Genomic DNA, 57,671 nt, shown 5'->3' on the forward strand with positions numbered 1-57,671 from the left:
CAAATACGCCTCGCTTATGTTTGGCAAACGGGCCAAACTTTGCCCAAATCTCTAGTTTGCTATCTGTCAACCACACAGCAAGTAAACTAAATACGATAGAGCCTAATAATAATGCCCACCCCCATGGTCCAAGACTTGCGAATAGTATAGTGTGTATACCAAGCCCTATACTGAAACCTGCTGCTGCAAACATAGCAATACCGGCATCAGTGTCACTTTTACTGATTAGTTGGTATGCATCTACGCCTTGAATTACGCCCATGAGTATACCCATAGCACCAGCAAAACCTCTCAATATTGTTAATTGAGCGTTGTTTGTTGCAAGTATTGAAAATTTACTTACTACATTTTTTAATCTAGATTTTGTTAAGAATTTATTCTCTAAATCTGATGAATACGCTTCCCAGACACTTCCAACAGCAGCTAAGCTAACCCCTAATAAGGCTATATTTTTAGAAATTTCATAGGGAGTGCCTTTTTTAAACTCTTTTTCATAATCATTATAAGCAACATAACTGCTATAGCCGGTCAAAAATAGTAAAGGGATAGACACAAAACGCCCTGCTGCGAGTGTTATGCGTTTAAGCATAATTTTATCTAAGCCTCGATAATGAAACTCTTCGCCAAGACTTCTCGCGGGGCTGTCGAATAATACTTTGGCGGGAATATCATTTTCAGGCAATGTGAGTACATAAGATTGACTGCCAGACATGAGAGCAGCTAGCGTTTTTTGCTCTAATACCATTTTTGCCATTTGCGTCACTAAAGCAATTGTTTGTTTAAATAACCGTTGGTTACTGGCATTAATACCATTTGCAAAAAGAGGCTGCTTTAAAGCTTTTGCGACTGTAATAACTTGGTTTGTATTGGTAGAGGTAATTTTCCCTTTTTCTTCAATGGCTTTGATAATATTTCTAAATGCGCTACGTTGCTTTTTAGTTTTTAAGTCATTTAATAGCGGATGACTTACAATATCCATATTCAATGCAAAACGCCCTTCGGGTACTGCATTTGCTGGGTGTATTTGTAGGTTTTTAAACTGTGCAATATTGCGTGACTTACTAAAGCCACCAATTAAATGGTGATACTTTATTCCCTTTTCTGTCAGCTCTTTGCCAAAAGTAGAAAACACGCGTTCTTGTAAGCCCAACCACTCATTTAGGCCTTTTGAGACAACATCAAGTACGTTTTTATTCAATAAATAAGCGGGTATAAACGGTAATGAAAGCTCTTCTTTAATTTTGTCATGATCAAACTTTTTAGGATTGAACCCTTCAACCGTATTGGATATTAAGTCTTCATCATAATCTGTGTTAACTAAGTTATCGCCATAGGCGTCAGGATGCACACAAAACTGCTTACTAAACCAGTTATCTCTAGTTTGTGTTACCTCAAGCACCAGCGCTTTATTGTCTTCAAACTGCTGATCTATTCGGTCGATCAGTTTTTTCTTTTTAGCTTTATCGCATAGCGCAGGCAAATAAGCTGATAACGTGGATTTGGGTAAGATAAGTGTGATTAATTGCTCACAAATCAATTCAGCAGCAAGGCCATAACTTAATACGCCAGCGGTGGTGAAATCTTTCACTAAATCTTCCCACTCTGCTGGTGGGTCAATATTAATTTGTTGGCTTATCTCATGTAATGTTAACTTTTGTGCTTGGCAATTTAAATAATATAAATCGTAGAGCTTTTCTCGCGCATCTAAGTAACATTCAACAGCATCGGTCACTGAGGTCGGGTTGGTTCCTAACAGGTATTTTTCTAATTCCTGCTCAGACACTTCTCTAGCAGCTTTTCGTGTATTTCTGCTTTGTGGGTCTTCTTTTTCAAACGGCTTATGCATCGTTTTAGGTGTGCTGAGCGCCTGCTTTTGCCATAATTCATCATTAAAATACAGCTGATGAGCGAGCATTGCTGATTTATAATACCCATTTGATTCAAGTTCTGCTTGGTGGTTTTTTAAAGCATTCACATAATAATCTGCAGTTACTTTTTGCGCTTGCGCAATACCTAAAACATCATGTATGAAGACGTTTACTTTACCACCTAAAACATTCATATTTTTAATAGCGCCCCAATTAGGAGCGCTACTTAAATCCAATGATTGCATTCTTTTAGTGCGGTAGCGGCTCGCTGTTTGAGAATCATCACACTTGCTCAGCAAGGGCTTTTTGCTAAGACGAGAATCACTTTCATACATGCCACCTAATGTGGTGATATATTCCCAAGACCATTGCACTCGAGAAAAAGCAATTTGAACATCTGGTGTCTGCGCCGCTGCGGCTGAGCCAAATAATCCTATTATTTTGCGAGGTAATAAAATATCTTGATTAAATACACTCGTATGTGGCCTGAAATCCTGACTGTGGTGCAGGGATAAATCAACATCACTCAATTGCTTATCGGCTAGCGCTGCAATCTCTCGCCACAAAAAACCATTGATATAGATATAGTAATAACCGTATGCAGCATTTTCCTCAGGTAAAGGTCTGAACTTATCCATCGGGATAAATTCAGGCGCACCCGCTTTACTTTTATCTAGTGTGTAGTCTTTAAATACGAGTGGCGTTATTGTTACAAATGTTGGCTTTTGGTCCGCTGCTAAGTCTTGTGACTTTAGCTTTTTAGCGGCTTTACCAAAAGGAATGCAAAGCTCTGGGCCAGAAAAACTCTGCAAAAACAGGTTTAAGCTACAATCTTTAGCTTCATCAACAATCCTAGGGGCGTATACATATTGTGTTGTCATTTAAACTCCCTCATCAAAAACTTGATTATTATTAAATGCACCTTGAGTAACGGTGAATTTTCCTTGGCCAATTAAATTATTATTTGCGTTTGTTTCAACGATAAAAGCAGCCTCTGCTGGATCTTCGCTTTGTGTATCTAAATCCCTTACTTGCACGCTCAACCCTCTTGGGGCGGGGCCACCCGGTTGCATCAGTGGCATAGGTGGGGTGTTTTTAGAGTTAGAGATCATTAAATCGCCTTGGCGTACGGCGGGTTTGCCTTCTATGAGCACGTTAAATGAGCCGAGTATAAATTCGGCTTCGCCATCATTGGTGCCACTGATAATGCCTTTTTTATTACCTGGAGAGTCGCCTGAGCTTTGTGAAAAGGTGCTTTTTATATTAGCGGCACCATTGCCATTTACTTTTACTGAGCTGGCAACGTCAGTTACATCGCTGGCTTGTGCTTTGTTAGGGTAAGGTATTGGCACAACACTTGGCCCTACGGTAGTTAAACATACGTCAATGGTCATTAATTTTCCGCCACTATCAGTATGAACAGCGGTGCGGCCATTTATAAGCACATTTTGCCCTGATACGGTGGCGGTTTGAGCCGCCTGTGATTGAGTGTCTTTGGTGAGCTGCTCTTGGTTACCAGCTTGCCAACCTAAATGCGTTGATACTAAATCTAAGAATGCTTGCGCGTTACTAATGGGTTTATTTACATCCATATTGGTTTGCGCCTCGTTCCATGGCAGCCTAGGTTCGTTTTTTTGGTTATCCCATTGTGGTGGTGGAATAATGTAATCAGGTATAAAAATATTCACCATTTCACCAAGGGTTTTCTCGCGGTATTTGGGTCGGCCAATTTCGGCTAGAAAGGCGGCGTCACCACTGGCTTTATCTTCAAAGATAGCAATGCCGTTGGCTTTGCCTAGTGCGCCATTACTGCGGGCGCTATTGTTAAGCCCTAACAGTGTTGGGTTGTTATGTCGCCATGTGACTGAGCCACCGGTGCGCACATCGGCGATCAGTGCGTCAATATCATATTGTACGCTGCCTGTTTGTTTGCCTGCTGCGGCGTTAATATAAGGCATTAGTTTTCACTCCTTGAAATTTTGACTAGCTGCTCATTAGGTGCATTAAAAATAGCAAAAACCTGCTCAAGTGTACGTGTAAGGGGGTTGCATAAATAGCTCTGCGCTAAGGTCAGTGCAGCTAAAGTGTTTGCAGTTCCTTGAAACCCTAAGGTGGTTACAAGCTCTGCACTGTCGATAAGCGGCTGTCCTTGTTGGTACAATTTTTGTGTATTAGCGTACCATTTTTTTTGCCATGCAAGTGATTGATCACCTGCAAATATGTAGCTATCTTGACTAGTGCAATTGGCCTGTGTGAGCTGTGTGCACAATGCTCCTTCATAGATATGTGCATTAAGGCTACCTTGAGGATGTACTAATAAGGCGTATCCGCCTTCACCGTTGATCACCCCTGGCGGACCATTTAGCACTTGCACTGTGGTGTGTTTGGCTTGCTCACTAACAAACTGATAACTAACACATGAATCAACAGCAATGACTAACGTGTCGTTGCTAAGTTGAGTTAAGTCACAATAAGCCATTTGCGTATAAGCCGGGATTTGTTCAGGGATATACTCGTTGAGCAGCTCATTGAGTATTTCGTCTGCGATAACAGGTTGTGCCAGTTCATCAACTGGCAGTAAAAATAGCATTTGGCTGATACGCTCGGTTTGCCTAAGGGTGGCAATATCTATTTGCTCAAGTAGATGCGAGAGCATTAATATGCAGCGCGTTGCTCTATCAAGTTGCGCAAGCTCTTCTATTTCAACAAAAATATACGGCGCATCTAAACTAATATCACACCTAATTAATGCTTTACTAGGCTTTGAAAACAGCATTTTATTAGCCACTGCTGTATATAAGCTGCTTGGCGTACAGCCGGCAGCATTAATATGATAAAGACTGTCAAAAGTAAGTTGTGCCATATTATTTTTCTTCACCGCTATTATGCACTGAGGCAACCAGTATCTGGCTATTTGCGCCGATTTTTTTAATACTGATATGGCCGCGCCAAAGCAATGAAAAACATTGGGCGTCAGCGTCAATCACTAAGGTATCGCAACGCATACTTAGCCGCTCGCGCGCGAGTGTATTTACAACTTCCACTATAGGTGGCAAGTGTGGCAACTCTATACGTTGCTGTTGTCCATATTGCTGCAAAGGGTAAAGCCCAGTTAACTGACATGCCCAGCCTTTGCTAAACTCAGCATCAATTTGCTGATCAACGGGCGCTGTGTTGTATAAATCTTTTGGTTGTGCGGTTTTAAACGGGTACTCCCCCGCCATTAGGGCTGTTTCGTCTATTTCTGGTAAGCGTTCAACTCGTGGCGACCAGTGACTTGGTATTGCTGCAAAGCTTGCGACCGGTGTGATGTGGCTTGGTTTTCTGAGTAATGAGTTAGCGTATTCAACACTGGGTAACTGCTGGCCAACCGCGTGCTTATTTTTAAGTTTAAAACCACGGCCGATTGGGTTTTCTAAGAACGTGTTGCTCTCGTTATTTAGCTCTTTGCCACCAAAAGCCTGCATATAATTGAGTGCCACTGGGGTAATAATATCTGGATCTGTAGCTACTGGCCCAAGCAACGAACGTCGCCAATAACGTGCTCCGGTTACGCGTAAACGTTTTTTAAATAACGGCTGAGAGGGAGAGTCAAGCCCTAGCTCAACTTCAATGACGCGCGCGTCTTTACCTTTTGGTGGATAAGCAGTGCAATTACCGTACACTTCAAAACCCTGTTTAAAAGCAACCTGTTCGTTTACTTCACAAAGAGGCGAATTACTGGGTTCATCTTGGTAATCATCAGCAATTATAATTTCAGGGCCAGGCTCAATTGCGGTTACTTTACCTTGCTCATTAAATTCATAACTTTGTTTAACAAGTACAATTTGACCTTCAGTACTATCCTCTAGCCAGCCGCTGAAAGTACTTGCTTGCCAAGATGAAAAGTTATGCAGCATGGTCGCCCTCCGCTTTTTCACTTAACAAACTTTGCCATTGCGATGCACTTTGTTGAACGTGAAATAACGCGCATGCACTTGTTAAGTCAAAATGTGGCGCAATAACGCGTTGTACGATAGATCCTGCTAATTTTTCGAGTTTTTGGACGCTATTGGCCTTACTAAAACTTATTCCCATCAGTAATTGCTCACCTTTTTGCATTGCAAAGGCTTGCCTTGCGTGCTCAGCATCATCAAGGTTAATTCCGCTTTGCGGTTTTACTTCACTGTTATCACTGACGACTGACATTTTTTCAGCTTTGGCAAGCGGTCTATCGGTTAATATAAGCCAAGCGGCATAAGCACTTTGCTGGGTGACGGCGACTGCCATTAAATCCATCACTAATGGCAGCGCTTGTTTATAAACAAAATGACTTAATACAAATAAACAGTGATCAGGGTTTGCTTTGCAAAATAATGCACAAGGCTCGTACCAACGGCTGTCATTAAGTAAACCCGCTAACGCGAGTAATTGTGCTTTTTGGAGTTCATCAGCGGTTTTTGCAAACACTTTAAATAGTTTATCGCTTACATCTTCATGCCCTGCACAATAGCTATTTACCAGGGTAGCAAAGGCTATATTAAAGTCCTCATGTAATATTGCAGCATGTGATTCACTAATGGTAAGTGGTTGTGAAAAAACTATTTTTTTTACTACTTCAGGGGGTTGTTCTTTGCCTTCAAGTATACTGGTTCGTAGCGCTTTTAAGCCATTTAGCTGCCAATGATCTCGATGGTGTTGCAACAACTCAAAGTGAGCTAACTGCTGGGTGTTTCTAAGGTTATTAAAGTGTGCAGTAATGTCACTCACCGGCGAATAAAATAAATCACAGGCAACTACGCGATAGATATCACTATGCTCGTCATTGTTAAGCGCCAGCTCGCACAATGCTTGCCATGTCAGTTCGCTGACTTGAGTTAAGCTTTTTCCAGCAAAATAGTCCGTTGGCGCATCACTTTTCAAGTCGCTCAACGTATATAAATGATTGAGTAACTGATTGTCGATCACACTAAAACGAGCGAGCGAAAATCCCCCTTGTTGCAACAACTTTTGCCGATGCTTTAACAAAGTAGTTAGGCGCTGTTTATGCAGTTTTACTTTATACACAGGTGCAAACATAGTGCTAGTTAAGCCTAATTGGCCAACCAGCCAAGGTTAAATCTTGTTCACTATTCGCTGTTATATCTCGCCCTTCAAGCACGATAGTGCCATCAGCAAATACCTCAATGCTGCCTTTGGCTGTTTGCAAGCTAACACTTTGCTGTGCTGCAATCACAATGTGGCCTTGAGCATTATTGATCTGCGCTGCCGGTGCTTGATCAGGTTGTGCTAATAGTGCAGTTACAATAAAACCCTGACCGGTATGCGCTAATAGTACATTTGCGCCAATCTCTGCTGTGCTGACATGGGCACCTTGAGCCACTATTGAGTATTCAATATCGTTAATCACCACCGCTTTAATACGACCAAAGCTGTCTATGCCACTCACTGTAGCAAGGTGTTGATCGTGCTTAAAAATACTTTGAATGTGTGCACTCATCACTATTCCTTAGTTATTACTAATTGCACTGCCTTTCACAGCAATGTTGCTCGCTGATAAGGTGATTGTAGTGGCGTCTATAGTTAAGTTGCCTCCTGCATCAATCTCAATGCTGGCGCCTCCTTGGCTTAATTGAATTGAACCTCGGCCATCGGCTTTAATCGTGATATTAGCACCACTACTAATATCAATATCGCCATTAGGTGCTTGCAGCGCTAAGTTACCGTCAACCGAATAAACGCTAACATCTTGATCCCCTTGTAGTTTAAGTTCCTGATCGGCTTTAAGTTCTAAGCTGCCGTCGGTTGCTTCAATGCGAGTGTTTGCAGTGGCCTTTAGGGTAAGATCCGCCGCGGAATTAACGGTAATATCGCCTTCTCGGGTTTGTATTTGTAGATTATTTTCAACTCGCGTAGTGAAGTCATTAGCAACCGTAAACGTAGCGTCATTTTCAGCAACAAATTGTAAGTTCTCTTTGGCTGAAATTTTCACATCGCCATCTACAGACTTAAGCGTTGCCTGATGAGCACCATTAGTGGCATCAAGCAGTAATTGGTTTTTATTATTTTTATTAGCTAGACTGATTTTTTCTTCGCCGCTTTTATCATCCATTATCAAGCTATGACCCGCTTTAGTAACGAGTTTATTTTCAGTTGGATTTTGGCTTGTTACCGGATTTGGAGCATTTTGGTTGTATAACGCACCTAGAATAATGGGTCTGTCTAAATCGCCATTTTCACCGCAAACTAATACTTCAGTGCCTTGTGTGAGCGGAAAGTGCATGCCATGACCGCTGCCGCCATAGGGCTGCATTAAGCGTGTGGGGCGACTTTGTTGACCTTGACCGTCTTGATTAAAGGGCAGTTTTACAACGTAATTCCCATCATCATCAATTTCTTGCTCAATCAGTGCGTTAAAAGTTGCAAACACACGTCTTTCTGGCAGTAAAGGTGCTTTGAACTGTTGATCCGACGGGATCAAGTATGCTTGATTTTTATAGGTTAACCCTTTGACATTAGCACCATATTCCACACCGGCTTGTTGGCTGCCTTTATGATCAACCCGCACAACCAAATATTGGCCATTATGATCTGTATGATCATAAATAGTTAAAATCATTCCAGGTCTAAGTGCTCTGCAATCACTGTCGATAATCAATTGCTCGCGTTGACAGTCAAATGCTTGCTGGCGAGTTGTAGCAAGCGTACTACCCTCGCCTGATGTAGCATAGTTATTACCATAATGACTGTCTTCACCAAACCCTGGTTGCGACGCGCTATTTTGCGCCGACACTTGTAAATTGCCTGGGGCACGATAGTTATAATCGTTTAATGTTGTGCTTTGCGGCTGGAGCTGGCCTTGACGGCTGATCGCGAAGATTGTTTCGCTGGTGCGTACTTGTCCAGATGGCGGCACATAACTTAAATTTACCTCATCAAAGCTATTCGCTATATCTTTACTACTATTACACACTTTAAAAGTACACTCTGCGCCAGTTTGCTCTACAAAACTATAAACAAAGCCATGTTTGCGCATTAAACGTGTCACAAACTCATAATCGGTTTCATTATATTGTACAGTCATGTCGAGGCTGGGGCCGCTGGCCTGCATACTAAACTTTTGCATTGGAAAGCCGGCTTTAGTAAACACACTTTTAATGATGGCCGCGGGATCCATAGCCGTAAACACACGATTAGAATGTTGATGTTTAAGCAAGGTTAAATAAGAGCTCAACACTAACGTGTAATGGTAGCCTTGATGACTTTTACCATGAGCGATAAAACGGCTCAGCAAACCTGAAATAGTGCGATCAGTCATTGACCACACTAAACTTAAACTCGCATCTTTGCCGAGTAATGATTGCGCTGTTAGATGCTCCTGACTCAATACTTGAATACTAAATTCATAGTCTTCACATAGGCTATCATTAGCCGATGTGAAATCAGTTACCTGCACCATGCCATCGGGTAACCCTTGTATACTTACACTAAAATGACTGGTATTTGCTTTGTGTTCACCAAAGATGTCCATGAGTCCCATTTTCTATCCTTTCGTACCTATTAAATTAGGCGTTATCGGCAAATATTGCGGTGATCTCATCTTGCTCATCAACCGTTAACGTTAAAATATCAGGCATATCTTCTTGCGCCATAAATTCCAAAATAGATTTAGCAATGCCTGGTAGAATTTGTCGTTCGATCACGGCATTCACCATCCGTGCACCACTATCTGATAACTGACACTGCTGAGTTAATTTGTTTAATACACTTTCATCAACACGCAGCTGCATTTTATGATTAGTTGCAAGGCGGCTAGCAATAGCTTCTAGCTTGAGGCTAACAATTGCTTGCAGCGCCTCTTTATCCAGCGCTAAATAGGGCACTACTTGCATGCGTGCCAGTAAAGCTGGCGCAAAAAATTGTAGTAACTGCGGCTTAATTAATTCACTTAATGCAGCAATTGACGGCACTTGCCATGGGCTACCATCTTCATTAATCGGTGCATCCGTTGGGTTTAGTGCGTCATTAATGGCTTGTTGATTTTCGGTTTGTTGATCGTGGGACGTTTCCTCATCACCTTGTGGGCTTAAATCAATAACTGTAGGTGGTGTGCACGCATCTATCAGCTCGGCTGAGCCTAAGTTAGACGTCATAATGATCACCGTGTTTTTAAAGTCAATTTCGCGGCCTTCACCATCACGCATAGTGCCGCGCTCAAACACTTGGTAAAACATGTTAAGTACATCTTTGTGCGCTTTTTCTACTTCATCTAATAGAATGACTGAGTACGGGCGCTGTCTTACCGCTTCAGTTAAAACGCCGCCTTCGCCATAGCCAACATACCCCGGTGGTGAGCCTTTGAGTTGCGATACGGTATGCGACTCTTGATATTCACTCATGTTTATAGTGGTTAAAAACTTTTCGCCGCCAAATAACTGTTTAGCTAAACAACGTGCGGTTTCAGTTTTACCAACCCCAGAAGGCCCAGCAAGCAAAAACACCCCTAACGGCCCTTGCTCATTACTGATCCCCGCTTTGCTGACCCGTAATGTTTGAGCAATTTTAGCCATACCCGCTTGCTGACCAATCACTTCTTGACCAATTGCCGTTTCTAAATTAATTAAATTACTGATCTGATCTTTAACCATCGCCCCCACTGGCACGCCGGTCCACTGAGAAATGATCTGCGCGACCGCATCGGCATCCACTTCACTAAATAAACCGTTATCTTGGCTATTTTGCTCTTTTAAGGCTTGGCGTAAGCTAAGCAGAGCAGCGCTGTCTTGCTCGCTTGCATTAGTTGCGTGTTTAAATTCGTTGATCTGGCTTAAAGTGGCAATTTGTGACTCACGGGCACTGGTTAATGCTGCAAGTTTTTCTTGTGAAGTCGTAAGCTCCTGTTGTAAATACAATAGCTTATCCATATCAACAGCAAGCCCTTGCTCGCTTTCACTGGCGATACTGGCAATCCGAGTTTGCAAGTAATTAATATGCTCTCGCTCTGATTCAATCGCTGCGGGATCGGTTGCAAACGACATTCTTACCCGAGCAGCAGCGGTATCCAATACATCAATTGCTTTATCTGGTAACTGCCGGCCAGTTATATAGCGAGCTGATAACACGACGGCGGCTTCAATAGCATCATCGGTAATTTGGGTATTATGATGTTGTTGGTATTTTTCCTTTAAGCCCGCCAGCATCAGTTGCGCTGCTTGCTCTGTAGGTTCATCAACTTTGATTAATTGAAAACGGCGTTCCAATGCAGCATCACGTTCAAAGTATTTTTTATATTCACTCCAGGTGGTTGCTGCTACGGTGCGCAGTTCACCACGGGCAAGTGCAGGCTTGAGCAAGTTAGCCGCATCACTCATACCCGCATCGCCACCAGCACCAATTAAGGTGTGTGCTTCATCAATAAACATAATGATCGGTGTGGTTGAGTTTTTAACTTCATCTATAACTGTTTTTAAACGGCGTTCGAATTCACCTTTTACGCCCGCACCCGCTTGCAATAAACCCATGTCGAGCACTAATAAACGTACGCCTTTTAATTCATCGGGAACTTGGCCATCAATAATACGTTGTGCAAACCCTTCAACTACGGCTGTCTTACCAACACCCGGATCACCCACTAAAATCGGGTTGTTTTTACGGCGACGACATAATACATCCACCATCATGCGGATTTCGTCGTTTCGCCCAAGCACCGGATCGATTTTTCCTTGCTTGGCTTTGTCGGTTAAATCTTCACAATACTCATCAAGTGCTCCCCCTTCACTTTGCCCGCTGCTGTGCGCTTGCGGCGCTGTTTTTGCCTGCGGGTTTAAACGTTCACTTGAGTTTTGGCAAATTTTATCAAGGTTTTCAGCTAAAAAGCGTGAATCAATTTTGTCTAGCAGTGCCGGTAGCTGTAACACAGGGCTATAAGGTAATAACTCTGTTAGCGCGTCAATTAGCGCTGCGCCGTTGATCCAATCGCTTTTATGCTGCACATTCGCACTTAACCATGCGCGCTCTAACCATTCATATAAGCGACGCGAAAACACCGGCTTGCTTTGATTACCCGCAGGTTGGCGATTTAAAAAATCCAGTAATTCATGCCATACCGCATCTTGGTTGATATTAAAGAAATGAAAGATTTGCTCTAAATCACCGCTACTGCCTTCTTCCATCAACTTAATTAATAAATGCTCAGGTAGCACTTCAAAGTGGCTGCGACTACTGGCAAACCCTGCGGCAGACTCAAGTGCGGTCGCGGTGTGGCCATTTAGCTTGTCGATAAGTTGTTTAATGCCTTTTGCATCCATTGTTTTGTCCTTAAATCTGATTACTTACTAATGTTGATATTGAAGATGGGTATAGCTGTGCACGGTAATATTTGCCGCAGCACTTCCTAAATAACTGTTGTGCCCTAATATTAACGGTGATACGCCGATTGCCTGTTGCTCAACAGCCTCATTAGCCACTTTTATTTGGCAAAGCCATTGCACATTATTAGGCAAGTGAGTAGTTAATAGCGCCGCCATTTTTTTACCTTGCTCATGCAAAGGGTTTAAACTAATCGCAGTTTTACTGTCTACAGGGCCGATCGCTATCGTTAAAATACTGCCACTAACCAACACTTTATTACCTAACACTGCAGAGCTACCGAGCACCATTTGCGAGTCATCACCAAAGGTACTTGGGGTGTCAATGGTTTGCCAATTGGCTCGGGTATCATCAACATGCAGCTCATTTACCGCTAACGTGTGTTTAAGTAACTGGGTTAATCCAGCAGCGCTGGTTTGTTTTAAGCTGGCAATGCCGCATTGCACTTTTTGATCTGTTTTTGTTGATAAAATAGCTTCAATTAAATGATCAAATTGCTCTGCACCACGCCCTGCAATATTGATTTGTGACTTTTTCCACGCCTGAAACAGCTGACAATAAAGAATATGATTAAACATATCTAAAAATTGTCGAACTCGGTCACCACTTTCATCATCACTGGCAGCTTGCTCTAATAGGTAATGCGGCATGGGCGCATCAACTCCATACAAACCCAAAAATGACGTTGATAAACTGAGGCGCCCGCGCCCGTGATTATCTAAGCTGCACGCACGTACATCAGTCGCAGGAAAGCCAAGCTCTTTATAGGGTTTAAACATCACCCGCTCGCTGATCCCTTTTTCAAGTTCTTGCGGCGTTGCCCAATGCTTTTCAATTAAGCTCATGGCTTTAAATAGATTAAACTGCCAAGGCTCAGCAATTAATTGCTCAATCGGTTTTGGCAATTTGGCCCACACTGGGTGCTTTATGACGGGTTCATGCATACTCATAGTTGATAACTCTTGCCCGGCTCAATATCCCAACACCAAGTTTTATAGCTAGGGATTGCATTTACACGGGTTTGTACACTTTCATTAATGGGGGCGTACATTAAAAAGAACTGATGCAACATATTACAAAAATGATAAAGGTCGGCATCACAAACAAATTTACTTTCATCAATATCAATGAGTACATCCACGCCTTTGATGAAAATTCCACGTTTTATTTGACTGATCGGAGTCGCTGTTATTTTTTGAATGCTTTCAATACGTAAACGGTTTTCAGCTTTCTGCGACCAATCAAACAACACGAGTAAACGTTTCAGCTCCGTCACTTGGGTAATTTGCGAAAACTTCACATTGAGTAAACTAATGAGTTGCCAATGCTTTGGTTGATCAGGACAAGAAAGGTAATTAGTTGGCCTAATTACATTTTCAACATCCACAATACTCGGCATATCGCGGCCACCAATATTTAGGTCACCTTCTTGTAATAATTGCCTCGGCCAACCTGCATTAAATGCTGTTAAATCAACAGAAAGTGTTTCTTTTTCATCATTTAGATTAAAAGGCAGTTGTAAATAATGCGTTGGCGCAGCGGCGCCTACATCTTTGGTTAATACGGTAAAAAGTTTTTTTTCATCTTCAAATACACTTTGATAACGCGGCGTATAATCATAAGTTTTACCACTGAGTGAGTTACGCCCCATTACTGAATCAACCGTGTAGCTAAAAATATGATCAGTGCGGTTTTGATCTGCAGTGATCATATAATCAGTTCGATTAGGCTCTATTCTGATAGGCTCTGCCGCTTGCGAGAATAAATTAACTGCTGGTACACAGTTGATAAGTAAATTTTCGCGGGATAATTGGTGTCCGGGTGGCAATTTACTCGAACCACGAAATACAATTTCAAAACGGTCTATGTGATCAGCAAACTCAACCCCTTGCAAACCAGTAAAAGTTAAAAAGTGAAAACGATCTTTACCATTAAAATAGTCAAGTAATAATGCATAACCTGGGTGACTTTGCTCGGCACTAGGTAAAAAAGCCCCATCAATATTTAAGTAAGTAGCGCTACAGCCTTTTACTTTAAGCTTTTTATTATGCTCAAAATGCGCAGGACCAAAATCAAGTTCGGCTTGTTTTTCTGCGGTTTGTAGTAACTTAAATAAAGAGCTGCACAGCGGAGTATCACCACGTAAGTAAAACTGCAAGTTTGATAAGTCATAATTTTTACGCTCGCCTTGACACACAAATCGTAAACCAATGCGCAGCTCAGCGCCCAAATGTGATTCTTGGTATCGCACATGCTCAACATCAAATGGCGCGACCGTTAAATTATGAGTCGTGGTAAAAGTAATGTTTTTATGATCAACAACAGCCTTACCTGCTTTTAATGTAAGACCTTTTTCAATCAAGTGGGTCTTTTGCATTGCCAATTTAGGACTAAATTTTACCACCGTACTTGACGGATAATAACTGAGTAAAATAGGACATAATTGACGCAACACCTGCTCAGACACTTCAGGCACTGATTCGTCCAAACGTTTTTGTGTGTGCGCGGTTAAATACGCCATACCTTCGAGTAAACGTTCGATATGCGGATCGCGATCTTTTAAGGCATCAATATTCAACATGCCCGCATGTTCAGGATAGTGTTGAGCAAACTGTTTACCGGCCTGCGTTAATAAACGCATTTGTGCATCAAAATACTGTTGCATAAAGAATATCCTTATAGTTACTCGCCATTTCTAGCGTGCTGCATTACATCAGCTTTACCACCCGACTCAAATCGCGTGTTTAACTTAATACATTGACCACTGGTTAGGAATGCTTGAATATCCAATCGGATCACGCAATTTTCTTCACGTATTTCCATTGGAATTACATTGGCATAACGCACTCTGGGTTCGTATTTTTCAATCAATTTCTTAACCTCAAACGCCAAAGTATGCTGCGAGTAAGGCAGCCCTTCGTAAATGTCTTCCACATCAGGCAAACCATAATCAGCCAAATGCTTTAACACCCCACGGCGTGCATTTAACAGCTCATTAAGGTGATTACAGACACTATTTTGCTCATCAGTTTGAAAACCCGGATGACCATTACGAATGACAGGTTGAGTTAAAAAATCGAATAACGCCATAAACTTACCTCGAATAAAAGGATATGCTTGCGCATATCCTTTAAAAATTCTGATTTATCGACCTTCAGTCCATGAATCAGAGAACTCGATGTTGCCATCAAGGTATGTCCAAGTAATGCGTTTATAGCGTAAACATACTGTTTCAAGGTGCGGATAACGCTCCTTGTCTAAGTCTTTTACGTTGTGCATTGTTGGTGAGATTGACGTAATTTTTACATCTTCCAACTTGTGGCAGAAATACTCACGTTCAGTCCCTGTGTCATCGATACGGTACCATTTAAGCTCAAGTTGCTTAAGTGTTTGACCGTTCGAGCACGCTTTATATAGATACGGTGTAGCTGCATCTACCGCTTTAGTAATTACAAACGGTTCATGCTTACGTGTACCTGTAAGTTCACCCGTGTCGTTATCTGTAGGAATGCGAAGTTCATGATCAAAGTGTAGGATCTCAATTGAACCTTCACGCTCTGCAACAGTTACAGAACCTTTGATGTCATTACCTTGGTCATCCTTTAACCACATATACGCTGGAATTGCCATTTCATTATTCTCCTTTTAGAATGAAGTGTTTCCTGTTAGTTGGCATTGGCATAAACAACCATGTTTATGCCCCCCAAAAAGCCCTCTGCTTCATGCCACTGGGGAACATGTCCCAAGTTGGGTGCAACCAACTTGGGGCAATCTTTTCCATCTACATTTTTTACACCAACCAGCTACTCACCAAATTGACGTATTTACACTTTAAAAGCCTGCGTTAAATGCGTTTCATCGGCGGCTTGGCAGTTCATTTTTCGCCAGGCATCTGCCCTACAAGTGCTAAACGCACATCAATACCTTCCACTTGGAAATGCGGCACAATGTAAGTACTAACACGGTAATAACCTGGGTTCCCTGGGATCTCAGCGACCGTTACTTTGGCATCTTTTAACGGATGCGTTGCTATTAACGACTCATCAGGGTTATTCATTTTTGTAACTAACGCGCCTAACCAATCATTAAGCTGCTGCTCTAATTCATGGCGTGGTTTGCTTGAACCAATATTTTCACGCTGTAACACTTTTAAGTAATGTGCTATACGCGACACTAAGAAGATATACGGTAAACGTGAGTTAATCCGCGCATTTGAAGTGGCTTCTGGCGTTTCTAACACTTGTGGCTTTTGCGCACTATTCGCAGAGAAGAAACACGCAAAATCAGAGTTTTTGTAATAACTCAGCGGAATAAACCCTTGGTTAGCAAATTCAAGTTCTTTAGTCTCTGAAATAAGTACTTCTGTTGGGATCTTAGTTTCAGAGCCTTTACCTGCTTCAAATGAGTGAAGTGGTAAATTTTCAACTTTACCGCCGGATTGAGGACCGCGAATATTTACAGCCCAACCATTATCATGGAAGCTGCGAATAATATTAGCGGCAAATGCAAACGTTGCGTTCCCCCATAAATAGCGCTCATGATGTTCGCTATTTACGTCTTCTTGGTAGTTAAAATTACGCAGTGGATTAGTCTCGCCATACGGTAAGCGCAGTAAGAAACGTGGGAACGCTAAACCAATGTAACGTGAGTCTTCTGATTCGCGGAAGTTTTTCCAACGTAAGAATTCAGCGCGTTCCATGTACGAGCCAATATCTTGAATTTTAGACACTTCATCCAATGAGTCTTTCAAGAAAAACTTCGGTCCTACACTACCCATAAACGGACAATGTGCCGCCGCTGATACGCGTGAGATCTCTTGCAGTAATGACACATCCGGCGCAGAGCAGTCAAACTCAAAGTTAGATACCATTGTCGATACGGGCTCACCACCTGGGGTGTCGTAATCTGAGGTATAAACATGTTTATATAATGCAGACTGGGTGGTATCTGGCGCTTCTTCAAAATCATCACGCAGGGTTTCTTTATCTACATCGAGCATTTCGATTTTGATATTGGCATTATTTGGCGTACGGTTAATTAAATAACGTAATGAACGCCATGCAGACTCCATTTTTTGAAAGTTCGGGTGGTGTAAAATCTGATCTAATTGCTGCGAAATAATGGTATCAACTTTAGCAATATAGTCATCTAACAATAACTTATCGATACGAGTAACGTCTTGGCCACTGCTACCTGCCATATCTAAAAATACATTGATTGCAGCTGTTAAACGCTCATTGGCACGTGTTTCAGCAAGGTTGCTAGCATCACGAAAAGTATCAAGTTTAATTTCATCTGCAACTGGGGCTATATCAACCAGATTACATAGGCTTTCGTAGGTTGATACCGGTGCTTGTTCAATAGTATGAGCAGCAACGTTTAATTGTTCTTGCATTGACATGGTAACGTCCTTATTCAGTAACTGGGTGTTTTTCGTCTTCAGAAGCAAGCGGAGCAATTTCATCCAGCTTAGCTTTTAACTCATCTAGCTCAGGCTGGTTTTGTAACACTCGCTCAAGCTCTTTACGTAATGATGAGTTATCCAGAAGATTCGATTTCAAGTCACGTAGTAAGTTACGCATTGCCATCATTTTATTTAATTCCGGTACCTGCGATGCGACTGATTCTGGATCAAATGATTTAAACGAATCAAACTGTAAATTCACGTTAATTTCGCCATCGCCTTTGATTTTATTTGCTACCTGAAAATTAGCTTTTGGCGCCATGTCTTTAAGTACTTGCTCAATATTATTTTTATTGATCGTCACGCGTTCGCGTTCAGCAAGCTCTTGACTGTTTTGGCCATTAGAGTAATCACCTATCACCAGCATTTTTAATGGCAATTCACTTTTTTGCGATGCCCCGTCGGTATCAAGCTCTAAAGAGATATTGATCCGAGCTCTTGGGATCTCTTTTTGAAATGTATCTGTCATGTTTTTTCCTTTGCAGTTTGTTTGCTAAATTCCAATTAGCCTCACCCATTAGTCAGGCTCTTGTAACTATATCCATGCTATTGCTTGAGCTGGATTTGTTACCATCATTCGCTGACTAATTTGCTTAGCAGCTAAACTCATTTCATCACCTTCTGCCAAAGACAGATTGGCGTAACATTGCTTGGCAAAACGCCATACTTCCATGCAAAAATGTTGTTGCCACTTCGCTAATTGAAAAGTTTCAATTTGCTCAAGTAATTCGGTTAAAATTGCCAAAGCATGTTCATGGTGGTCCGCTTTGAGTAACAGTTTGGCTTTTAAGAGTTGGCTTTGTGCTTGGTCAAACCCAGTTGGGGTACTCAATTGCTCAACCTTGCTTAACGCCGTACTTAGTTGCCCTTGCACCACTTCTTCAGCCAGTAAGCTATAGTGCTCATCAAAAACATTACCCTGTGAGCTGGTGCTTTCAGGCGTTTGTGCATTGGCAATTTCAAGTAGTGTTTCTTTATTAGCTGGGCTGCATAACCCTGTGCCATCGTCATACTGTAAATGAGTTAATAACGGAAACTGACTGGTTAAATTTATCAACTGCTGCTCTAGCCAGTAACTCAGTTTGCCTTTATTTAATTGCTTTAATGCACTTAAAACTAACATTTGTAAATTGAGATTAAATTGCATTGCTCCTTCCATAAACAAACCTTCGGCAAGTAACAATGCTTGCTCTGGTTGCTCACTGGCCAACGCATTTTCAATCGGTGCAAACGCTGCCGCTCTTGGCGCTGGCAGGCGTGTTTTGCCATTTTCATTGGCTGGGATCTTTAAACCGGCCCAGCGGGCTGCACGAGATAATTTAATTACCCGTTCAACATTATTATGCTCTTTGTCAAAATTCAGTAATTCACGAATGGCCGACAAATATGCAGTATCACTGCTAATATCGGCAACGCTGATACTCGTCACCTGACTACTCGACGAACTAACAGGCGCAGCAACATTAGTCGCAGTTGTTTCTTCTGGTACTTGTTGCTCTGTAACGTCTTCACTAACAACTGGCGGGGTGACAACTTTTGCAACTGGGTTGCGCTTCATTTGTTCGCCTGTCCACTCATTTAAAGTAGATAACGGACCTGACTCACTGTCTAAAAGTGGCACCGAATATTGGTTGTAAGCGGTTAATACCGCATCTAATTCAGCCCATTGCTCTGGTGTTGCACTATGGCTTTGAGCGATCCCCTTTAGGCGCTCTTGCTGTTGTAAAAACCAAGTATTTACTGCACTGCGCATTCGCTCTTTAAGTGGGTGCACGTCATTAGTAAAGTCAGCCAATAATTGATTAAAAAGCTGGATTGAACTAATCAGTCCCTGCACGCCAAACTCGCTAGTTGCAGCAAGGCATAAGTAACTAACAATACGGAGATCTTTACTTTTATTTTGTAATAAGTCAGTGGCTTGAATGAACATCACTTTAAAGTCAACTTCACCAACACCAGACGAAGATGCTTTGAGACTTTTAAATGTTTCTTCATATTTTAAATCTTCACCACAAGGTAATCCTTGCAAAGGCGCCGTAAGTTCATCCAGCCAAAGCTGCCAGCTATTATGCGTATGGGGGTGTTTTAAACTCATGCTTTGCACCACCGTCTTAAGGCATCGTAAACACTCATATTATCCATATCTGCAAAGTTAAGGCTGTAATCACTTGGTATTTTGCTCAATGATAAATTTGTTAAATCAATTACTTGTGTTGATTTATCTTCATTTAGCCAAACTGAGTTAAAATAAGATGCCGGCACAGGTCGACAAAAAATCGTTAAGCTAGGTGCATCCTCACCGCAGCCAAGTTGATAGAAAAACCATGGTTGCCAATTATGATCCGCCACGACAGATGCCACTAAATGCAACCAAAACCCTGCAACTAACGCGCTTTCATGGCTAAACTGTGGCATAGGTAAACGAATGCCAAATTGACTACGTAAACAGCCCCTATTAGCTATTGATTTTAATACCGCTGAGAGCTCTTCAATCAAGACTGCACGCTGGTGAACATCATCCATTTGTAAGTGTTGCCACAGCACACTCATCGGGATCATTCGCAGTTTATCAAGCTCTTGGTTTAAATTAGGTTGCTGTTTTAGTGCATCAGCCACTTTATTGTACGCCTGAGCTTGCAACGCCATAGCATCGATTGAAGGTGCTTCTTTGATCCGGTCGTTAACACCAATCAAGTGTTCAATTACATGACTTGCAAACAAGAACAAAAAGGCGGGATGGCGCTTATATGTATCTAATCCACTGTGTATAAATGAACTAAAAGGATAAAAACGACCACTGCTGTCTTTGCTCGGTTGCAAAATGCCCAGCAGGCTACTTTCTTCGCTATTGCCAGAGACAAAAAATAATGATTTAACGCCATTCAGCGCGCTCACATTAGTTGCCTTACGGCCACGGTTAAGATGCGCAAAGCCTTCTTGTAACCAGTGATCAAACGCCACCGATTCACGAGATGAAATGTTTAACTTTACAAAATCAGGCCGAACGGGTGTTTTTCCCATATACCCATAGGAAAACTGTTTAACCAGTAGCGGGGATTTCTTTTTGGTAAATAAATTAAACATATTCACTCCTACTGTACCGAAGTAGTATTCGACTGCGCATATTGCGGCGATTTCGAAAACAATGAGTTCGGTAAAGAGAACGAAGTCAGCATATATTTTGAAAATATCCCACTATTGCGTCCTGACTTTAAAGAGAACTGAACCGTTAATTGTTGCTCAGATTTATCCTTTAATTCCCAGGTAGCTAAAAACTCAGTCCCTTTTATCCACTTCACATTCGCATCATTAAGCACTTTAAGTAACGCCCAAGGACCATCTTGTTCGATGCTAATGCGGGTACCTTTATTATCTAAACCATAAAGAATTGCTTTTTCTGCTGCGCCTCGTCCAGGCCAAGAGAAATTACGCCACTCTTCAGGTTCATTACGATAACGATAGCCTTGCTCTGAAAAGCCTAAGTAGGTTTCACGAATGCCCTTTTGAGGAACTGGCATCATTTGAAAATTAAAACCAGCAATATCAGCTCCACTGGTAAATAACGAGCGTGTTACTTTATTTGCTTTTGTTAGACCATCAAGTAACTCGTTGCTAAAGCCAATACCAACACCATTCCACTGTTTTTCTTCCCATACACCACGACGCACTTTCATAAAAGGCTTTAATTGGGTATTGATAAAACTCCATAACACACCCGTTTCACTGTTTAAAAACTCAGATACGTCAGCAATAGCAGCATCAGGCCCCGTTAAATTAAACGGGTACTTTCCAGCAATACTGTTGCTATACATGGTATAAACTTGATTTTCCCACTCTTCGTTTAGTTGACTACGCGCTTTGGCCATAATTGTGGCGATACCACCTTGCAGCGGCGCTTTAAACAGTTTGTCTAATGTTTCTTTGGTTTGTGGATCTAAGGCGCGAGTTTGACTTTCGATGATGATCCATGACGATTGCAAAGCATTTGTTTGATTATTTCCAGAAAGTAGATCTTGAACAAAAATCATAGCTTGACCATCATCTTCATTACTCGCCGCCATCGCCTTGATATCGGAATGAATGCTACTTAGTGAGCTAATATATTGCCCCATATAATCTGAGCTACGTTTATTTTCGTCATTTTGCGTAAAACGACGCAGATCAGCAAAGCGAGACTCCAATTCAGGGGCTCTTACTGTACTCATTTGTGAGAAATCTGAACTGCCCATTGCTTGTTTAGCGAGTTTGCCTTTTGCCGCTTTTTTCTCTGCAACATCGGCGGCCCCCGCAACTATGGTCGCAATTTTGTCATTGCTTGCCGTCACTGCTGACGGCTCATCAGCAACCATAATGTTGTCATTCACCATTGCCATTAAATCTATTAACGGGCCATCGTTTGATGAAAGACGAGCAAAATCAATGCTGGCGTCGTTGAGATCTCTAAATGCTGGTACTTCAATACTATTTAAAAACTCAAACCACGTATTGCCGTAATCTTTAAAGTAATAAGCACGCATAGCTTTTGCTAGGGTATCAGCTTGTGCTTCATCAACCGCATTTTGTCCTTCTTCATTGCTGGTTCCCATTACCCAATCACCTGAGAAAACCAAACGTGAAATGCGTTTAATTTCAGGGTATACATACTCACGCCAACCCGCATTGCTGTATATATAAGGAATTTCATAGTCGCTTTTTAATACATCACGATTATTAGCAGACATAAATTGATTAAGCTGCAATGCTTTTTTACGCTCAGCAAAACTCGTGATCACTTGCTTATAAAGGGGCTCGGCTTCTGGTTGCGTGTTTAAACTTTCACGTGCAATGTAAGTGGCCGTTTCATTAGTTTGCCAAAAATCAATCTTTCCAGGCTGCTCTATATCTTTACTTACATTAGCTAAATACACATCTAGTAATGCCGTTAACTGATTATAAATTGGGGAATCTTGCTGCGCAGTTAAGTCAATATTAAAGTGCGTGCTAATAAAGCTTAGTAGCTGCTCTTTCGCAAATTCGTCATTTTTATGCTCTGGATGTGCACTGAACATTAAATGCAATTTAAGTGCATCGTAATATGGTTGACGAATACCCACTCGAGACTCTGCTTCGTCTGAGTTCCATAATCCTTCATAGTGCTTTAATTGTGCTAGAACATGTTTTTCCGCAGGAAGTGTGATCAGTTGATTTAACTGATTAAATAATACATTAGCTACACTTTGAGCTGTTTCGTCACCTTCATAAATACCGAAAATAAAATACCACGGCAGCGTCGTCTCATAGCTTTTAAGCTCTTGATAGTGTTCAAATAAAGCAAGTGTCGCAGCTAATTTCTGTTCAGCCTTCGCCTTATTTACATTCACTTCAACCACGGCTTTTACGCGGGCTTCACCTTGATTTAGTAATAACTGATTACTGGTATAAGATGTGATCAACAAGGCGGTAATGGCGGCGATTGAAGCAAGCCCAGTGGTCACCGTTAGGCCTTTTAACCAGCGGCCAACTAAACGTTTTTTTCGATTCCCGCGGGTTAAATCTTGCAACTTGAAAATAACGTCGTTAAACACCCGGTTAATAAAGTAGCTTTGAGTAATCGTTTCTTGTTTTTGCTCAACAACTACCGCACCAAATTGGTCTCGTACGCCGTTGGTGATACGCTCTATTGGCGTGCCTTCTTGCGTACCTGAGGTAAAATATACTCCGGCAAACCAAGGTACCTCTTGGTACGGATTGGCTTTAAATAGCAAATTTACAAATTCTGTTAGTTTGGTTGAGGCTGACTTAAATTGATTCGGAAAATCAAGGATCAACTGCTTACGATGCTCATTACGTTCACGTGCCACTTTACTTAAGCGTTGTTGGCATAAACGCTCATAAAGCTCATCCATTCTTAGCTCGAACATCTCCGCAGGGTCGGTTTTTTGATCTTCACTAATATCAAGTAAATAGGCACCCCAGACTTGCTCACGTTCTTTTTCTGTCAAATCGTTAAAGAAAGGTTCAAAACCACTGATCAAATCGGTTTTTGTAAACGTGATATAGACTGGAAAAATAACCCCAAGCTGCGTGATCAACTCTTCAATACGTTCACGAACGAGTTTAACGTGATGACGAATTTCTTCACTATCAGAAGTTAAAACATCGGCAACACTAATAGCAACCATTACCCCATTAATCGGCAATTTTGGACGATACTTTTTCAATAAGTTTAAAAATGATAGCCACTCTTTATTTTCTGATTGCTCAGTTGTATAACGTCCCGCGGTATCAATTAAGATCGCTTGATCTGAAAACCACCAATCACAGTTACGTGTACCGCCAAAACCTTGAATATGCAATTCGCTAGAATTTGAGTAAGGAAAATGTAAGCCGGAATTAGCGAAAAGTGTACTTTTACCTGTCGCCGAAGGACCAATAATCATATACCAAGGTAATGCATATAACGCGGTATTGCCTCGATAGCCAGCGCCTAAGTGCGATGCTTTTAATGAGCCAAGCGCTTCTTGCATCTTTTCTTTTATTTCATCAAGCTCAGCACTCGAACCGGCATTATGACTAGCTAGTTCTGAGGCTAGTTTGTCACCAGATCGTTTTGTCCATAACCACCGCGTAAAAATAAATACAAGGAATACAGCCGTCACTGCTCCCATAGCAAGTAATTTCTTATCTGTGGTATCTAGGCCCACCATGCGTCCTGCGAACCACACAATACTTAATACAGCAATCAAGCCGATTAATTGCCCCGTTGCACGAGATGACACTAAACCCAGTAAGAAATGCACTAGGCCACTTTTATTAACTCTTCCTTGCATCGTATTACCCTATCGTGTCTCGTTGGTTTTATTCAATTGCGTGAGCACTTCCACCTGGTTATTGATGGTTTGTGTACTTTGTGTGGCTTGTTTGTTGATCACAAAATGAAAGCCTGCAAATAATGAAGCGATTGAGCCCAAACAAATCGATAAAATGACCCAATAAGGCACATTCCGCCCAACCTTCATTGCAAACCCTTCAGCAGGTACACCATTGTCAGAAAGTTGCCCACTAGCAGTGCCTCTGACATCTTCAATTTGTGCGCGAATATCAACAATTAACGCTTTTAGCTGCTCTATCCCTTTAACTTTGTAGATCCCTTCAAAACCCAGTTGCAAACAAATGTAATACACTTCTAAAGCGGCAAACTTATTCTCACCACCGGTGCGCAGCTTCGCTAAGCGTTCAAAAAACTCTTCACCTGCACGGTTATTACCAAAAAACTCTAGCTGCAACGGTCGCGACATCCAATCCATACGAAAATGCGCCCCCGAGCTCATCACAAACTCATCACACATAGCTGTGAGTGCAAACTTTACTTCTTGCATTACACTGGTTGTCACCTGCTGGGCATAACAATGACGTTCAAATTCATCAAAGCTATTTAAAAGCTGCTCGCGAAAATCATTTAGTTCCAGCTCTGTTGATTGTTTTAACTTTAATGGCGATAACGCATTAATAACTGGTGATATACATGCGATTAAATCTTGCTCTTGTGATTGTTGTTGCATCATTCCACCTAACTTAATTACGCGCGACAGTGACTATTTCGATTTGCGCAGCTTGCAAACCAAACGGAATAAATAAACTCAATGATTGCTCTTCAATAATTTGCTGCCAAATATAACCATGCGATTCAAGGCGGAAATACTCATAACCGCTCTTTATTGCTAATTTATTTGGCGGTCGCTGACAATGCGTTAATTGCACACCGGCAAGCGCAGATGAAATCATAATATCGAGCTTTTCTGTGGAGCCCACTTTAACTTGATCACTAAACGTTTCAATCCACTTGGTATCTTCAGCTTCAAAGTACACCGCTAAGTAGAAGTCATTATGCTCAAAGATTGCCGAATCAATAGTGGCAACTTGATAAATTGCGTTAGAGACTTTTTCAAGCTTAAGACCTGCCATTTTCTTCGGCACTACTCCTTCGAGTAATTTGGTCAATAACTCATCTAGCTTGCCAAATACATGACTAAGTTGCTTATGTTGGTACGGTGGAACTTGGTTAACTAAATCGCTGTGTTCAAACATTGATACTGAGCTTATCAAATCAACCAGCTCGCAATACATGCGCTCAGGATGCACTAAAGAAAGGCTTTTTAAATGATCTAAACGTTTAGCCGAAGGTGCCATTGCATTGAGTAATAGAAAGCTATTCATCTCATTTGGTCCAAAATCAGTGACTGAACCAAAGTTTTTTCTGCGCCCAAGTAATACATTCACTTTTGCGTTAACCAGATTGGCGGTACGATTTAAAAGTTCGGTTAAATAAACTGATGCACCGATGTTTAATAGCGGTGGTACAAAATGTTTATTGACAATAAAAGAGCCATCTTCAGCACAAGCAACTTTTAAACACGCTAACGTATCAAAATATGTTTTTACATCACTATCGGTCAATAAAATGAACTTCGGATGGGCTATTAATACTTCGCGATTACGAGCCGCATCATGGCTATCACTTAATTCAATGTAATCCGCATGGTAAGCACTTAATTGGCCAGTAGTTGCATACCCTTCAATGTTGCTAACCACTTTATTAGCGGCAATAGCTATATAAATTATGACTTCATCAGTATTAGGATCTAACTCAAGCTTTAACTCATCATGTTGCTGACGATCAAAATCAAGCAAGCGACCATTCTCAAGTAATACTTTGAAGCTATTAATTTTCAACAACCCGCGCGACAACGCTGACTCGTCAATTGCAAGATGTTGTATACCAAATAACAAAGGTGAAATTAGGTTTTGTCTGACAATTTGATTCTGCTCATGATATTCATCAAATAACTGAAAGTGCTGTTGTGCTAATAGCACACCTTCAGCCCAGACAGGTTTTGCAGGGGTTTTAATACTCATTACTGTGCCTCTTCCACATCAGGCAACTGCACTTCGTTATTAGTGATCAACACATCCAACGACGTTGACAATTTCACAGGACCATCACCTAACGCGTAGTAGGTTTTCCATTTATCACCTTGACGATCCCTAAATAACGCAACAATTGCTACAAAACGGGCATTTTCTGCTTGTTCAAAAGTAATATTGGTCTTCTCTGCTGGGTTTATTGTTCTCTCCTCCAGCGTGATCAAGGTATTTGCCAATACTGACTTATCTGATTTCCAAAGCTCTTCAAAAGTCGCCGTTTTGAAGCTCTGAATATCAGATAATTGATATACTCTCAGCACTACAGGGAGTGCTTCATCAAATTGATTTAAATTTAAATTGTCGGTTGCTGTAATGTCTAATTCAACATTCGTACTCATACATCCGGCTAGCGACATTAATAACACAGCCAAAATTACTTTATTTATTGCGAAACGCATTTAATACCTCATTAGATATTTTTAAATTGATTATTCAGTTTTTACAAAGGATCTCTTCGTAAACAGGACAAATAACCCGATTAAAACGCACTGAAGCGCAATCAGACCATCGGTTACTGTTGAGAATCCTATTAAAAAGACTTGAACCTTTATTCTCTTGATTTTCAACAGCTAAAGATTTAATAACGACATGATCAGTGGATGATATTAACTTTGAATTTAAAACTATTAATTCTTTAATATAACTGGATATATTTTCATTAATTAAAATAATGTTGCCATCATTTTTTGGGGGATTGTTTAAAAAAAAGAAAAACTGATCCAGCACAGACTCAGAAAACACACGATGCGCGGGAATACCTGTTTGATCAAGTAAGGAGGAGATATTACAGGTTAGAGACCAAGCCAATGAGTATAGGCTATCAACCTGATTTATAAAATCTTTTTTAGTCATCTAATCATCCTTGATTTAACTTAACAAGTGAAAAATTACGCCAACACCGTAGCTATTCCGTCCTTAGAATGGGCGCATAATACAAACATAGTTGTTAAAATGTCAACTTAATCTAACGTAAAAATACAACAATTTATCAAAAAAACTGGATTCTAATAACAAACGATTAGTTATATATAACTTTCAAGCTGAACCCATTATGAACTAATAAAAATTCAGTATAATAATCTCGATTACAAATATTTAATTGATTATCTATAGCGTAATGTGTATTTTTACACGAATTATCGACCAAGGTAAGAAAAGGACAAGGACATGTCTCAATCACGATTATTGTTAGATGTTAATAATAAGACAATGAACGTAACACAGGTAAATGGCATTGAGCGCCTAAATAACAGCTTCACGTTTGACCTTATTTTCGACACTCCATATAGCGAAGAGTTTAATGATCTCACCTCACACGCTGCATTAATTACATTTGTAAATAAAGACAATTATTATCGGCATCAATCAGGATTAATAACTCAATGTACTGATTTAGGGTTATACCTTGGGCAAAAGCACAAAAAACGTCGTTATCGTGTCATTGTTCAAGATAGGCTAAGCACCCTAAAAACCACCACCAACAGTAAAGTCTTTATCAGTGTTAATTTAAAGGATGTGCTGCAACATCTAGCCTATCAAGCAGGCTATGCAACGAGTCAAGTTGACTTTAGAGTCACCCAATCACTGGCCGATATGCCACAATGCGTGCAGGCTATGGAAAGTAATTGGCAGTTTTTTCATCGCTTACTGTCGCTGCACGGCTTATTTTATTGGTTTGAAAGTAAAGAAGGTGCTGAAATACTCGTAATAAGCGACAGCAATTTAAATAGCCCCTACCTTGAACGAGGTATATTACAAGTAATAAACAGTGCCGGAATGAATAACCAAGATCAGCAAGATTTTGTTGGTTTTATGCACGCGCAACTAAGCCAATCTATTTATAATAACGCCGCAAGCAGCGCAGCATACGGGCAGTTTAGTACGGTAGCTAGTAACAGTCAGTCATTCTTTGAGCCATGTGCTCCTTCACAGTCCCAAGCCAGTGCGCAAGCACAAAATTTTAGCAATGCGCTCGCCAGCTTAAATAAAATAGTCACTTTAACGGGTAACGTGTGTGATTTATTTGCAGGATGCTCAATCTCATTAGATGACCATACTGGCACTGGTACTAGTAGCGACTTGATGTGCATTGCTGTTGAGCATTTTAGTACACAACCGAGTGATGAAAGTAGCCATCAGGGGCTAACTAAATACAGCTGTACAGCCCACTTTATTGAGCGAGGCACCCCCTTTAAGCCGCTCCCGGTTCCCCATCAAGCAAAACCGATGGCATTTCCTGCGAAAGTAGAGTCATTGACTGGCAATGCATTTATTGATGACAACGGACAATACAGATCTCGCGTTGATTTTGACAAAACAGCTAGGCCGATTACGCAATCAAGCCCTGCACTACAAAAACTGGCGCTGTATGCGTGCCAAAACCAGCCCCAAGCCACAGGTTGGCATTTTCCATTAGTCGGTGACTCAGAAGTATTGATTGGCTGTATTAACAACGACCCAAATCATTCATTTATTATGGGTTTTGCACTAAATAGCGATCAACCCAGTGTTGTCACTGCCGCCAACCCAACGCATAACCGATTATTAACTGCAGCCCACAACGAATTATTATTTGATGACGACGACAATGAGCCAAAAGTTATTTTGCAAACCCTTGCCAGTGAACATTACTTTGAGCTAAATGCCAAACAGTCGGGACGCCAATTCATCGAATGGATTAGTCAGTTAGGCACCATTAACTTACATGCCGGAAAAGATCTCTGCCTAGAAGCCGAGCAAAACAACGTACAGTTTGTTATCAAAAACAATCAATTTATTGATGTCAAAAATGCAGTGACGCAACAAACCAACAACGGCAACATCAATTACCAAAGTGCCGGCAATCAAAACATTAACGGTAAAGAAGTCAGTGTAACAGCAGATCAAGAACTGTCATTAGTCTCTGGCCGTGCGGTAAAAATAAACGCACAAAGTGACATTGTACTTAAAACCAATAACAGTAACTTAAAGCTCAACGTAGCAAACGGCTCAACATTCTTACAAACCAACGATTCAATAAACATCACAGGCTCTGGGCAAGGCGATTTAATCATTCATAACGCCGGCGGCGAAATTAAACTCGACCGCCAAGGCAACGCCACCATCATCGCCACCAATGTGCTCACACTCGACAGTAACCTCATCACCTTTGATGGGCCGGTTGATTACGACATTGAAAGCCCACAAACAGCTAGTAGCCCAAGTGCCTCAAATCCGGCCAGTATTAGTCGTATTAATAATGTAAACATTAACGATTCAGGGGTTGCGGCAACGACTGCCAGTGTCGTCGATTTAGAATATGTATATCAAGACGGCAGCCCGGTGCAGAATGCCCCCTACACCATCACCTTCGATGATGGCACACAAGCTACCGGACAATTAGACGGCAGCGGTAAAGCGCAACTCACCAATATTCCAAACGGCCAGTTCAGTGTTAAATACGGTGAAGATAGCCGTGATTTTCAGCCTGAAGATAACACCACACCAAACCCATTGTATGGGCAAATAACCACCGCCGATGCTGTGCAGATGATCAATAGCGGTAACACTGCGAAACTGGAAGAAGCAGGCAATTTAGCCAACCAAGCAGGCGATTGGTTATGGGGCACACTGCAAGGTGACTTTAATAAAAACCCCAGTACCTCACAAATCGTTGTTGGTACGATTATTTCGATGATACCCGTAGTTGACCAAATCATGGATATTCGGGATATTTGTGCTAATACCATGCTGCTCACGGATGATGACAAAGCAAACGACAGCGACGGCTGGATAGCCTTTACTCTCACCGCCATTGGCTTAATTCCACTCTTTGGTTCTGCTGTAAAAGGCGTGGGTAAAGTCGTCATTAAAAACAGTGGTGAGTCGATGGAAGCCGCCATTGCAGTGTTACGCAAGCTCGGCAAAGGCGACCCAGTAAAATACTTACGGGAAATAAACTGGCAAGATTTAGGCAAACAAGCAGCCAGTGAAGTCAAAGCCGTAATCAAAGGCTTTAGAGATACATTACAAGAAGTCTCAACCAGCTGGAAATACGACCTCCTACTGCCAGACTCGGCCATTGACGGCATGCAAGCCATGGTCAAACAGCTTGATGAAGTCACCCCGCAAATTGACCAAGGGGTAAAAAACGCCGCACAAGAAATTGGCAATCGCGTAAACAAAGCCCTCGATGAATTCGAACCACCGGCAAGCACGGGTGTCGTGGGTAAACCGAAGAAAACAGTAGCCAATGAGCTTGAAGCGCCGAAAGGGAATGACTTGAAGGGGGCGGCAGCGCTTAAGCGAGTCAGAAATCCTGCACTTGATGCCCATTATAAAAACTTAGCGGGGTACGAAGCCGCCTATAAGAAAAAACTAGCAAAAGCGATTGAAAATGGCGATTCAAATCGACGTATTGGCGCATTTAAAGCGAAACTTACTGAAGTTAAAGGTGAACGAGCAGCTAGTGCTTATATGGAAAAACACTTTTCTAAACCGCCTCCTCCTGCACAAATGGAGCTAGGCTTTGGCCCGGGTCCTGGCGTTGACCAAATATGGGCGAAACGTGATAAAGACGGCAATGTACTCGAATATTTTATAGTTGAAGCCAAAGGGCCTGGTGCTAAGCTACAAGAAACAAGTACCAAAGGAAGGCAGATGTCTGATAAATGGATAAAAGCTAATATGCAAGCTATGAAAAACTCTAAAAAGTACCCAGAACGGAACCGGCTTGGTCAAAATTTGTTAGATGCAATAGAAGATCAAGAGCCAGATATTAAAAAATTGGTGATTGAAGCTGTTGAAGAAAGTGGCAATGTAGTTGGTGCAAAATTACAACCCTTACCTTAGAGAAAGTAGAAATGTTAAAGTTAAATAAGTTTGAAGAAGATTATGAGCGTGTTTTTAAACGCGCTCCAAAAGTATTAGCAAAGCGGGAGCCACAAATACACGACTTAAATTTGAGTTCATATGATAGACAGCAGGCAACCTTTGTAGTCACGGGTAAATATATTGAATTAGCTTATTTAAATTATTGGCTTGAAAATTTCGATGAAGTAAAACCCTATTTGAAAAAAGCCGCTCCTTATGCTTTTTTACGTGGATTTGATCCTGAATTAAAAACCCACAATAATGATTGGACTATACAACAAGAGCTTAATATTGTCACACTGTTTGCTGAGCCAGATGTCATTGAGAAATTAAGTAACAGTAACTGGTCATTACCGAAAGGCAATATTATCAATCAAGCATGTTATCTTTACGACCACCTTCTAATGCAAATAGGCACAGGTCAAACACCCACTCAATCAGATATAGTTGCAGCGCTAAGTGAAGCTAAAACTACCAAAGACAAAAACGTGCAGCAATATATCCTCCCATTATCACAAGCCATTAGTGCGCTTGTTTCAGGTGATAAGGCATTATGGCAGTCATCAATTGACAAAGCAGTGGCTTGGCATGCTGATGAATGTAAGTTTGGTGACTACAAAGACATGATAGACGGGTTTATTTGTTTAAATGCCCTAACCATGGCTAAATTGGGCAAAGATATGCATGATTGGCAGTGCCAAACCGATTCACTCTATTTACCTTTATTTTTAATTGATTAATGCATTAATCACAACACGAACAGAGTTTATATATTATGAGCAGTTTAATTCATTTATCATTAATCGACGAAGACACTTACCCAACACAACTTAACGGTGATGATGAAAGCAAATACCAACAATTACTTGAAATTACTGAAGAAGAAGCCATTCACTGGCAATCAATCGAAATAAACCTGCGCGGCTTTGAACCCGCACTGCAATTATGGGACGCTATCGCAGGTAATAGCCGTTTATTACTGATTGCTAGCTTCAATTTTTTTCCCCATAAGCTGCTTCCGCCTGACGCTGACATTAGCGGCACTTTCGGCTTTTTCCCAGCCGATATGGTGAGAGATTTATATGACATAATGCAACAAGAATATAGCTTCGATATTGATAGCTTAGAGGGGCAGCACATTATCGCTGAAATTGAAAAAGATGGAATCGATGAAGTAAACCCCGAAGCCTATGAGCTAGTTCGAGATAAATACTTTGTAACCTTTAGAGATGCAGCTGAACAAGGTAAATCAATCGTCGTGCTCATTGAGCAATAATTAGCTTATACTAAAAACACTAAGGACACAAAACATGGAAGTTAACAAAACCCGTAGCAAGCTAAGTCTAACCGCCTTACTTTTTTCAAATAAATTTATCAAAAGCCCTGTTATTCGTATCGCGATCATCTTCGCCATCATTATCGCGTGTTTGTTAATGATCAAAGTGGCCATTATGGCCTTTTACATCACGGTATTTCTACTAGTCGCTTTTTTGATCTGGACTGGCTGGAAGCGATTTACGAAACTTAAGCATACTAAATCGCTCAATTAGATCTTAGTGTGTTGTTAAGGTGTTTATAACGATAACGACGTTATACATTGAATTCAAACCGTGCAACCAACACACTAATTTAAAGGAATAACCCGCTCTTTAACAACATGGATGTTGCGAGGCTAGGCGCTACAATCTTTTAAGGATTAACGCCCTAGCCTTTCATTAGCTTCTATTTAATAAACGCTTGAATACTCTGCAATAAAAGGCATAGGTAAAGTCGTCATTAAAAACAGTGGTGAACCGATGGAAGTCGCCATTGCAGTCCTACGGCTTTTTACCCAACGAAAGTAGGCAAAGGCGACCCAGTAAAATACTTACGGGAAATAAACTGGCAAGATTTAGGCAAACAAGCAGCCAGTGAAGTCAAAGCCGTAATCAAAGGCTTTAGAGATACATTACAAGAAGTCTCAACCAGCTGGAAATACGACCTCCTACTGCCAGACTCGGCCATTGACGGCATGCAAGCCATGGTCAAACAGCTTGATGAAGTCACCCCGCAAATTGACCAAGGGGTAAAAAACGCCGCACAAGAAATTGGCAATCGCGTAAACAAAGCCCTCGATGAATTTGAGCCACCTGTAAATACAGGAGTGGTAGGTAAACCGAAGAAAACAGTAGCCAATGAATTAGAAGCCCCAGAAGGGAATGATTTAAAGGGGGCAAAGAGCAAAGAAAGTAAGCAGATTTCTAATAGCTTATTAATTGAAAAGTATGCAAATGAGTTCTCTACGTTAAGCCGCAAGGATTTTAGAACATGGAAAATAAAGCTTGCAAATGAAGGGTTATCTTCAAGCGAAATACAGGATGCTATATATTTCGGCTCTTTAAAAAGTGGCAAAAACATGTGGGGAGACAATTGGAAGAAATATTATGAAGAAATATCAGGAACTAAATACCCCGGACCTCCGAATCATGCTCACCATTTAGTAGAGAAGAAAGGAGGTGGTAAATATGGTGTTGCAAATCGGAAAATTCTTGAAGATGTAGGTATTAATCCTTTATTATCTAGGGAGAATTTTGCTTGGGCACCTAACATAAAAGGACAACATGGATTAGAGCCTCAGGCTCAACTGAATGAAATGCTGAATACATCTCAAGGCAATAAAAAAGCGATACTCAAAGTATTAGAGCAATGGGCAACAATATCAAAAGGTAGAACAATATGAATCTTGAACAAGAAAAATATCAACTTGTCGAAGATCTAAGTGATATTTATAAAGCGCTCTTGAAAAAGTTGATTCACAAATATAAGGACATAAATTCAATAGCTATTCATTGTGATTCAGGCTTTAGTGCATTTGGCTTTTCTTGGAACTCTAATGATTATTTGGAAAAGAAAAAAGAAAAATATCCTGAAAGCGATTGGCTAACAGTCAAATACTCTGTATCTGAATGGGATAATATTTTTTACGAATATGAGAAATTTAACGACATTAATGAAAGGATAGAAGAAATATTTGATGACCTTTATGATGAAGATCTAACAGATGAGCAGATAACCCAATTTTTTTGCGAGATAGTTCATAGGGTGCTATTAGAACTTACGAAAGTATTTCTTGATCATTACACTCCATTTATTTCATTACAATTTAACGATCCCAGTGATAAAGAGATCGACATAATGCTAAAAATCAATCAACTATTAGCGAAGAAGCATAGAAATCTTGAATTTGAAAATTATTTAGAAAGAATATAGTAATTTAAAAACGCTTATGAATGAAGAAGCTCTCTCCCTAATTATGACATTTTCTAACGCTAAGGACAGCACATGCAACCAAACATTAAAAACATCCCCCAACAACTCGGTCAGTACCTTTATCAGCAAATTAATGAGCCGTGGCTAGAGGCACAGCTTGTTTTAAATTGTGAAGATGAAAGCGAGCTTGAATGCACAGCTCACTTTAAGAAAGCAGATAACTCAAGCGAACACCCAATCACTGTTTCTGACGCAATCATTGAGTTATTCAACACCCTTTTTGAGAATGCCACTAAGCACCAACCAGAAAACTGGACACGCGCTATTTTTACCATTAATCGCCAAGGTCAGTTTAACCTGAACTTTGAGCGTGATAATACCGATGATGACGTTATCACTGCACAAAGTGCACACTAAATTAAACAAGTAAATTACGCTAATGCAAAACACTAAGGACGCAAAACATGGAAGTCAATCCCCCGCAGCAAGCTAAGCCTTATGCCTTGCTGTTTTAAAAAAGCTCAGTTATTCATATCACGCTCTGCATCTTCTTGTGATCACATGTTTGCTAATGATCAGAGTGACTATTTTAGTTTTCTACATCACTGCATTTGTATTAATTAGCTTTACAGCTTGGAAACACTTTACTAAATATAAGACTGTAAGAATCCTGAGCTAGTTTTTTCACTGTTCCATTATAGTAGTCATAAAGTATTTATTGTGATTATTATAATAAAACAGCTAAAACCCAGTATTTTTTGCAACTATTATTTGAACCTTAACCTGATACATACTAAAATGCAGACTGATTTCAAATAAAGTAAATATTAAAGTCATGGAAGACTAAAGTAGATACATAATCTCCCTTTTCTGTTATTCCATACTTTACTATTACTGTCAGTAATATAAACAAAGATGTTTATAATGAACAATTTAATGGAGTAATTATGAAAAAGTTAAGTGCGTTAGTTGCAATAGTGATGCTGTCGGGTTGTTCAAGTAGCCCTGAAATAGAACCTCAACCAACCCCAGTAGAACAGCCAATCGTTGTTGAAGAGCCACAAAGCAACACAATCTCTTTAACAGTGCTCACCTCTCCTGAAGATGCACGTATTCGTATCATGAACATAAAACCAAAATACGAAGCTGGCATTGAGCTCGATGAAGGTAAATACGACATCGAAGTCACAAAAGATGGTTACCTCACCTATAGAAAGTGGGTTACTGTTGACAAAAAAACAATTCTAACCATTGAGTTAGATAAAATTGAAGCAAGCCAATCAGCGCTATAATTGCTAAGGATGGCAAGCGTACCTTGCCATCAGTGCTTTTAAAACGACATGTAGTTTAAATACAAAGCCACAGTTTTATACAGTGCCTTTTATATGATGCTGTTAAAAACCATACGGTGAATATGAAAATAGCCTACCTAGTCTTTGTGAATAATAGCAAGCATGTTTATTCAATAGTGACTTCATTAATAATCATTTGGCACTGTGCTTCGCTCATAAACTTTGCTACTGGATAATTCCAGTTCGCTTCTGCTATAGCTGACTTTGCCAATAATGGGATATCAGAACGTTTGATCTCTTTTAAATTGAGCGGAATAGCTAAGTTAGTGAGTAACTGTTCAAGTGTAGCTAAAAACATTGCAGCTTTTTCTGAACGTGTTTGTTGTGAGCAAGTTAGCTGACAATAATCAGCGATATCCGCTAATTTACCATCTATCGTGCTACCATAAAAACGCAAAACCGACATCAGTACTACACTATTAGCTAAGCCATGCGGAGTACCATAATGAGCTCCAAACTGATGAGCTATGGCATGAACATAACCAACCGATGCACGGGTAAATGCCTGACCCGCATAGAATGAAGCTAATAGCATCTTTTCACGAGCGGCTAGATCATCCCCTTTTTTATGTACGATTAATAAATTTTTTAAAATAAGATCAATAGCCTGCAATGATCGCTCATTGCTAAATGTCAAACCGTTAATACCTATATAAGCCTCAATTGCATGTGTAAGAGCATCGATGCCTGTAGTCGCGGTAATATGTGCTGGTACTGATTGAGTAAGTTCGGGTATTAATACAGCGTCACTTGGTACTAAAGTAAAGTCTGTTGCTGCATATTTTTGCTGCGCATTGGGATCATTTACCACTGCTGCTACCGTGGTTTCTGACCCTGTACCTGCCGTTGTAGGAATCGCACATAAAGGGGGGAGTCTTTTTAAAACCTTAAATAAACCTTTTAATTGCTTAATTGATTTTTTAGGTTTAACTGAACGAGCCGCTATCAATTTCGCGCAATCTATCACTGAGCCTCCGCCAATAGCGATGATCCCTGTACAACTTTTAGAGTTGTAAGTGGCGAGTCCATTTTCTACATTATCTATAGTTGGGTTAGGCGCAACATCGTTATATAGGTGCCATGTTATAGTTTGTTCATCAAGCAAATTGAGTATTTCATCAAGCACTCCAAGCTTTACTAACGTTGTATCGCTTACCACTAATAAAGGTTTTTCTTTTGGCCAGCTTTTTAACCACAGCGTAAAACCACTGTATCCTGTATATAAACGTGGATTTGGAATACCTATAAAAAGTACAATACACTTTAAAGCAAAGTGATAACAGCGATAAAAGAAGGACATAATAGTAACCTTATGAAAGCCATTACCTAATGCTGCCCTAAATCAACTGTGTTGCCAATAATAAAGGTATGCAAGCGCACTGCAGTTGATAAGGATCATTAGCCATAACATAGCAATAAATGGACGTTTTTTTGATTTATGCCGAAACCACTGCTGTGCTAATAATGCCCCCGGCCAACCACACAACACAGCCAGAATATGTAAACTCCGCTCAGGAACTCTGACAGTTTGATTTACAGGGTCAATTGCTAAACGTTTATCCCATTTATAAACTAAAATGGTGATCGCACTCATAAACATATAGACACTTGAGACCATCATCGGCCAGTATTCTAAAAACCCACCGATCGCTAAAACAGCTAAAAAACTGCTCGAAAACAACAATAATACTTTTTTTATTAACAAACGTTAACCTATACTGGGATTATAGAAAATAACAAGATTTTTATTATGTCATACTTAAAAACTATTTTACTAACCCTTTGTTTAACTTCGAGTGGCTTCGCTTTAGCAAATGATTCTATAGAGATTGCTAAAGAGCTTGCAGTATTTAAACCTTACTTAGGAACTTGGCAAGCTGACTTTAAGGTTGAACCAGGTAAGCCCCCTATCCAAGATGTTAGTGCGTGGGAGCGTGCTTTAAACGGTAAAGCCATTCGTACCTCGCATTCTATAAACGAAGGAGTTTACGGTGGAGAGTCGATGATTTTTTGGGATAGCAAAGAACAATCGATTGTTTTTTACTACTTCACCACTGCTGGTTTTTATACAAAAGGCACTATGAATGTGTTGTCGCCTACTAAATTTGTTGCATATGAAACGGTGACAGGGTCGAAAGAGGGAATCACAAAAGTACGCTCTACTAGTGAATATAAAGACGATAAATTTATTGTCCTTACCTCTTACTTAAAAAAAGGTGAGTGGACCAAACCTGAAGAGCGTATATATATTCGCAGTGAAAAGGAAGTGAAGTTTAAATAACGGAACAAAAACTGCGTTAGCGCGGGCTTTCACCCGCGCAAATATACTTACTTAGCGAACTTTTTAAACGGCTCATCTACCGGGGTATTTGCAAGGTGATTTGTATAATTACTCATCACTTTTTGAGATAACCCTAACACAATTTCAAGTAATTGCTGCTGTGCATAGCCTGCTGCAAAAAACTTTTCAATTTGTTCGTCGCTGATCACACCACGGTTTTGCGTCATCGCAAGTGTAGTCTCACGAAGCACTTCTAACTTTTCATCTGCAAGCGGGGTTTTATTAACCAGTGCATCCACAATATCTTGATCTACTTTCATACTAGCTGCAATCGCGCTGTGTGCAGGTACACAGTAATGACATACATGCTCAACATTAATTGTTTGCCATACAACAGTTAATTCTTCAGCATTGAATGAGGTATTTTGGAACAATTCATGCAAAACTTGGTAGCCTTCAAGCAAAGTAGGTGCCTCAGCCATTACTGCATGTAGGTTAGGTAGCATACCAAAAGCCGCTACTGACTTTTCCATTAAGGGTTTTGCCGCTTCAGGGGCGTTATCTTGCGTGTATAAAGTAAATTCAGCCATTGTTTAACTCCAAATTAAAAGTGTTTAAGTATGTTCAAACTCATACTATTTGATTTTGAGCAACTGTTCAAGTTAAAATTGAACAAGTGTTCAAATAGAGTAAACGTGTGATGGCCAATAAAATAAAATTCGAACGTGATGAAGTAATACGTACTGCAGGACAACTGTTCTGGCAAAAAGGCTTTAATGCCACATCAACACGTGATCTGCAAAATGCTATTAATATGCGCCCGGGCAGTATTTATGCTGCTTTTGGTTCAAAAGAAGGTTTGTACAGTGAAGCAATCAAAGATTATGCCCAACTAATGCAAGGCCAATTAATTACCGCACTCAATGAACATGAAAGTGTACTCAACGGATTAGCTGCTTTTGTTAAAAAGGTTCTAATTGAAGATGCTCAGTGCGCGCCAAGTAAACTTTGCATGCTAGTTAAAGCCAATTATGAGTTCACCGAAGATGAGCCAACATTGAAATTATTAAGCACTGATCTTGCAAATAAGTTTGAAGCATTTTTAACAGCTCAATTTGAAAAAGCTCAACAATATAAAGAGCTTGATACTAAAACTGCAGCGGTTGAGTACGCAAGGTACTTTCAAATCCAATTCACAGGCTTACGCAGTTACTTAAACAGACCAAATACACACGCATTAGCTGGCCCCTTGATCGAGCAAATGTTCTCATCAATTAAGCAACTATAACGACCAAGTACTTTAGAAATAAGCAACTAAAAATGGCAGTAACGATGTCACTGCCTTTTATTGAAGTTTAGGTTTTTAGCTTATTGAGCTCGTCATCTTGTTGAGCGACTAATTTATTAAGCATTTGACTGCCATCTCCCGCCTGCGTTGACAAATCGGCCAGTTGCGAAGCAGCATCAGAGATCAATGTTAAATTACGATTGATTTCCTCTGTAACAGAACTTTGCTCCTCAGCAGCAGTGGCAATTTGAGTAATTTGATTGGTAATTTCTTCCACTTTGATTACTACACTATGCAATGCATCAAAGGCAACGGTGGTTTCATCTACTGCGGTTTGTGCTCGTACCACACCTTGCTCAATCACCGTTGATGCATTACCAACTTCAAGTTGTAAATTATCAATTAAACCACTTATATCGTCGGTTGAGGCACGTGTTTTTGAAGCAAGCGCCCTGACTTCATCAGCAACTACAGCAAAACCTCGACCTTGCTCACCTGCACGAGCCGCCTCAATAGCCGCATTTAGAGCGAGTAGATTGGTTTGTTCTGAAATTGTGCGGATCACATCTAAAATCTGCGTAATATCGTTACTACGCGAAGCAACTTTTTCAACCGCCTGATTAGCTTGTTTTATTTCATCAGACATCGTTTTAACTTGTGATACCGCAGACGATAAACTCGCTTCACTGCGTATCACTAAGGTATTAATTTCATCTGCCTGTTGCGCTGATTGCTCTGATGCGCGAGCCACCTCTAGTGCAGTCGCACTCATTTCATTCATTGCCGTAACCACGCTTTCAATTTCTTGAAATTGCGCTTGTACATTCTGTTTTGTATCAACTGCAACATGAGCTGCAATTTCTGCTTGCTGCTTAGTTTGCCCAGATACATTTTTTAATTGCGCAATTAAATCACGGAGCTTTTCTAAAAATGCGTTAAAGCCAATCGCCAATGCAATTAATTCAGCATGTGTATCAACACTTAAGGTTTGCGTTAAATCGCCTTCACTACTGGCCAAATTATCAACTCGCTGCTGGATCTGTTGTAATGGCGCCACAATACTCTTAATAACTAAAGTCATAATAATAAATGCAGCCGCTGCTATCACTAAACCCGATATCAAAATTAGCCCACCTAGGGTGTTAGCATTTTCTTGCATGCTTTCACTAAGTTGTTGCGGACCCTGTAATGCCAAGGCTGCTGGCACCTCCACTAACAGTGTCCACTTTTTTTCTGCTAGTTTAATTTCAATTGGATAGTTAACTAAGTACTCGCTAGCCACCTTTTGTACATTGGCCTGATTATTTAAGCTACTGTAATAATTAAAAATAGCAGCTGGTACGGCTTCTTTAAATGGTCGTCCTAACTTTTCTTTATAGTGGCTGCTACCCACAATCAAATCAAGTGAACTGAGCAACGTCACACGCGCTTGACCATTGTATAACTCTTTTGATAATTGCTCAGTCATAGTTTGAAAAACAGGCAGGGTAATATCAACACCACTTAAACCAATAAACTGGCCGGAACGTAATATCGGCACAGTCAATGAAGTCATCATTTCTGAATACCCTGGTGATATCTCGTATAGATAAGGTTCCATTATGCAGGGTTTTTTATTGTCTTTGGCACATAAATACCATTCGGCTTCGCGTAGGCCAAATTCGTTTAAGGTGGTTACGTACTTCTCTTTGGCATCTTCCACAACTTGCTGTTCAACCACCCCATCACGACTGCGCGTAAAGTAAATCTCTAACGTACCTTGTCCTGCTACAGAGTGATCATAGCCATTGCTATATTGTTGATCATTACCATCAAAACCATCGGCCTCAAACTGAGAATAAATAGATGAAAGCAATGAGTTACCAGTAATGATTGCACGGTTTATCTGCTCTACTGATTCACGAGTCAAAGTATCTGCTGCACTTTGACTGCTTAATGTAGCTGCTAAAGAAAATGGAACACGGTACGCTTCGTTGATAAATCCAGCAACTTTCTCACCGTAGGCTGCAGCATTAGTGACCAGTTTATCTTCAACTTCTGCAACAATCAGCTTTTCAGCCTGTACTGAGAGTACTTCATTACTACTTGAAAGTTGCCACCACAGCACACTCGACAATACCAGTACTGTTAAAAATATACTGCCTAAAGTGAGCCAAAGTAATTTTTTTGCTAACGCTAACTGCCGCATTCCTGTTTTCCTCTAATTAAACTACATAAAGAGTTTAGTCTAATTATGAAATGATACAGTAGATTATTGAAAAAACTTGATTAACTGACCGCTCCAGATTGGCAGTCTGTTTAAATAAGGTAATCGTGGCATACCAACTTAGCAGTGCTAAGCTGGTATATAAAAAATTAAATTACTGATAACTCAATCGCAATATTGCCACGGGTTGCATTTGAATAAGGGCAAACTTCATGCGCTTTAGCAACTAATTGCTCAGCTGTGGCTTTATCAACATCACCCACAAACACTGCTAACTTTACTGCAATACCAAAACCACCCTCAATTGGACCAATTGACACTTCTGAGTCAATACGGGTATCTGCCGGCAGTTTTACTTTTGCTTGGCCTGCAACTAATTTTAATGCGCCAATAAAACACGCGGCATAACCTGCGGCAAATAATTGCTCAGGGTTTGTACCTTGACCATCATCGCCACCTAAACCTTTAGGCGTTGAAAGTGCCACATCTAAACGACCATCGTCTGATTTTGCGGTGCCTTCACGGCCACCTGTTGCTGATGCTTTTGCTGTATACGCGACTTGTAGTAATTCTTTCATGGTGTTTTCCTTGTTTAAGTGGAATCAAATTTATTTTGCATGCAAAACAATAGACCAATTTATTGAACATTGCAAATACTTTGCATACAAACTAAAATGCAACATCACTATTCGAGAGTCGCTATGAAATATCCGCAACTAAAATTAGATAATCAACTCTGTCATCGTTTATATATGGCATCCAACTCTGTGGTACGTGCATATCGTGATGCACTCTGTACACTTGAACTGACCTACCCACAGTACGTGGTGATGATGGCGTTGTGGGAAGAAGATAAAATAACGATTGCGCACTTACTGCAAAAAACCGCCATAGACGGTGGAGCCATGACCCAAATTTTAAAAAAAATGACCGATAAACAGTTAGTAATGGTTATTAAAGATGAGGATGACAAGCGCAAAAAACGTGTTAAATTACAGCCACAAGGAATAGAAATGCAACAACAAGCAACTGCTATTCCTCAGCAAATACGCTGTCAATTTCCTTCAATCAATGAACAAGAGGCAATGCAATTAATTACTCTGCTCGATAAACTCAATACTGATTTAGCGTAACAAGTAATAATTATTATCAAAAAATATTTGATAGTGATTCAGTCATAACGCCCTTTTTCTATTATAAAGCTGCGCTATAGTGTGCAGATAGCATATGATTTAACGGAGCAAAACATGAAAGCCATTGGTTACCAAACAGCAACAAAAACACTTAACGCAAACTCTTTTACAGTGATTGAACTACCCACACCAACGGCACAAGGCCATGATTTATTGGTAGAAATAAAAGCAATTTCGGTCAACCCTGTTGATACTAAGATTCGTGCTAATGTCAGCCCAGATGAGGGCCATAAAATCATTGGTTGGGATGCGGTTGGTATAGTGAAAGCCGTAGGCGATAAAGTGAGTCTTTTTAATGTAGGCGATCGCGTATATTACGCAGGTGACTTAACTCGCGCTGGCAGCAATGCTGAACTGCAACTGGTGGATGAACGCATCGTTGGCAAAGCCCCGGCTTCTTTAAATGACGCTGAAACTGCGGCACTGCCATTAACCAGCATTACCGCTTGGGAATTATTATTTGACCGTTTGCAAGTATCACGCAGCAAAGATGCAAAGCCTGAGTCATTATTAGTAATTGGGGCTGCAGGTGGTGTTGGCTCAATTTTAGTACAGCTAGCAAGACAACTTACTAACTTAACGGTTGTAGGCACTGCATCTAGAGCTGATAGTGTGAAATGGCTAAACGAGTTAGGGGCTGAACATATACTTGACCACTCAAAAGGTTTAGATGCACAACGAACGGAACATAGCCTTGGGGAGTTTGACTACGTTATTAGCCTCACACATACCGATCAACACCTTGATGAAATAGTTAAAGTGATCAAGCCACAAGGTAAATTGGCGTTAATTGACGACCCAGCCAGCTTTGATATTTTAAAACTTAAACGTAAAAGTATCTCGCTACATTGGGAGTTTATGTACACCCGCTCAATGTTCCAAACCAAGGATATGATAGCGCAACATGAGTTATTGACTGAGTTAGCCCAGCTGGTTGATAACGGCACCATCAAAACCACCTTAGGCCAACACTTAGGGAAAATTTGCGTCGAAAATTTAATGAAAGCGCACGCAATATTAGAATCTCATCAGTCACGCGGTAAGTTGGTGCTTGAAGGGTTTTAGTTAATCTCAATCGCCCTCTTAAGACAAGTAACGAATCATTGCAGAGGGCATGTTACTTACTTTAAGCGACTACGGTTTATACGTCTGAATTCGCTTTAATTTTAAAACGTATTCAATATCTAAACCAAGTTATAAATAATGAACAACTCTACTCCTCTTAGCACTATAGATACGCATCATAAAAGTGCAAATCATCTCGTATTTTTCACTACATTAGTGCCTCCCCATTAAATAAAAACAATACAAAAGTCATAACCCACTGTTCTAAAATAACTAAAAATAAGTTTAAACTCTGGCACAAATTTTTCTTATATAAAAGTGACTCATAAACCATGAGTTTTAACTTCATTATCTCGTCTACAGGGAGCTCGAGCTATGACTAACTTTTATCACATGTTGTATTTATTATGGCGCTTAGACATTAGTATTTGGCATGTTCACCATGCTAACGATCCACACACTACATCTGAAAAGGAGCGCAGATATGTTAAATAATTATCCGCACTTAGATGAAGCGATCAAAAAATTATCGGTGCATCAATTAACGATCAGTGAAGCATCTGAGCACTATAATTTACCGAAACGCGTTATTTATAAAGCACTGCGTCAACAGCAAGCAAGAATATCGCAACAGAAAACGTATTTACTCGCGGCTCAAAAACGTTTGCAACACAGCTTGCAAACAGTGGAGCTAGAGTTAGCTAATTTTAATTAAACCATCGCAGGCTATTTTCTGTATAGTTTAATCACTTACTATAAGAAAATTACGGGATGATCATGACAGCAGTAGAAGTAAATTTTGATGGCCTTGTTGGTCCGACTCACAACTACGCGGGATTATCATATGGTAACGTTGCATCATTAAGTAATGCAGCCAGTTACTCAAATCCAAAAGAGGCGGTGCTGCAAGGCCTTGCAAAAATGAAGGCAATGCATGATTTAGGGCTGACCCAAGGTGTTTTTGCCCCGCATGCCAGACCCGACGTCAACGTATTACGCCGCTTAGGCTTTACAGGTAAAGACAGTGAAGTGATCAGTAAAGCATTTAAAGCTGATCCGGTACTTTTACGTGCCTGTTATTCTGCCTCTGCAATGTGGACTGCAAATGCCGCCACAGTTTCTCCCTCCGCTGATACCCTCGATGGCAAAGTGCACTTTACTGCAGCTAATTTGAATAACAAGTTTCACCGCTCGCTAGAGCCGACAACTACAACTCGCTTACTCAAAGCCATGTTCAATAACGACAGCTACTTTAGTCATCATGAGCATTTACCTGATCAGGGCTTTTTTGGTGATGAGGGTGCCGCCAACCATACTCGCCTGACAGACGCGCATGGTAAGCAAGGGTTAGAGCTATTCGTATTTGGCGCTAGTAGCTTTAATAGTGCTTTACCTAAGCCTAGTAAATTCCCAGCCCGTCAAACACTTGAAGCATCACAAGCTATTTGCCGGTTGCATCAACTAAAATCATCAAGCCAATTATTACTGCAACAAAACCCCGCAGTGATTGATCAAGGTGTGTTCCATAATGATGTTATTGCTGTTGGTAACGCTAATGTGTTGCTCTGCCATGAACAAGCTTTTTTAAATCAAGACAATGCTTTACAACAAATTAAAAACGCTTATCTAGGTGAAAAAACTCTGCATATAATTGAAGTACCCACTGCAAAAGTCAGTATTGAAGATGCCGTCACCAGTTACTTATTTAACAGCCAGTTAGTGAGTTTAGACAATGGCAAAATGTTACTCGTAGCACCGCAAGAGTGCCATAATAACAGCGTAGTAAATACCTATATTAATGAGCTGATTAGCGCTGATAACCCAATCAATCAAGTGCAATTTTTTGACTTAAAACAAAGTATGCAAAATGGCGGAGGCCCCGCATGTTTGCGCTTAAGAGTGGCACTAAATCAGCAAGAGCTAGCGGCTGTTAACCCCGACGTAATGTTAACGGATAGTAAGTACCAACAATTGAGTCTTTGGGCTAATAAACATTACCGTGACAAACTCAGTAATGATGACTTTGCCGATCCAAGCCTATTACTTGAAAGCTGGCAAGCACTCGATGAGTTAACCCAGATTTTAAATTTAGGATCTGTATATCCATTTCAGCAGTAATGCGTATTACCAATCAACACTTCACATTATGAAATCGTCACTGAGCCCCCAGTTGGGGGTTATTGCTGGCAAACTTGTGGTTATATAAACTTATCAGCACAGACTGTTTTTTAGTAATAGTCACTGTGACCTTGTCATGTTTTTAAGCTCTCCTCAGAGCTGGCTAGATAACCTACTAATATCAAAAAATTGATAAAAAATAATTTCATTAATATATTTACTTCGCCTTGTTTTTCTAAATCTAAGACTTGCATGTTTGCTCCTAACTTTATTGATGCGTGGCCTTAACAACATAAAGTTACTGAGCGAATGTGGAACAAAAATGGAGAAGCTATATGAATGTTATTCAATCATATAGCAGTTAACTATTAGCAACCCATTTAGCAACCCCTAGTGCTTCCATAATAAATTCAACCGATAAAGCAGCCAGTATCATACCCATTATACGTGTTAGAATTGATGCGCCGCCCGGGCCAATTAATTTTAAAATACGCTCTGACAACAGTAATAATATGAGTGTAATCAGCAAAATAACGATCATAGTAAAGGTTGTAATTAACTGCTCTTGCACGCTGTAAATATGGTTATCTGTAATCAAAATAACAGCTAAAATGGCTCCTGGCGAAGCGGTTGCTGGAATGGCTAAAGGAAAAATTGCAATGTCGTGTTGTGGCTCTACATCCCCTTTTGGATCAGGATTTGAGAAGACCATTTGCAATCCAAACAAAAATAAAATAATTCCCCCAGATACTTGAAATGAAAGTAAACTGATCCCCATTGCCGCCAATAGAAACTGGCCAACGACAATCGCACCTATCAATACTAGTGCAGCATAAGCAACCGTTTTAAAGGCCGTTTTTCGACGCTCTGCACTGGAGAGTTTAGCCGTTAAAGCAGCGAATAATGCCATTGTCCCAATAGGGTCGATAGTCGCCCAAATGACTAAAAAATCGTGTAAAATTTTATCTAGCATGAAAGCCTAACATCTCTATAAGTATATATTTAGCCTAGCAATAAAGTGCTTTAAAAACACCTATATTTAATACGAATTTGGCTAAATAACATTTTCTGTCAGTAACTCTCTAAAGAATAATAAACCAACCTGTTTTACAACTGCTGATATTTATAAATTCAAGCTGCATTAAGCTTTAACCTCTACACTGATGCCAACACTGAGAAAAAAGGTTAAATTATGAATATCAAAACAACATTATTAAGTAGCGTCATTTTAGTTGCACTCACGGCATGTGGTGGTTCAGATAACAATGACTCACCTACACCACCGCAATCTGCAAAATTTAGCTTGGGTGTCTCTGATGCACCTGTTAGCGGCTTACAAGAAGTCAATGTCGTATTTAACTCTATTACTCTTAAGCAAGCTAATGGCGCAGATAATATTACCTTTGAAACACGTAAAGCAGATGACGAAACTAAACCTGAAATGGTAAACCTGCTTGATTACACTGGCGATGATATTTTCTCATTATTAGATGACGAAGACGTACCCGCAGGGGAATATTCATGGCTCCGTGCCGATATTATTAATGGCGATGAAAACGATCTTACTATGACCTCACACGTTGTGTATGAAGACGGAAGCATTGCACCTTTGGTTGTTAAACGTAAAGGTAATGACGGTATCGGTGAAATCCAACTTGACGGTTTTACCCTAAATCAAACTGATAATGATTTTGTACTTGAATTTGATTTGAAAAAGTCGCTTGTAGATCCACAGAGCAGTAATGAAATATTCTTAAAACCTCGCGGCGTTCGTTTAGAGAACTTAGCTGAGTCAGAAGATATTGAAGGTACTGTGAGCGACGCACTTATTGCCAACTGCGAAACAGATAATATCGCACTAGCAGCTGAAGATGGCTCATTCGGTCATGCAGTTTACCTTTATAGCAGTGATATAGCCGAGCCTCTGGATAATTACGAAGTAACCGAAAATGAAACACCTATTGATGCGCCATTGGCAACAGCCGATGTGGTATTTGATAGCGACGACAACCAATATGAGTTTGAGCTTGCTTTCATCACCCCTGGTGACTATCAATTAGCTTACACTTGCGCGGCACACATTGATGATGCTGAACAACGCGATGAGGCATTTACGCTGTACCAAGTTAAACCTGTTACGGTAACTGCGGGTGATGATCTTGACGTAACTTTCACTATTAGCCAATAGTGACTAGTAACAATAAAATCGGTTCTGTATAAGTAAAAAAGCCCGTCAACTAACACTGACGAGCTTTTCTACTTTCAGATACCTTCAAACGCAACGGTTATATTTCTTTGTTAACAGAAATCGCCGATGCCATCGATTCAGCAATATGCAAAGTGCGCTGCGGAAATGGAATTGTCAGCCCTGCTTGCTCAATAGATTCTTTAACGCGTTTATTAAGATCCCAAACTGTTTGCCAATAATCGCCATTGACTGTCCATGCCCGTAATTGAATATTCACCGCACTTTCACCGATTGATGCCACCATAACTTTTGGTGCAGGTTCAGCCAATAGTCGACTCTCTGCTGCGGCAATATCTTTAAGCACATTTAAACCATCATCAATTGAATCTGCAAACGAAATTCCTACCACAATATCCATGCGTCTTTTGCCATTGCGGGTGAAGTTTTTAATATTGCCCCCCCACACTTTGCCATTGGGTGACGCGATATACAGACCATCATTGGTTTTAAAAATAGTGGTAAATAAGTTTATTTCGCAAACTGACCCCACAGTACCACTAGCATCAACAAAATCACCTACTTTAAATGGTCTGAGTATCAGTAACATGATACCTGCAGCTATGTTACTTAAGGTATTTTTAAGCGCCAAACCAATCGCTAAACCAGCAGCGCCCATCAGCGCAATTAAACTTGCTGTGTTAACACCAAAAATATCTAAAATAAACAACCCGGCAATGATATACACCAAGTAGCCCGCCACACTCGATAAGATCGGCAGTAAGGTATTATCCACTTTCTTAAGAGGTGACTTAGAGTTTTTAATTGCTTTTTTAACAGAGCGCGCAATAAGCGCACTCGCTATAACAATAGCTAACGCTAAAATCAGTTTATAACCTAAAGTCATTATGGTTTCTGAATGGTTTTGCCAAAATACTAAAAGCTTATCTTTCACGTTTTATTTCCGATAATAATTGCTGTAACTCAGCACAATATAACAATGAATAACCTTAATCGTTACTCTCTTGAAGGTCACTATAGTTGCATTGATGGCCTGCCAATGACTTGACTTAAATTTAACCACCCTAAAAAGCTGCGCGAGTATATAGCTATTGCACCATTAAAACTAGAATTTTTAGCATATTTTAAAATCATAAATAAAGCATATTAAAACAATGAATTAGATTTCCTCTTCACACATTATGTCGTTTAAATTAAGCCCTGTTATAACTTACCCAGTCAATGTTGGTACCGGTAAATTAAGTATAAAATGCCCAAGAGCGGGCATTTTATACTTAAGGAGTTAGCTAATGACTACAGCTTAGCCTTGCTTGCTTTAACAGGTTAATTGATTGGATAACCTGCGCAATAATGCCATTATTTATTTCTATGTTTTGCGGTTTACTTAATTTATCTTTATTTTTCAGCGCAGCAATAATCGCTAAATAGCTGGCTTGCCATTCATTGATTGTTAAAAATAACTGCCGGTTATCGTTCAGTATTTGCTGCCACCGCAGTAACTGCGTTTGCAGTGTTGCTAACTGTTGACTGCCACACTGTTGTTGATAATCCGCAACGGCATAATCAAACTGTTTTAACGTTAAACTTTCTACCGGTAAAACATCCACTAATTTGTTTAGCGGCGCTTGTTGGTGATAGTCACCTCGTAAAAAGGCTAAGTGATGCAAAGTATAATAATGCACAGGCTCAATTAATTGACTAAACGTAATTAAGGCATTCACATCTGCATTTGTCACTGCAGGATGTTGCTTTAATCGCGTAATAAACTGTTGTTGATGCAATAAACCAAGTTGCTGGGAAGCAAATTTGTCCATCACACTAAGACGTTTATACATGTCTCGCTCATCAGTTAAACTTGCAGGCGACCAAAAACGTTCACCTATTGCATAAAGCCTTGGCCAAATACGTGAGTCTAAGTTATCACTGGTGATGAGTTCAGCCCAAGCAGTCGCTTCACCACCAAGCACCTTGCCTGTTTTTTTGCGTTGCTGCTCATCTGCTAACGCTTGATTCAATTGCTTTAATGACGGTGTATCAATAATTGCTGCATTAAATTCATAAGGTGTATTACCAATCATGGCAGGTTCACTCGACGTTTCATCAAGGCTGACTGTCAATTTAGTTGGTCCCAACCAAGTATCAATCTGTAATTGATAATACTCAGCAACTTTATTGACCTTTGCGGTAATAAAACGGCCCTTGCCTTTAATGCTTACTTTACTATGTAATTGACCTTGCTGATTGGTAAAAATAGTGGCGTTGCCTACTACGGCACTGCCTTTTAAACGAGTTAATGTAAACTCCACCGTTCCTAAAATGTTTTTTGCTGTAACACTTGTTTGTGGTGGTTGGATCGGGTGATTACGGTAGTGATAGCTTGTCCACTGCGGTTGATCGATATAAAAACCACTTGAGAGTAATCCATCGAAGCCAGCACTCGTAATATCACTGAGTGAGTGATGCCCGCGCCATGACTGTACAAGGGTATTTTTTGGCAAACTAGGATGCAGTACTTCATCCCAACCAATCATTTGCTTGTTGTGTTTTGCTAAGATTTTAGCAACTCGTTGGTTAAAGTAAGCATGTAAAGCATGGCTATCCGCTAATTGTTGCTCAGCCATATAAGCTTGTATGCTCGTATTCTTTTGCCAATCACTATCATCAACTTCATCGCCGCCAATGTGTAAGTATGGATCAGGAAATAGCCCCGCAAGCTCAGCAACCACTTCGTCAATAAATTGATAAACCTTAGGGTTACTTGGATCGAGTAATGGTTCAAACACCCCCCAATGCCTTTCAATGTCTATACGGGTTGTACCACTACCTAACTCTGGATAGGCAAGCACAATAGTACTTGCATGTCCTGGCACATCAAACTCAGGGACGACACGGATACCTAATTTAGCCGCATACGCAACCACCTCTTTAATTTCGGCTTGGGTGTAATACAAGCCATCAGAAGCGTGTTGATGTAATCTAGGGTAACTGTGTAATTCAATTCGCCAGCCTTGATCATCGGTTAAATGCCAATGAAATACATTAAACTTTGCTGAAGCCAAACCACGTAACGTACGTTTTACATCTTTAATCGGTAAAAAGTGGCGTACCCCGTCAAACAGTAACCCTCGCCACGGATACGTGGGGGCATCTGTGATTGTGAGATTAGTCAGTTCGCGAGGTTTTTTTGCACTAAACAATAACTGCGATAAGCTCGCAAGACCACGTAACATACCATACTGATTATTGCTGGTAAGCTTAATTGAGTTATCAGCGATAACAATTTTATAGCTTTCATCCATCCCTAAATAAGGCAAAGGCGCAGCACTTTGATTGATGCTTATGTGTAACTGTGCCTTTTCAGCATCACGCCAATCAAGCCGTGTAAACTGCTCGGCAAACGTTGAATTAAGCAGTAACGGCCTTAGTAACGCTTGCTGCTGTTGACTAATATGCACACCTAGGCGAGCATTTAATTGGCTTTTACCTGCAAGCATCTGTATTTCTGCAGGCATTGGCATCAGCACAGCTTGAGCGCGCGCCTCGATGAGAAACAGTCCAACACTAATTAAAGCGCTCAAAATTAATTTATTCATGCTGCATTTCCTCGCGTTGTGCCTGCAAAATAGCCAGTGCTTGAGCTGATGTATGAGTTTGTACGGGGGTGAATATAGTTACAATGACGGCGCATAGCGCAGAAGCTAAAGTGGCAGGTATAATGGGGTTACCCCAGTACACTAACCAACTTGGGGTGACAATTATTGCCAATGAAATAAGTAAAGATACCAACAATGCAGTTATTGCACCTTGCCAATTAAAACGCGGCCAAAAATGACCAAATAACACGCATACACATAACCCTGACATTAACGTAGCAATCATATTGGTGATGTAACCAATCACATCATTAGTTAATAGCGCCAACAATAAAGCAATGCCAATAGTCACCACCAAACCGATACGCGAGAGGATCACCACATCCTTGGCATGTGGCATACGTTTGAACACTAAACTGTAGATATCACGAATTAACACGCTTACCGCAGCGATAGCATCTGAGCTGGCACTGGAAATTGTCGCCGACAAACCAGCGATGATCACCAATGCAGCTAAACCAAACGGTAATAGTTCAAACGCCATATAAGGGAACGAAAATGCGCTGTTTTCTAACGTCGGGTTAAGGGCATACGCTGCCATACCAATAATGGCGGGTACAATGGCAAATACTAAATACAAGCCACCCGATAGATAAAATGATTGGCGAATACTTTTGACATGCTTACCTGAATAAATACGCTGGCGAAATGAGGGCGCAACTAAAACACCGATTAACACGGCAAAAAATAGCGATAAGCCATGCACAACACCAATGTTATCCAATGATAAAAAGCTACGATTAACTGCCGGTTGGGCATTGGCAATCTGGGCTATACCACCTACTTCATACAGGGCAACCCCTGCCATTGTGAAAAACCCAACAAATAGCACTAATGCTTGTATTGAATCGGTCCATACCACAGCAACATAGCCGCCGATCACTACATAAACACTAAACCCTAACGCAATCAATAGCTTTGCAGTAAATGGCGACAGCCCTGTCAGCCATGCTAAGTACATACCGCCACCAAGAATATGTGCTCCTAACCAACCAATGCTGGCAACAAAAATAAATACCGCAATGGTATTTTTAACTACGGGGTGTGCGCCAACGTAATAAGAGATCTCTTCACTCATGGTCATAAATTCATGTTCACGCACTGGCGCAAATAGTTTTGCCAGCAGTAAAATACCGCATGCACCACCTAAGCCATAAATCATCCCGGCCCAGCCATTTAAATAAGCAAAACCAACCGCTCCCATGGATGAGCCAGTCCCCACCATAGTAGCAACAGTTGTACCAAGGGTGAGTAAAAAAGGCAGGTTGCGTCCGCCCAATAAAAAATTATCACCGCCTTTGGCATTGCGGCTGACCCACCAGCCAAACCAAATCATAAACCCTAAGTAGCCTAAAAAGGCCATTAATAATTGCCACTTCATAAGACACCCTGCTGCACCAATCCACGTTGCGCCTAGTTATGGCACTTATAATTATAATTACGCGGTTGATGTTAATTATTATTTTGTTGATGACCTAAGAGCGATTATTATTTTTTATGCTCTTAGGTATAAATTTTGATGTTGGCAGGGGAAGTTAAGGTGCTTTATAACACGTTACATCCACTTCAACTTTACAGTCGACCACTAAATCCGCCACCGCACAAATACGTGCCGGTGGGTTAGCGCCAAAGTACTCTTTAAAGACTTTATTAAACGACTGAAAATAACGCGAGTCAGTTAAAATAACCGTCACATGCACCACATCTTCGAGGCCATAGCCCGCCTCTTTCATAATGTCGAGGCAGTTTTCAATTGCCAGTGTTGATTGCTCAATGATACCGCCTTCAACCACTTCGCCGTCTTTCATTGGCGTTTGCCCTGATACCATCAGCCAGCCACCCGCTTCTACTGCTCGGGCAAATGGTAAGTGTTGACCACCCGTGCCTTTCCCGCCTTCAATACCAATGCGTCTGATCATGATTACTTACTCCTATGATGTTAAAAATTTACCCGAATACGCAGGTAGGATCTGTTTATCTATTAATGTTGCTTGGCCGTTGGTCCACACGCGGCGAATACCTGAAGCTGGTAGTTCTGAATCGACAAATGTTGCGTTATCAATAACCTCATCGGCATCAAATAGCACTAAATCGGCAAAGTTACCGACTTTGATCACGCCACGATTCGCTAACCGATAATTAGCGGCACTGAGACCGGTCATTTTATGGATCGCTGTGGCTAATGAAAAAACCCCTTGCTCTCGACTGTAATGTCCTAAAACCCGGGGAAATGAGCCCCACAAACGAGGGTGTGGATGCGGATCGCACGGTAAGCCATCAGAGCCAATCATGGTTTTATCAAACGCGAGAATAGTTTTTACATCGTCTTCATTAAGGCCATGATAAACCGCTCCCGCAGGTTGCAGGCGTTTCGCCGCATCAAACAAACTAACACCCCAGTGCGCCGCAATATCGGCTAGTAATTGTTCAGCCATTTCAGGGTGAGAGTCAGACCAAGTAATAAAAATATCAAAGTCATCGGTCACTTGATTTAAATCTAAGGTGCTGGAGCTTGCTGCATACGGATAAGCGTCACAACTGCATTTGGAATGCTCACCTTGCTCGGAAAATTTGGCTAATAACTCGGGTGCACGCCCCCAGTTATTTTTACCTGCACATTTAAGGTGCGAAATGATTACTTTGATGTCAAAGGCTTGCTCCATTGCAAACGCTTCATCCATCGCCTCAAGTACCGCATCAAACTCGGTGCGTAAGTGCGTGGTATAAAGAGCATCGTGTTTTTTTAAAACCTCGCCAAACGCTTGCACTTCAGAAGATGGCGCCTGATTAGCATTTTTATACGCAAGGCCCGTACTCAACCCCAGTGCACCTTGGCTGAGTGCCATATCAAGTTGCTGCTGCATTAAGGCTATTTCTTGTGCTGTAGCTGCACGTAGTAAATCATCCATCACATTATTTCTAAGTGTTGTATGTCCAACAAGCGCTGCCACATTCACATTGGCTTTTCGCACATTATAGGCAGCGATATAGTCGCGCATTTGCACAAACTTAAACTCTGTTTTATCCCCTAATAAGTTCATCGGATCAGGCGCATCCGTGGCCAACTGAGCGGGTGCGGCACTAATGCCACAATTTCCCGTGATAACCGTGGTTACTCCTTGGCTAATCTTAGCGGCCATGTCAGGGTTTCTCAGTACCTCTAAATCATCGTGAGTATGTACATCAATAAAACCGGGAGCTAAACACAGCCCCTTACCATTAACCGTATCTAATGCTTGGTATGCAGATAACTCACCCAGCGCGACAATCTGTTGCCCTTTAATTGCAACATCCATGTGCACAGGCTCATTACCTAAGCCATCAAATACTTTTGCTTGATATATAATAGTGTCTACTGGTTGCGAGATATCGTACTGCATTGTTAATCTCCTAATGGCGCGCGGTCTGGTCCTTCACGATATGCATCTAACTCATGTTTAATACGACGAAGTTTTTCACGAGATTTTTTCTGCGTTAAAATAGCCACTTCACTCGCCAAAATATCTACCGCAGCAAGCATGGCGTAACGAGCTGTACTTGGTGTGAAAATATAATCTGATTCGTTTGTTTTAATCGGCAGGTGAATTGTCGCTGTATCAGCAAGTGCGCTATCAGGACAAATGGCAATCACTTTTGCGCCGTAATCTTTGGCAATACTTGCAGCATCAATAAGATCATTGGCAAGCCCTGTTAACGACAACACAATTACAACATCGCTCACGTCAACGCTCGCTGCTGTCATCCGCATCATGACAGGATCACTATAGGCGTTACTGAGCACATCGAGTCGAAATAATCGATTATGGCACTCTTGCGCCACTACAGAGCTGCCGCCGCCAACACCAAAAATAAGTGTATGACGACTACCCGCTATACAACGTGCAGCTTCTTCCACTAAAGACTGTTCAATCAGCCCAGCATTGATATCGAGAATATCGTGAATTGCTTGATAAATTGCCGGAATATCTTCACGTACGGAGGCGTTTTCACTAATAAAACGCTCACCTACTGCCAGTGATTGCGCAAGCTGGAGCTTCATATCGCGTACATTGTTGCAACCTAATGCTTTTGCTAAACGTGTGATGGACGCATGACTCACTTTCGCACGTTGTGCCAAATCACTGATACTTGCTGAGGCTGCATATTGCAGATCAGTTAAAATTAATTGGGCAACAAGTTGCTCTGATTGGCGTAAATGGCCTAAGCGTTCTTTAATTCGCGAAACAATATCCAATTATTTACTCTCCTAAAAATACGTATCAAAGATATCAATAACGTTATAATTATCATCAATGACATTAATATAGCGCCATTTATCAAATGTAAGGCATGGGTGCGAAGTGGCAAAGGCAATAATATCGCCCACTTCTAGTTGCTCAGTGATTGGATAAGTTAGCATCGCGTGCTGATCCATTATTTTTTCTACTTTCCATTTGGCCCCCGCAGGTTTTACTGTGCCTGATTGATCAACATGTAAGTTAGGAATAGGTAAACCGGCATCAAAAGCGACATCTCGCTTACCCATACCAATAATGGCACGACCGGGCTCTGGCAATGATTGCACGTATGCCCAAATTTCTAAGCAGGACTGTAAATCACTGCCAATATTACAAGCTAATGGATTACGCGCTAACACACTTTGCTGTGCTTGTTCATAAATCCCTTGATCATGGGCCACGTAACAACCAGGGCGGATCACTGGAGTCATGTTTTCCAGCATATTGGCAGGGGCAAAGGCATCACAGACTAAGTCGTACCATGCAGAGCCACCAGCCGTGATTATTACTTGTTCTGTGGCAAAAGCTTGCTGAGCAATCAAATCTTTGCATTTAGCTACGGCAGTCGCTAAAAATGCAGTCACTTCATGTTGAGTACTCAATACGCCTTCATATACTTCAAGACCCGCAAGCTGTAATGAGGAATACGACTTAATATGCGCGGCCAACTGCTGTAGCTTTTGACTATCAACAACCCCACAACGCCCACCGGGCACCCCTAACTCGATCAGTAGTTTAAGCTGTAAACCTTGCTCATTAAAAAATTCGCCCAAGGTTGTGACATTGCTAACATCATCCACTAAACAATAAAAATCAATTTCATACTGTTTTAATAAATAACTAAGTTGCAGCATATTGGCTGTACCAACTAATTGATTTGCCATAATAATGCGCTTTGCACCTGCGCGAGCAGCTACCACCGCTTGCGGCACCGTTGCAATAGTAATAGCGTAAGCACCGGCTGCTAACTGCTTTTTGAAAATCCCCGGTGCCATAGTGGTTTTACCATGGGGTGAAAACTCCACCTGACTTTGTTTGGCAAACTCTGCCATCCACGCAATATTATTATCTAACCTCGTTTGGTAAATACAGGCGCAAGGCAAGCTAATTTGCTGCAACGCAACATTGTAGTCCCCATGTATGAGTGCATCGCTATTGCCTAAGCCTTTATTCACACTTGCGATAGTGCCAGCATCTTTTGTGGCTAACTTTTCCATAAATAAAACTCTTATTTTAAATCATTACCTTAGAGAGCAAGGTTACAGTAAAGCTCAAAAAATTATCAATTG

At 40.8% G+C, this 57,671-nt stretch carries 49 protein-coding genes (1 of these 49 cut by a window edge); 15 read left to right on the plus strand and 34 right to left on the minus strand.

What is annotated here, in order from left to right:
• From PHAL_RS0103800 to PHAL_RS0103900, 21 genes are all read right to left on the minus strand, one after another.
• Positions 1-2,749 carry the 5' portion of a hypothetical protein gene (locus PHAL_RS0103800; RefSeq protein ID WP_016707092.1) on the minus strand. The gene continues 464 nt to the left of window position 1, outside the view, so 2,749 of the gene's 3,213 nt are visible here — the first part of the coding sequence; it begins with the start codon at positions 2,747-2,749; the stop codon falls past the left edge of the window.
• Positions 2,750-3,826: a DUF4150 domain-containing protein gene (locus PHAL_RS0103805; protein ID WP_016707093.1), complete on the minus strand. Its 1,077-nt coding sequence runs from the start codon at positions 3,824-3,826 to the stop codon at positions 2,750-2,752.
• Positions 3,826-4,731 carry a hypothetical protein gene (locus PHAL_RS0103810; protein ID WP_016707094.1) on the minus strand — a complete coding sequence of 302 codons (906 nt, stop codon included), beginning with the start codon at positions 4,729-4,731 and terminating at the stop codon, positions 3,826-3,828. The genes PHAL_RS0103805 and PHAL_RS0103810 overlap by 1 nt, the downstream gene beginning before the upstream one ends.
• Before the next feature lies 1 nt (position 4,732).
• Complete coding sequence (locus tag PHAL_RS0103815; RefSeq protein ID WP_016707095.1) at positions 4,733-5,767, minus strand: DUF2169 family type VI secretion system accessory protein; 1,035 nt, start codon at positions 5,765-5,767, stop codon at positions 4,733-4,735.
• Entirely contained in the window at positions 5,757-6,926 is a 1,170-nt protein-coding gene (locus PHAL_RS0103820) for a hypothetical protein (RefSeq protein WP_016707096.1), read from the minus strand. The genes PHAL_RS0103815 and PHAL_RS0103820 overlap by 11 nt, the downstream gene beginning before the upstream one ends.
• Before the next feature lie 4 nt (positions 6,927-6,930).
• Positions 6,931-7,347, minus strand: coding sequence for a hypothetical protein (locus PHAL_RS0103825; RefSeq protein WP_016707097.1), 417 nt, complete (start codon positions 7,345-7,347; stop codon positions 6,931-6,933).
• A 9-nt stretch (positions 7,348-7,356) separates the two neighbouring features.
• The gene (locus PHAL_RS0103830; RefSeq protein WP_029216009.1) at positions 7,357-9,378 is read right to left on the minus strand and encodes a type VI secretion system Vgr family protein; all 2,022 of its coding nucleotides are present in this window, start codon (positions 9,376-9,378) and stop codon (positions 7,357-7,359) included.
• 34 nt (positions 9,379-9,412) lie between these two features.
• On the minus strand, positions 9,413-12,154 hold the full coding sequence (gene tssH, locus PHAL_RS0103835) for a type VI secretion system ATPase TssH (RefSeq protein ID WP_016707099.1): 2,742 nt from the start codon (positions 12,152-12,154) through the stop codon (positions 9,413-9,415).
• 27 nt (positions 12,155-12,181) lie between these two features.
• On the minus strand, positions 12,182-13,165 hold the full coding sequence (tssG, locus tag PHAL_RS0103840; RefSeq protein WP_016707100.1) for a type VI secretion system baseplate subunit TssG: 984 nt from the start codon (positions 13,163-13,165) through the stop codon (positions 12,182-12,184).
• Positions 13,162-14,880 (minus strand): type VI secretion system baseplate subunit TssF, encoded by a 1,719-nt coding sequence (gene tssF / locus PHAL_RS0103845; protein ID WP_016707101.1) that lies wholly within the window; start codon positions 14,878-14,880, stop codon positions 13,162-13,164. The genes tssG and tssF overlap by 4 nt, the downstream gene beginning before the upstream one ends.
• A 17-nt stretch (positions 14,881-14,897) precedes the next feature.
• Positions 14,898-15,305 carry a type VI secretion system baseplate subunit TssE gene (tssE, locus tag PHAL_RS0103850; protein WP_016707102.1) on the minus strand — a complete coding sequence of 136 codons (408 nt, stop codon included), beginning with the start codon at positions 15,303-15,305 and terminating at the stop codon, positions 14,898-14,900.
• A gap of 54 nt (positions 15,306-15,359) precedes the next feature.
• Positions 15,360-15,845, minus strand: coding sequence for an Hcp family type VI secretion system effector (locus PHAL_RS0103855; protein ID WP_007584479.1), 486 nt, complete (start codon positions 15,843-15,845; stop codon positions 15,360-15,362).
• Between the two features lie 244 nt (positions 15,846-16,089).
• Positions 16,090-17,616, minus strand: coding sequence for a type VI secretion system contractile sheath large subunit (gene tssC / locus PHAL_RS0103860; RefSeq protein WP_016707103.1), 1,527 nt, complete (start codon positions 17,614-17,616; stop codon positions 16,090-16,092).
• 10 nt (positions 17,617-17,626) lie between these two features.
• Positions 17,627-18,148 (minus strand): type VI secretion system contractile sheath small subunit, encoded by a 522-nt coding sequence (gene tssB, locus PHAL_RS0103865; RefSeq protein ID WP_016707104.1) that lies wholly within the window; start codon positions 18,146-18,148, stop codon positions 17,627-17,629.
• A gap of 66 nt (positions 18,149-18,214) precedes the next feature.
• Positions 18,215-19,774 (minus strand): TssA family type VI secretion system protein, encoded by a 1,560-nt coding sequence (locus tag PHAL_RS0103870; protein ID WP_016707105.1) that lies wholly within the window; start codon positions 19,772-19,774, stop codon positions 18,215-18,217.
• Positions 19,771-20,763, minus strand: coding sequence for a type VI secretion system-associated protein TagF (gene tagF, locus PHAL_RS0103875; RefSeq protein WP_016707106.1), 993 nt, complete (start codon positions 20,761-20,763; stop codon positions 19,771-19,773). Before tagF ends, PHAL_RS0103870 begins: the two co-directional genes overlap by 4 nt.
• An 8-nt stretch (positions 20,764-20,771) precedes the next feature.
• Positions 20,772-24,488 (minus strand): type VI secretion system membrane subunit TssM, encoded by a 3,717-nt coding sequence (gene tssM / locus PHAL_RS0103880; protein WP_016707107.1) that lies wholly within the window; start codon positions 24,486-24,488, stop codon positions 20,772-20,774.
• Between the two features lie 9 nt (positions 24,489-24,497).
• Positions 24,498-25,223, minus strand: a complete 726-nt coding sequence (icmH, locus tag PHAL_RS0103885; RefSeq protein ID WP_232321822.1) for a type IVB secretion system protein IcmH/DotU — start codon at positions 25,221-25,223, stop codon at positions 24,498-24,500.
• 10 nt (positions 25,224-25,233) lie between these two features.
• Positions 25,234-26,574: a type VI secretion system baseplate subunit TssK gene (tssK, locus tag PHAL_RS0103890; protein WP_016707109.1), complete on the minus strand. Its 1,341-nt coding sequence runs from the start codon at positions 26,572-26,574 to the stop codon at positions 25,234-25,236.
• The gene (tssJ, locus tag PHAL_RS0103895) at positions 26,574-27,041 is read right to left on the minus strand and encodes a type VI secretion system lipoprotein TssJ (RefSeq protein ID WP_016707110.1); all 468 of its coding nucleotides are present in this window, start codon (positions 27,039-27,041) and stop codon (positions 26,574-26,576) included. Before tssJ ends, tssK begins: the two co-directional genes overlap by 1 nt.
• A gap of 34 nt (positions 27,042-27,075) precedes the next feature.
• Complete coding sequence (locus tag PHAL_RS0103900; protein WP_016707111.1) at positions 27,076-27,495, minus strand: hypothetical protein; 420 nt, start codon at positions 27,493-27,495, stop codon at positions 27,076-27,078.
• Positions 27,496-27,810: 315 nt separating this feature from the next.
• Here PHAL_RS0103900 and PHAL_RS0103905 point away from each other — a divergent pair, with 315 nt between their 5' ends.
• The 8 genes from PHAL_RS0103905 to PHAL_RS0103940 all read left to right on the plus strand — a co-directional run bounded on the left by PHAL_RS0103905 (position 27,811) and on the right by PHAL_RS0103940 (position 36,035).
• The gene (locus tag PHAL_RS0103905) at positions 27,811-31,473 is read left to right on the plus strand and encodes a contractile injection system protein, VgrG/Pvc8 family (protein ID WP_016707112.1); all 3,663 of its coding nucleotides are present in this window, start codon (positions 27,811-27,813) and stop codon (positions 31,471-31,473) included.
• An 11-nt stretch (positions 31,474-31,484) separates the two neighbouring features.
• Positions 31,485-32,234: an Imm49 family immunity protein gene (locus PHAL_RS0103910; RefSeq protein WP_016707113.1), complete on the plus strand. Its 750-nt coding sequence runs from the start codon at positions 31,485-31,487 to the stop codon at positions 32,232-32,234.
• Positions 32,235-32,269: 35 nt separating this feature from the next.
• Positions 32,270-32,770 (plus strand): hypothetical protein, encoded by a 501-nt coding sequence (locus PHAL_RS0103915; RefSeq protein ID WP_016707114.1) that lies wholly within the window; start codon positions 32,270-32,272, stop codon positions 32,768-32,770.
• 34 nt (positions 32,771-32,804) lie between these two features.
• A complete protein-coding gene (locus tag PHAL_RS0103920) occupies positions 32,805-33,044 on the plus strand; it encodes a hypothetical protein (protein ID WP_016707115.1) in 240 nt (79 codons plus the stop codon).
• A gap of 470 nt (positions 33,045-33,514) precedes the next feature.
• Entirely contained in the window at positions 33,515-34,213 is a 699-nt protein-coding gene (locus tag PHAL_RS24480) for a hypothetical protein (RefSeq protein WP_016707116.1), read from the plus strand.
• A complete protein-coding gene (locus PHAL_RS0103930; protein ID WP_016707117.1) occupies positions 34,210-34,743 on the plus strand; it encodes a DUF4303 domain-containing protein in 534 nt (177 codons plus the stop codon). Before PHAL_RS24480 ends, PHAL_RS0103930 begins: the two co-directional genes overlap by 4 nt.
• Before the next feature lie 72 nt (positions 34,744-34,815).
• Positions 34,816-35,160 carry an immunity protein YezG family protein gene (locus tag PHAL_RS0103935; protein ID WP_016707118.1) on the plus strand — a complete coding sequence of 115 codons (345 nt, stop codon included), beginning with the start codon at positions 34,816-34,818 and terminating at the stop codon, positions 35,158-35,160.
• A 530-nt stretch (positions 35,161-35,690) separates the two neighbouring features.
• Positions 35,691-36,035: a PEGA domain-containing protein gene (locus PHAL_RS0103940; RefSeq protein WP_016707119.1), complete on the plus strand. Its 345-nt coding sequence runs from the start codon at positions 35,691-35,693 to the stop codon at positions 36,033-36,035.
• Positions 36,036-36,201: 166 nt separating this feature from the next.
• Here PHAL_RS0103940 and PHAL_RS0103945 read toward each other — a convergent pair whose 3' ends face one another.
• Together PHAL_RS0103945 and PHAL_RS0103950 are read right to left on the minus strand one after the other, a co-directional pair.
• Positions 36,202-37,395 (minus strand): iron-containing alcohol dehydrogenase, encoded by a 1,194-nt coding sequence (locus PHAL_RS0103945; protein ID WP_016707120.1) that lies wholly within the window; start codon positions 37,393-37,395, stop codon positions 36,202-36,204.
• 42 nt (positions 37,396-37,437) lie between these two features.
• Positions 37,438-37,800: a DUF1294 domain-containing protein gene (locus PHAL_RS0103950; RefSeq protein WP_016707121.1), complete on the minus strand. Its 363-nt coding sequence runs from the start codon at positions 37,798-37,800 to the stop codon at positions 37,438-37,440.
• Between the two features lie 45 nt (positions 37,801-37,845).
• Between PHAL_RS0103950 and PHAL_RS0103955 the strand changes: the two genes are divergently transcribed.
• Positions 37,846-38,376, plus strand: coding sequence for a hypothetical protein (locus tag PHAL_RS0103955; protein WP_016707122.1), 531 nt, complete (start codon positions 37,846-37,848; stop codon positions 38,374-38,376).
• Between the two features lie 47 nt (positions 38,377-38,423).
• On the opposite strand, the gene PHAL_RS0103960 is transcribed toward PHAL_RS0103955, so the two are convergent.
• On the minus strand, positions 38,424-38,966 hold the full coding sequence (locus tag PHAL_RS0103960; protein ID WP_016707123.1) for a carboxymuconolactone decarboxylase family protein: 543 nt from the start codon (positions 38,964-38,966) through the stop codon (positions 38,424-38,426).
• Between the two features lie 110 nt (positions 38,967-39,076).
• On the opposite strand from PHAL_RS0103960, the gene PHAL_RS0103965 reads away from it, so the two are divergent.
• Entirely contained in the window at positions 39,077-39,664 is a 588-nt protein-coding gene (locus PHAL_RS0103965; RefSeq protein WP_016707124.1) for a TetR/AcrR family transcriptional regulator, read from the plus strand.
• Between the two features lie 67 nt (positions 39,665-39,731).
• On the opposite strand, the gene PHAL_RS0103970 is transcribed toward PHAL_RS0103965, so the two are convergent.
• Together PHAL_RS0103970 and PHAL_RS0103975 are read right to left on the minus strand one after the other, a co-directional pair.
• Positions 39,732-41,852, minus strand: coding sequence for a methyl-accepting chemotaxis protein (locus PHAL_RS0103970; RefSeq protein WP_016707125.1), 2,121 nt, complete (start codon positions 41,850-41,852; stop codon positions 39,732-39,734).
• Positions 41,853-42,019: 167 nt separating this feature from the next.
• Positions 42,020-42,448: an organic hydroperoxide resistance protein gene (locus PHAL_RS0103975; protein ID WP_016707126.1), complete on the minus strand. Its 429-nt coding sequence runs from the start codon at positions 42,446-42,448 to the stop codon at positions 42,020-42,022.
• A 123-nt stretch (positions 42,449-42,571) separates the two neighbouring features.
• Between PHAL_RS0103975 and PHAL_RS0103980 the strand changes: the two genes are divergently transcribed.
• The 4 genes from PHAL_RS0103980 (at position 42,572) to astB (ending at position 46,246) form a co-directional block, all read left to right on the plus strand.
• A complete protein-coding gene (locus tag PHAL_RS0103980) occupies positions 42,572-43,003 on the plus strand; it encodes a MarR family winged helix-turn-helix transcriptional regulator (RefSeq protein ID WP_016707127.1) in 432 nt (143 codons plus the stop codon).
• A gap of 114 nt (positions 43,004-43,117) precedes the next feature.
• On the plus strand, positions 43,118-44,128 hold the full coding sequence (locus tag PHAL_RS0103985) for a zinc-binding alcohol dehydrogenase family protein (RefSeq protein WP_016707128.1): 1,011 nt from the start codon (positions 43,118-43,120) through the stop codon (positions 44,126-44,128).
• Between the two features lie 484 nt (positions 44,129-44,612).
• Positions 44,613-44,843 carry a helix-turn-helix domain-containing protein gene (locus PHAL_RS0103995; RefSeq protein WP_016707129.1) on the plus strand — a complete coding sequence of 77 codons (231 nt, stop codon included), beginning with the start codon at positions 44,613-44,615 and terminating at the stop codon, positions 44,841-44,843.
• A 62-nt stretch (positions 44,844-44,905) separates the two neighbouring features.
• Positions 44,906-46,246 carry an N-succinylarginine dihydrolase gene (gene astB, locus PHAL_RS0104000; RefSeq protein WP_029216011.1) on the plus strand — a complete coding sequence of 447 codons (1,341 nt, stop codon included), beginning with the start codon at positions 44,906-44,908 and terminating at the stop codon, positions 46,244-46,246.
• 361 nt (positions 46,247-46,607) lie between these two features.
• On the opposite strand, the gene PHAL_RS0104010 is transcribed toward astB, so the two are convergent.
• Positions 46,608-47,219 (minus strand): MarC family protein, encoded by a 612-nt coding sequence (locus PHAL_RS0104010; RefSeq protein WP_016707132.1) that lies wholly within the window; start codon positions 47,217-47,219, stop codon positions 46,608-46,610.
• A gap of 219 nt (positions 47,220-47,438) precedes the next feature.
• Here PHAL_RS0104010 and PHAL_RS0104015 point away from each other — a divergent pair, with 219 nt between their 5' ends.
• Entirely contained in the window at positions 47,439-48,434 is a 996-nt protein-coding gene (locus PHAL_RS0104015; protein ID WP_016707133.1) for a DUF4382 domain-containing protein, read from the plus strand.
• Positions 48,435-48,531: 97 nt separating this feature from the next.
• Here the strand turns inward: PHAL_RS0104015 and PHAL_RS0104020 are convergent, their stop codons facing one another.
• From PHAL_RS0104020 to PHAL_RS0104055, 7 genes are all read right to left on the minus strand, one after another.
• Entirely contained in the window at positions 48,532-49,386 is an 855-nt protein-coding gene (locus tag PHAL_RS0104020) for a mechanosensitive ion channel family protein (protein ID WP_016707134.1), read from the minus strand.
• A 352-nt stretch (positions 49,387-49,738) separates the two neighbouring features.
• A complete protein-coding gene (locus PHAL_RS0104030; protein ID WP_016707136.1) occupies positions 49,739-52,045 on the minus strand; it encodes a family 20 glycosylhydrolase in 2,307 nt (768 codons plus the stop codon).
• Entirely contained in the window at positions 52,038-53,486 is a 1,449-nt protein-coding gene (locus PHAL_RS0104035; protein ID WP_016707137.1) for a sodium:solute symporter family protein, read from the minus strand. The genes PHAL_RS0104030 and PHAL_RS0104035 overlap by 8 nt, the downstream gene beginning before the upstream one ends.
• A gap of 154 nt (positions 53,487-53,640) precedes the next feature.
• A complete protein-coding gene (locus tag PHAL_RS0104040; protein ID WP_016707138.1) occupies positions 53,641-54,024 on the minus strand; it encodes a RidA family protein in 384 nt (127 codons plus the stop codon).
• Positions 54,025-54,036: 12 nt separating this feature from the next.
• Positions 54,037-55,485 (minus strand): N-acyl-D-amino-acid deacylase family protein, encoded by a 1,449-nt coding sequence (locus tag PHAL_RS0104045; RefSeq protein WP_016707139.1) that lies wholly within the window; start codon positions 55,483-55,485, stop codon positions 54,037-54,039.
• Positions 55,486-55,487: 2 nt separating this feature from the next.
• On the minus strand, positions 55,488-56,339 hold the full coding sequence (locus tag PHAL_RS0104050) for a MurR/RpiR family transcriptional regulator (protein WP_016707140.1): 852 nt from the start codon (positions 56,337-56,339) through the stop codon (positions 55,488-55,490).
• A 12-nt stretch (positions 56,340-56,351) separates the two neighbouring features.
• Positions 56,352-57,599: an amino acid deaminase gene (locus tag PHAL_RS0104055; RefSeq protein WP_016707141.1), complete on the minus strand. Its 1,248-nt coding sequence runs from the start codon at positions 57,597-57,599 to the stop codon at positions 56,352-56,354.
• Between the last annotated feature and the right edge of the window lie 72 nt (positions 57,600-57,671).

The sequence above is a fragment of the Pseudoalteromonas haloplanktis ATCC 14393 genome (assembly GCF_000238355.1).
In the GTDB taxonomy this organism is placed as follows: domain Bacteria; phylum Pseudomonadota; class Gammaproteobacteria; order Enterobacterales; family Alteromonadaceae; genus Pseudoalteromonas; species Pseudoalteromonas haloplanktis.

Coding starts and splice junctions, on each gene's coding strand:
- PHAL_RS0103805 (WP_016707093.1), bottom strand. CDS start 3,826: ATGCCTTATATTAACGCCGCAGCAGGCAAACAAACAGGCAGCGTACAA.
- PHAL_RS0103810 (WP_016707094.1), bottom strand. CDS start 4,731: ATGGCACAACTTACTTTTGACAGTCTTTATCATATTAATGCTGCCGGC.
- PHAL_RS0103815 (WP_016707095.1), bottom strand. CDS start 5,767: ATGCTGCATAACTTTTCATCTTGGCAAGCAAGTACTTTCAGCGGCTGG.
- PHAL_RS0103820 (WP_016707096.1), bottom strand. CDS start 6,926: ATGTTTGCACCTGTGTATAAAGTAAAACTGCATAAACAGCGCCTAACT.
- PHAL_RS0103825 (WP_016707097.1), bottom strand. CDS start 7,347: ATGAGTGCACACATTCAAAGTATTTTTAAGCACGATCAACACCTTGCT.
- PHAL_RS0103830 (WP_029216009.1), bottom strand. CDS start 9,378: ATGGACATCTTTGGTGAACACAAAGCAAATACCAGTCATTTTAGTGTA.
- tssH (WP_016707099.1), bottom strand. CDS start 12,154: ATGGATGCAAAAGGCATTAAACAACTTATCGACAAGCTAAATGGCCAC.
- tssG (WP_016707100.1), bottom strand. CDS start 13,165: ATGAGTATGCATGAACCCGTCATAAAGCACCCAGTGTGGGCCAAATTG.
- tssF (WP_016707101.1), bottom strand. CDS start 14,880: ATGCAACAGTATTTTGATGCACAAATGCGTTTATTAACGCAGGCCGGT.
- tssE (WP_016707102.1), bottom strand. CDS start 15,305: ATGGCGTTATTCGATTTTTTAACTCAACCTGTCATTCGTAATGGTCAT.
- PHAL_RS0103855 (WP_007584479.1), bottom strand. CDS start 15,845: ATGGCAATTCCAGCGTATATGTGGTTAAAGGATGACCAAGGTAATGAC.
- tssC (WP_016707103.1), bottom strand. CDS start 17,616: ATGTCAATGCAAGAACAATTAAACGTTGCTGCTCATACTATTGAACAA.
- tssB (WP_016707104.1), bottom strand. CDS start 18,148: ATGACAGATACATTTCAAAAAGAGATCCCAAGAGCTCGGATCAATATC.
- PHAL_RS0103870 (WP_016707105.1), bottom strand. CDS start 19,774: ATGAGTTTAAAACACCCCCATACGCATAATAGCTGGCAGCTTTGGCTG.
- tagF (WP_016707106.1), bottom strand. CDS start 20,763: ATGTTTAATTTATTTACCAAAAAGAAATCCCCGCTACTGGTTAAACAG.
- tssM (WP_016707107.1), bottom strand. CDS start 24,488: ATGCAAGGAAGAGTTAATAAAAGTGGCCTAGTGCATTTCTTACTGGGT.
- icmH (WP_232321822.1), bottom strand. CDS start 25,223: ATGATGCAACAACAATCACAAGAGCAAGATTTAATCGCATGTATATCA.
- tssK (WP_016707109.1), bottom strand. CDS start 26,574: ATGAGTATTAAAACCCCTGCAAAACCTGTCTGGGCTGAAGGTGTGCTA.
- tssJ (WP_016707110.1), bottom strand. CDS start 27,041: ATGCGTTTCGCAATAAATAAAGTAATTTTGGCTGTGTTATTAATGTCG.
- PHAL_RS0103900 (WP_016707111.1), bottom strand. CDS start 27,495: ATGACTAAAAAAGATTTTATAAATCAGGTTGATAGCCTATACTCATTG.
- PHAL_RS0103905 (WP_016707112.1), top strand. CDS start 27,811: ATGTCTCAATCACGATTATTGTTAGATGTTAATAATAAGACAATGAAC.
- PHAL_RS0103910 (WP_016707113.1), top strand. CDS start 31,485: ATGTTAAAGTTAAATAAGTTTGAAGAAGATTATGAGCGTGTTTTTAAA.
- PHAL_RS0103915 (WP_016707114.1), top strand. CDS start 32,270: ATGAGCAGTTTAATTCATTTATCATTAATCGACGAAGACACTTACCCA.
- PHAL_RS0103920 (WP_016707115.1), top strand. CDS start 32,805: ATGGAAGTTAACAAAACCCGTAGCAAGCTAAGTCTAACCGCCTTACTT.
- PHAL_RS24480 (WP_016707116.1), top strand. CDS start 33,515: ATGGTCAAACAGCTTGATGAAGTCACCCCGCAAATTGACCAAGGGGTA.
- PHAL_RS0103930 (WP_016707117.1), top strand. CDS start 34,210: ATGAATCTTGAACAAGAAAAATATCAACTTGTCGAAGATCTAAGTGAT.
- PHAL_RS0103935 (WP_016707118.1), top strand. CDS start 34,816: ATGCAACCAAACATTAAAAACATCCCCCAACAACTCGGTCAGTACCTT.
- PHAL_RS0103940 (WP_016707119.1), top strand. CDS start 35,691: ATGAAAAAGTTAAGTGCGTTAGTTGCAATAGTGATGCTGTCGGGTTGT.
- PHAL_RS0103945 (WP_016707120.1), bottom strand. CDS start 37,395: ATGTCCTTCTTTTATCGCTGTTATCACTTTGCTTTAAAGTGTATTGTA.
- PHAL_RS0103955 (WP_016707122.1), top strand. CDS start 37,846: ATGTCATACTTAAAAACTATTTTACTAACCCTTTGTTTAACTTCGAGT.
- PHAL_RS0103960 (WP_016707123.1), bottom strand. CDS start 38,966: ATGGCTGAATTTACTTTATACACGCAAGATAACGCCCCTGAAGCGGCA.
- PHAL_RS0103965 (WP_016707124.1), top strand. CDS start 39,077: ATGGCCAATAAAATAAAATTCGAACGTGATGAAGTAATACGTACTGCA.
- PHAL_RS0103970 (WP_016707125.1), bottom strand. CDS start 41,852: ATGCGGCAGTTAGCGTTAGCAAAAAAATTACTTTGGCTCACTTTAGGC.
- PHAL_RS0103975 (WP_016707126.1), bottom strand. CDS start 42,448: ATGAAAGAATTACTACAAGTCGCGTATACAGCAAAAGCATCAGCAACA.
- PHAL_RS0103980 (WP_016707127.1), top strand. CDS start 42,572: ATGAAATATCCGCAACTAAAATTAGATAATCAACTCTGTCATCGTTTA.
- PHAL_RS0103985 (WP_016707128.1), top strand. CDS start 43,118: ATGAAAGCCATTGGTTACCAAACAGCAACAAAAACACTTAACGCAAAC.
- PHAL_RS0103995 (WP_016707129.1), top strand. CDS start 44,613: ATGTTAAATAATTATCCGCACTTAGATGAAGCGATCAAAAAATTATCG.
- astB (WP_029216011.1), top strand. CDS start 44,906: ATGACAGCAGTAGAAGTAAATTTTGATGGCCTTGTTGGTCCGACTCAC.
- PHAL_RS0104010 (WP_016707132.1), bottom strand. CDS start 47,219: ATGCTAGATAAAATTTTACACGATTTTTTAGTCATTTGGGCGACTATC.
- PHAL_RS0104015 (WP_016707133.1), top strand. CDS start 47,439: ATGAATATCAAAACAACATTATTAAGTAGCGTCATTTTAGTTGCACTC.
- PHAL_RS0104030 (WP_016707136.1), bottom strand. CDS start 52,045: ATGAATAAATTAATTTTGAGCGCTTTAATTAGTGTTGGACTGTTTCTC.
- PHAL_RS0104035 (WP_016707137.1), bottom strand. CDS start 53,486: ATGAAGTGGCAATTATTAATGGCCTTTTTAGGCTACTTAGGGTTTATG.
- PHAL_RS0104040 (WP_016707138.1), bottom strand. CDS start 54,024: ATGATCAGACGCATTGGTATTGAAGGCGGGAAAGGCACGGGTGGTCAA.
- PHAL_RS0104045 (WP_016707139.1), bottom strand. CDS start 55,485: ATGCAGTACGATATCTCGCAACCAGTAGACACTATTATATATCAAGCA.
- PHAL_RS0104055 (WP_016707141.1), bottom strand. CDS start 57,599: ATGGAAAAGTTAGCCACAAAAGATGCTGGCACTATCGCAAGTGTGAAT.